The 57,671-nt window shown below is 44.9% G+C and carries 58 protein-coding genes (1 of these 58 running past the window's edge); 14 read left to right on the forward strand and 44 right to left on the reverse strand.

The window, feature by feature from the left end:
• Positions 1 to 294: 294 nt before the first annotated feature.
• The 13 genes from AB5Z01_RS02465 (at position 295) to purD (ending at position 12,110) form a co-directional block, all read left to right on the forward strand.
• Positions 295 to 513 carry a hypothetical protein gene (locus AB5Z01_RS02465; RefSeq protein ID WP_181979657.1) on the forward strand — a complete coding sequence of 73 codons (219 nt, stop codon included), beginning with the start codon at positions 295 to 297 and terminating at the stop codon, positions 511 to 513.
• Between the two features lie 411 nt (positions 514 to 924).
• Positions 925 to 1,422, forward strand: coding sequence for a 5-(carboxyamino)imidazole ribonucleotide mutase (gene purE / locus AB5Z01_RS02470; protein ID WP_041337200.1), 498 nt, complete (start codon positions 925 to 927; stop codon positions 1,420 to 1,422).
• 166 nt (positions 1,423 to 1,588) lie between these two features.
• Positions 1,589 to 2,305, forward strand: a complete 717-nt coding sequence (gene purC / locus AB5Z01_RS02475) for a phosphoribosylaminoimidazolesuccinocarboxamide synthase (protein WP_022287346.1) — start codon at positions 1,589 to 1,591, stop codon at positions 2,303 to 2,305.
• A gap of 5 nt (positions 2,306 to 2,310) precedes the next feature.
• Positions 2,311 to 3,732, forward strand: coding sequence for an amidophosphoribosyltransferase (locus tag AB5Z01_RS02480; protein WP_041337198.1), 1,422 nt, complete (start codon positions 2,311 to 2,313; stop codon positions 3,730 to 3,732).
• 5 nt (positions 3,733 to 3,737) lie between these two features.
• A complete protein-coding gene (purF, locus tag AB5Z01_RS02485) occupies positions 3,738 to 5,162 on the forward strand; it encodes an amidophosphoribosyltransferase (RefSeq protein ID WP_287216233.1) in 1,425 nt (474 codons plus the stop codon).
• A gap of 22 nt (positions 5,163 to 5,184) precedes the next feature.
• Complete coding sequence (gene purM / locus AB5Z01_RS02490; RefSeq protein ID WP_287216231.1) at positions 5,185 to 6,225, forward strand: phosphoribosylformylglycinamidine cyclo-ligase; 1,041 nt, start codon at positions 5,185 to 5,187, stop codon at positions 6,223 to 6,225.
• A 12-nt stretch (positions 6,226 to 6,237) separates the two neighbouring features.
• Positions 6,238 to 6,870 carry a phosphoribosylglycinamide formyltransferase gene (purN, locus tag AB5Z01_RS02495; protein WP_195248934.1) on the forward strand — a complete coding sequence of 211 codons (633 nt, stop codon included), beginning with the start codon at positions 6,238 to 6,240 and terminating at the stop codon, positions 6,868 to 6,870.
• A gap of 23 nt (positions 6,871 to 6,893) precedes the next feature.
• Positions 6,894 to 7,610, forward strand: coding sequence for an IMP cyclohydrolase (locus AB5Z01_RS02500; RefSeq protein WP_041337195.1), 717 nt, complete (start codon positions 6,894 to 6,896; stop codon positions 7,608 to 7,610).
• A gap of 31 nt (positions 7,611 to 7,641) precedes the next feature.
• Entirely contained in the window at positions 7,642 to 8,139 is a 498-nt protein-coding gene (locus AB5Z01_RS02505; protein ID WP_195518075.1) for a hypothetical protein, read from the forward strand.
• Between the two features lie 16 nt (positions 8,140 to 8,155).
• Positions 8,156 to 8,689, forward strand: coding sequence for a hypothetical protein (locus tag AB5Z01_RS02510; protein WP_195518076.1), 534 nt, complete (start codon positions 8,156 to 8,158; stop codon positions 8,687 to 8,689).
• Positions 8,685 to 9,902, forward strand: coding sequence for a phosphoribosylaminoimidazolecarboxamide formyltransferase (locus AB5Z01_RS02515; RefSeq protein ID WP_287216235.1), 1,218 nt, complete (start codon positions 8,685 to 8,687; stop codon positions 9,900 to 9,902). Before AB5Z01_RS02510 ends, AB5Z01_RS02515 begins: the two co-directional genes overlap by 5 nt.
• 55 nt (positions 9,903 to 9,957) lie before the next feature.
• Positions 9,958 to 10,665 (forward strand): PsbP-related protein, encoded by a 708-nt coding sequence (locus tag AB5Z01_RS02520; RefSeq protein ID WP_041337192.1) that lies wholly within the window; start codon positions 9,958 to 9,960, stop codon positions 10,663 to 10,665.
• A gap of 89 nt (positions 10,666 to 10,754) precedes the next feature.
• A complete protein-coding gene (gene purD, locus AB5Z01_RS02525; RefSeq protein WP_117863237.1) occupies positions 10,755 to 12,110 on the forward strand; it encodes a phosphoribosylamine--glycine ligase in 1,356 nt (451 codons plus the stop codon).
• A 123-nt stretch (positions 12,111 to 12,233) separates the two neighbouring features.
• On the opposite strand, the gene AB5Z01_RS02530 is transcribed toward purD, so the two are convergent.
• Together AB5Z01_RS02530 and AB5Z01_RS02535 are read right to left on the reverse strand one after the other, a co-directional pair.
• Positions 12,234 to 14,666: a hypothetical protein gene (locus tag AB5Z01_RS02530; RefSeq protein ID WP_287216229.1), complete on the reverse strand. Its 2,433-nt coding sequence runs from the start codon at positions 14,664 to 14,666 to the stop codon at positions 12,234 to 12,236.
• A 20-nt stretch (positions 14,667 to 14,686) separates the two neighbouring features.
• Positions 14,687 to 16,786: an RND family transporter gene (locus tag AB5Z01_RS02535; protein WP_287216234.1), complete on the reverse strand. Its 2,100-nt coding sequence runs from the start codon at positions 16,784 to 16,786 to the stop codon at positions 14,687 to 14,689.
• A 277-nt stretch (positions 16,787 to 17,063) separates the two neighbouring features.
• Between AB5Z01_RS02535 and AB5Z01_RS02540 the strand changes: the two genes are divergently transcribed.
• Positions 17,064 to 17,678, forward strand: a complete 615-nt coding sequence (locus tag AB5Z01_RS02540) for a TetR/AcrR family transcriptional regulator (protein WP_022287359.1) — start codon at positions 17,064 to 17,066, stop codon at positions 17,676 to 17,678.
• Between the two features lie 84 nt (positions 17,679 to 17,762).
• Here AB5Z01_RS02540 and AB5Z01_RS02545 read toward each other — a convergent pair whose 3' ends face one another.
• The 42 genes from AB5Z01_RS02545 to AB5Z01_RS02750 form a co-directional block, all read right to left on the reverse strand.
• A complete protein-coding gene (locus AB5Z01_RS02545) occupies positions 17,763 to 18,710 on the reverse strand; it encodes a transketolase family protein (protein ID WP_195220168.1) in 948 nt (315 codons plus the stop codon).
• Between the two features lie 3 nt (positions 18,711 to 18,713).
• Positions 18,714 to 19,553 (reverse strand): transketolase, encoded by an 840-nt coding sequence (locus AB5Z01_RS02550; protein ID WP_022287361.1) that lies wholly within the window; start codon positions 19,551 to 19,553, stop codon positions 18,714 to 18,716.
• 22 nt (positions 19,554 to 19,575) lie between these two features.
• Positions 19,576 to 20,397, reverse strand: a complete 822-nt coding sequence (locus tag AB5Z01_RS02555) for a Cof-type HAD-IIB family hydrolase (protein WP_287216228.1) — start codon at positions 20,395 to 20,397, stop codon at positions 19,576 to 19,578.
• 17 nt (positions 20,398 to 20,414) lie between these two features.
• Positions 20,415 to 21,332 carry an RluA family pseudouridine synthase gene (locus AB5Z01_RS02560; RefSeq protein WP_287216227.1) on the reverse strand — a complete coding sequence of 306 codons (918 nt, stop codon included), beginning with the start codon at positions 21,330 to 21,332 and terminating at the stop codon, positions 20,415 to 20,417.
• Positions 21,319 to 21,834 carry a signal peptidase II gene (gene lspA, locus AB5Z01_RS02565; RefSeq protein WP_287216226.1) on the reverse strand — a complete coding sequence of 172 codons (516 nt, stop codon included), beginning with the start codon at positions 21,832 to 21,834 and terminating at the stop codon, positions 21,319 to 21,321. The genes AB5Z01_RS02560 and lspA overlap by 14 nt, the downstream gene beginning before the upstream one ends.
• Positions 21,835 to 21,890: 56 nt before the next feature.
• A complete protein-coding gene (locus AB5Z01_RS02570) occupies positions 21,891 to 22,667 on the reverse strand; it encodes a DivIVA domain-containing protein (protein WP_287216225.1) in 777 nt (258 codons plus the stop codon).
• A gap of 19 nt (positions 22,668 to 22,686) precedes the next feature.
• On the reverse strand, positions 22,687 to 23,469 hold the full coding sequence (locus AB5Z01_RS02575) for a YlmH/Sll1252 family protein (protein WP_332008924.1): 783 nt from the start codon (positions 23,467 to 23,469) through the stop codon (positions 22,687 to 22,689).
• Between the two features lie 2 nt (positions 23,470 to 23,471).
• A complete protein-coding gene (locus tag AB5Z01_RS02580) occupies positions 23,472 to 23,921 on the reverse strand; it encodes a cell division protein SepF (protein ID WP_242989556.1) in 450 nt (149 codons plus the stop codon).
• Positions 23,922 to 23,923: 2 nt separating this feature from the next.
• Positions 23,924 to 24,670: a YggS family pyridoxal phosphate-dependent enzyme gene (locus AB5Z01_RS02585; protein WP_287216222.1), complete on the reverse strand. Its 747-nt coding sequence runs from the start codon at positions 24,668 to 24,670 to the stop codon at positions 23,924 to 23,926.
• Positions 24,618 to 25,853: an HlyD family efflux transporter periplasmic adaptor subunit gene (locus tag AB5Z01_RS02590; RefSeq protein ID WP_287216221.1), complete on the reverse strand. Its 1,236-nt coding sequence runs from the start codon at positions 25,851 to 25,853 to the stop codon at positions 24,618 to 24,620. Before AB5Z01_RS02590 ends, AB5Z01_RS02585 begins: the two co-directional genes overlap by 53 nt.
• A gap of 14 nt (positions 25,854 to 25,867) precedes the next feature.
• Positions 25,868 to 26,110, reverse strand: coding sequence for an RNA chaperone Hfq (hfq, locus tag AB5Z01_RS02595; RefSeq protein WP_022287370.1), 243 nt, complete (start codon positions 26,108 to 26,110; stop codon positions 25,868 to 25,870).
• Between the two features lie 73 nt (positions 26,111 to 26,183).
• The gene (miaA, locus tag AB5Z01_RS02600) at positions 26,184 to 27,128 is read right to left on the reverse strand and encodes a tRNA (adenosine(37)-N6)-dimethylallyltransferase MiaA (protein WP_117891452.1); all 945 of its coding nucleotides are present in this window, start codon (positions 27,126 to 27,128) and stop codon (positions 26,184 to 26,186) included.
• A 21-nt stretch (positions 27,129 to 27,149) separates the two neighbouring features.
• A complete protein-coding gene (gene mutL, locus AB5Z01_RS02605) occupies positions 27,150 to 29,228 on the reverse strand; it encodes a DNA mismatch repair endonuclease MutL (protein WP_287215671.1) in 2,079 nt (692 codons plus the stop codon).
• 14 nt (positions 29,229 to 29,242) lie between these two features.
• Positions 29,243 to 29,596, reverse strand: a complete 354-nt coding sequence (locus tag AB5Z01_RS02610) for a TIGR04076 family protein (protein WP_256320227.1) — start codon at positions 29,594 to 29,596, stop codon at positions 29,243 to 29,245.
• 9 nt (positions 29,597 to 29,605) lie between these two features.
• Positions 29,606 to 32,221: a DNA mismatch repair protein MutS gene (mutS, locus tag AB5Z01_RS02615; RefSeq protein WP_368365314.1), complete on the reverse strand. Its 2,616-nt coding sequence runs from the start codon at positions 32,219 to 32,221 to the stop codon at positions 29,606 to 29,608.
• 179 nt (positions 32,222 to 32,400) lie between these two features.
• Positions 32,401 to 32,811 carry a YlbF family regulator gene (locus AB5Z01_RS02620; protein WP_022287374.1) on the reverse strand — a complete coding sequence of 137 codons (411 nt, stop codon included), beginning with the start codon at positions 32,809 to 32,811 and terminating at the stop codon, positions 32,401 to 32,403.
• Positions 32,812 to 32,847: 36 nt separating this feature from the next.
• Positions 32,848 to 34,248: a tRNA (N6-isopentenyl adenosine(37)-C2)-methylthiotransferase MiaB gene (miaB, locus tag AB5Z01_RS02625; RefSeq protein WP_022287375.1), complete on the reverse strand. Its 1,401-nt coding sequence runs from the start codon at positions 34,246 to 34,248 to the stop codon at positions 32,848 to 32,850.
• A gap of 143 nt (positions 34,249 to 34,391) precedes the next feature.
• The gene (locus AB5Z01_RS02630; RefSeq protein ID WP_195551188.1) at positions 34,392 to 35,156 is read right to left on the reverse strand and encodes a hypothetical protein; all 765 of its coding nucleotides are present in this window, start codon (positions 35,154 to 35,156) and stop codon (positions 34,392 to 34,394) included.
• Positions 35,157 to 35,308: 152 nt separating this feature from the next.
• Positions 35,309 to 35,647: a phosphoribosyl-ATP diphosphatase gene (hisE, locus tag AB5Z01_RS02635; RefSeq protein ID WP_195551189.1), complete on the reverse strand. Its 339-nt coding sequence runs from the start codon at positions 35,645 to 35,647 to the stop codon at positions 35,309 to 35,311.
• Position 35,648: 1 nt separating this feature from the next.
• A complete protein-coding gene (hisI, locus tag AB5Z01_RS02640) occupies positions 35,649 to 36,002 on the reverse strand; it encodes a phosphoribosyl-AMP cyclohydrolase (RefSeq protein WP_041337174.1) in 354 nt (117 codons plus the stop codon).
• The gene (locus AB5Z01_RS02645; protein ID WP_022287379.1) at positions 36,002 to 36,379 is read right to left on the reverse strand and encodes an SdpI family protein; all 378 of its coding nucleotides are present in this window, start codon (positions 36,377 to 36,379) and stop codon (positions 36,002 to 36,004) included. Before AB5Z01_RS02645 ends, hisI begins: the two co-directional genes overlap by 1 nt.
• A gap of 5 nt (positions 36,380 to 36,384) precedes the next feature.
• Positions 36,385 to 37,140 carry an imidazole glycerol phosphate synthase subunit HisF gene (gene hisF / locus AB5Z01_RS02650; RefSeq protein ID WP_117856588.1) on the reverse strand — a complete coding sequence of 252 codons (756 nt, stop codon included), beginning with the start codon at positions 37,138 to 37,140 and terminating at the stop codon, positions 36,385 to 36,387.
• A 1-nt stretch (position 37,141) separates the two neighbouring features.
• On the reverse strand, positions 37,142 to 37,756 hold the full coding sequence (gene hisH / locus AB5Z01_RS02655) for an imidazole glycerol phosphate synthase subunit HisH (RefSeq protein ID WP_041337171.1): 615 nt from the start codon (positions 37,754 to 37,756) through the stop codon (positions 37,142 to 37,144).
• Positions 37,757 to 38,335, reverse strand: a complete 579-nt coding sequence (gene hisB / locus AB5Z01_RS02660) for an imidazoleglycerol-phosphate dehydratase HisB (protein WP_368365323.1) — start codon at positions 38,333 to 38,335, stop codon at positions 37,757 to 37,759.
• Between the two features lie 18 nt (positions 38,336 to 38,353).
• The gene (gene hisD / locus AB5Z01_RS02665) at positions 38,354 to 39,643 is read right to left on the reverse strand and encodes a histidinol dehydrogenase (protein WP_022287383.1); all 1,290 of its coding nucleotides are present in this window, start codon (positions 39,641 to 39,643) and stop codon (positions 38,354 to 38,356) included.
• Between the two features lie 29 nt (positions 39,644 to 39,672).
• Positions 39,673 to 40,308, reverse strand: coding sequence for an ATP phosphoribosyltransferase (gene hisG / locus AB5Z01_RS02670; protein ID WP_022287384.1), 636 nt, complete (start codon positions 40,306 to 40,308; stop codon positions 39,673 to 39,675).
• Between the two features lie 19 nt (positions 40,309 to 40,327).
• Positions 40,328 to 41,527 (reverse strand): ATP phosphoribosyltransferase regulatory subunit, encoded by a 1,200-nt coding sequence (gene hisZ / locus AB5Z01_RS02675; RefSeq protein ID WP_287215679.1) that lies wholly within the window; start codon positions 41,525 to 41,527, stop codon positions 40,328 to 40,330.
• A 263-nt stretch (positions 41,528 to 41,790) separates the two neighbouring features.
• Complete coding sequence (locus AB5Z01_RS02680) at positions 41,791 to 46,269, reverse strand: PolC-type DNA polymerase III (protein WP_278644441.1); 4,479 nt, start codon at positions 46,267 to 46,269, stop codon at positions 41,791 to 41,793.
• A gap of 15 nt (positions 46,270 to 46,284) precedes the next feature.
• Entirely contained in the window at positions 46,285 to 47,337 is a 1,053-nt protein-coding gene (ispG, locus tag AB5Z01_RS02685) for a flavodoxin-dependent (E)-4-hydroxy-3-methylbut-2-enyl-diphosphate synthase (protein WP_368365315.1), read from the reverse strand.
• A 14-nt stretch (positions 47,338 to 47,351) separates the two neighbouring features.
• On the reverse strand, positions 47,352 to 48,392 hold the full coding sequence (locus tag AB5Z01_RS02690) for an RIP metalloprotease (RefSeq protein ID WP_117896681.1): 1,041 nt from the start codon (positions 48,390 to 48,392) through the stop codon (positions 47,352 to 47,354).
• Positions 48,393 to 48,771: 379 nt separating this feature from the next.
• Complete coding sequence (locus tag AB5Z01_RS02695; RefSeq protein ID WP_287215685.1) at positions 48,772 to 49,917, reverse strand: 1-deoxy-D-xylulose-5-phosphate reductoisomerase; 1,146 nt, start codon at positions 49,915 to 49,917, stop codon at positions 48,772 to 48,774.
• 124 nt (positions 49,918 to 50,041) lie between these two features.
• A complete protein-coding gene (locus AB5Z01_RS02700) occupies positions 50,042 to 50,872 on the reverse strand; it encodes a phosphatidate cytidylyltransferase (protein WP_287215687.1) in 831 nt (276 codons plus the stop codon).
• Between the two features lie 3 nt (positions 50,873 to 50,875).
• Positions 50,876 to 51,607, reverse strand: coding sequence for an isoprenyl transferase (locus tag AB5Z01_RS02705; RefSeq protein WP_195388135.1), 732 nt, complete (start codon positions 51,605 to 51,607; stop codon positions 50,876 to 50,878).
• Positions 51,608 to 51,610: 3 nt separating this feature from the next.
• The gene (frr, locus tag AB5Z01_RS02710; RefSeq protein ID WP_046439999.1) at positions 51,611 to 52,165 is read right to left on the reverse strand and encodes a ribosome recycling factor; all 555 of its coding nucleotides are present in this window, start codon (positions 52,163 to 52,165) and stop codon (positions 51,611 to 51,613) included.
• Positions 52,166 to 52,195: 30 nt separating this feature from the next.
• Positions 52,196 to 52,900: a UMP kinase gene (pyrH, locus tag AB5Z01_RS02715; RefSeq protein WP_022287393.1), complete on the reverse strand. Its 705-nt coding sequence runs from the start codon at positions 52,898 to 52,900 to the stop codon at positions 52,196 to 52,198.
• 94 nt (positions 52,901 to 52,994) lie between these two features.
• Positions 52,995 to 53,390, reverse strand: a complete 396-nt coding sequence (locus tag AB5Z01_RS02720; RefSeq protein ID WP_138338698.1) for a secondary thiamine-phosphate synthase enzyme YjbQ — start codon at positions 53,388 to 53,390, stop codon at positions 52,995 to 52,997.
• Positions 53,391 to 53,419: 29 nt separating this feature from the next.
• Complete coding sequence (locus AB5Z01_RS02725; protein WP_046439996.1) at positions 53,420 to 54,424, reverse strand: NAD(P)H-dependent glycerol-3-phosphate dehydrogenase; 1,005 nt, start codon at positions 54,422 to 54,424, stop codon at positions 53,420 to 53,422.
• A gap of 13 nt (positions 54,425 to 54,437) precedes the next feature.
• On the reverse strand, positions 54,438 to 55,097 hold the full coding sequence (gene plsY, locus AB5Z01_RS02730; RefSeq protein WP_278340117.1) for a glycerol-3-phosphate 1-O-acyltransferase PlsY: 660 nt from the start codon (positions 55,095 to 55,097) through the stop codon (positions 54,438 to 54,440).
• Positions 55,098 to 55,115: 18 nt separating this feature from the next.
• Positions 55,116 to 56,447: a ribosome biogenesis GTPase Der gene (gene der, locus AB5Z01_RS02735; RefSeq protein ID WP_022287397.1), complete on the reverse strand. Its 1,332-nt coding sequence runs from the start codon at positions 56,445 to 56,447 to the stop codon at positions 55,116 to 55,118.
• 221 nt (positions 56,448 to 56,668) lie between these two features.
• Positions 56,669 to 56,851 (reverse strand): 50S ribosomal protein L32, encoded by a 183-nt coding sequence (rpmF, locus tag AB5Z01_RS02740; protein ID WP_022287398.1) that lies wholly within the window; start codon positions 56,849 to 56,851, stop codon positions 56,669 to 56,671.
• A gap of 52 nt (positions 56,852 to 56,903) precedes the next feature.
• The gene (locus AB5Z01_RS02745) at positions 56,904 to 57,347 is read right to left on the reverse strand and encodes a DUF177 domain-containing protein (protein ID WP_022287399.1); all 444 of its coding nucleotides are present in this window, start codon (positions 57,345 to 57,347) and stop codon (positions 56,904 to 56,906) included.
• A 116-nt stretch (positions 57,348 to 57,463) separates the two neighbouring features.
• Positions 57,464 to 57,671, reverse strand: the 3' portion of a protein-coding gene (locus tag AB5Z01_RS02750; RefSeq protein ID WP_022287400.1) for a hypothetical protein. 197 nt of this gene lie beyond the right edge of the window; the window shows 208 of its 405 coding nt (coding positions 198-405); its start codon lies beyond the right edge, outside the window; its stop codon occupies positions 57,464 to 57,466.

Here is a 57,671-nt window from a genome sequence, read left to right on the forward strand (position 1 = left end):
CTGTGCGATCAGAACCTCTCATCGTGTTCACCTAACTCACGTTGACAAAATGTTTCCTCATACACTGCTACCTTGCAAGATATTCGATTTGGGATAATATCCTTATACTTATCCCGAAAATCGCCACTTTTGTTGCATAAAAAATGCAACAATTGCAGAAATGTTGCCAAATTAAAAGATAAATCATTTGTTTGCACAAATTACAATGTGATAAATTGTGCAGTATCACATATAAGATCGTAATGGTTTATTATTTTTATTGCCCGGGAAATAATATATGCGGAGGTGATAAAAATGAAAAACAACTCTTTTGCTCACGGGCAGGAATTGCCGCTGGGGCTGTCTATGGCTCTTGCTCAGGTGCCTGCGGCATATGCTTACTTTGCTAAGCTGGATCCGCTTCAAAGACAGCAGATAATCGACTCGGCACACTGTATTCGCTCCAAAGAGGAAATGCGTGATCTCGTCAACAGCTTGTCAAACGGTCAGATCACTGATACAAGTATTTTCTGAACAAAAAGTTAATGTAGACAAATTTCACAATAAATCAAAGATTAATTGATATAAATTTTATATAAATATGTGTTGAAATTTATCTATAAATATTGTACAATATTATTGTAAAGCTTTGTATGCTGTTATGGAGAAAATCAGTAAAAAAAGCTTTCGCAGACAGTTTTGCTCCGCTTTACTGTCTGGTAATATTGTGCAGTATTTTTTGTATGTATTCAGGAGAGATGTATGACTGAAATGTGCTGTTTTTCATCAATTACATATTCTTTTATGGGTAGGTCTTTAAGTATAATTGCGTCCTGCCTTGATTTTTTGCACTCTAACAATATAATTATGCACTGACTAAAACTGCAACGCCATTGTTGCAGTTTTTTATTTGTAATTTTTTGTTTTACTTGGAGGTATAAATTTATGAAAAAAGTTGCGGTAATAATGGGTTCTGACAGCGATTTTCCTGTTGTCAGCAAGGCTGTTGCTGAACTTAAAGCTTACGGTGTTCCTTACGAATGTCACGTTATGTCTGCTCACAGAACGCCTGCGCTTGCAAGCGATTTTGCTGACAAGGCTAAGGAAAACGGCTTTGGAGTTATAATCTGCGCTGCCGGAATGGCGGCTCATCTTGCGGGAGTTATTGCAGGTCACACAACGCTTCCTGTTATCGGTATCCCTTGCAAGGGTGCTAACTTCGACGGCATGGACGCTCTGCTTGCTACCGTTCAGATGCCTAGCGGTATCCCTGTTGCCACTGTCGCAGTTGACGGCGCTAAGAACGCTGCTATACTTGCTATTCAGATGCTTGCTCTTTCTGACGAGGGTCTGGCTGAGAAGCTTGAAAAGGCTAAGCAGGATATGATAGACGGCGTTGTGGCTAAGGACAAGGCTTTACAGGACAAGCTTGCTGCGCTTTGATTTTTGATACAGACATATAGCTCGGCTGTATGTTATATTTGATATATCGAGGAAGTTCTGCTGTCGGCGTGCGAACGATGTTCGCCCCTACATATTAAAACGGCAGTGGATATGTTTTCGGTGTATCATATAAATAATGTAAATAATTTTATGGAGGAATAAATCTATGGAAAACATTGTAAAGACAGAACAGCTCTATGAGGGCAAGGCTAAGAAAGTATTCGCTACTAACGACCCTGATCTTGTTATCGTTGATTACAAGGACGACGCTACTGCTTTCAACGGCGAGAAGAAAGGCACTATCGTTGGCAAGGGTGCTATCAATAACAAAATGACAAACTATATGTTCAAGCTTCTTGAAAAAGAGGGTATCCCTACTCATCTTGTTGAGGAGATCTCTGACAGAGAGACTATCGTTAAGAAGGTCGAGATCGTTCCGCTGGAAGTTATCGTAAGAAACGTTGCAGCAGGAAGCTTCTCAAAGAAGCTCGGTATCGAAGAGGGCACAAAGCTCAAGCAGCCTACACTTGAGTTCAGCTACAAGTGCGACGAGCTTGGCGACCCATTCATCAACAAGTATTATGCTCTTGGTCTTGGTCTTGCTACTGAGGAAGAGATCGAGGATATCACAAAGTATGCTTTCAAGGTAAATGAGTTCATGCTTGGCTTCTTCAAGAACATCGGCATTGACCTTATCGACTTCAAGATCGAGTTCGGCAGATTCCACGGAAAGATACTTCTTGCTGACGAGATCTCACCTGATACTTGCCGTTTCTGGGATTCTAAGACACATGAGAAGCTTGACAAGGACAGATTCAGAAGAGACATGGGCGGCGTTGAAGAGGCTTACCATGAGATGATAAAGAGAGTAATGGGAGAATAATATCTATGGGCGGTTTTTTCGGAGCTGTTTCAGCTAATGACTGTATTCAGGACGTTTTCTTCGGGACCGACTATCATTCACACTTAGGCACAAGGCGGGGCGGAATGACTTCATTCTCCCCTGAGCTTGGCTTTCAGAGAAATATTCACAGCATTGAAAACTCACCATTTCGTACTAAATTTGAAAAAGACGTTGACAAAATGAGAGGAAACATCTGTATCGGCTGCATAAGCGACACAGATCCTCAGCCGATAATGGTACGCTCGAAGTTAGGACTTTACGCAGTGTGCTCTATCGGTGTAATACAAAATGCCGCTAAACTGGCTGACGAACTGCTTGAAAAGGGCTGCGCAAACTTTGAAACAATGAGCAGCGGCGCTATCAATTCCGCAGGGCTTATCGGTGCGCTGATCGCACAGAAGGACAGCTTTGTTGACGGCATAAGATACGCACAGGACAAGATAGAAGGCACGATGTCACTTGCAATAATGACAGACAAGTCGATGATCGTTGCCAGAGATAAGGACGGACGGCTTCCTATTATAATAGGACAGCGTTCTGACGGATATTGCTTTTCTTTTGAATCATTTGCATATCAGAAGCTTGGATACTCCACCTGTCACGAACTAAAGGCGGGAGAGATAACTGAGATAACCAAGGACGGCTACAATATCCTCAGCGAAGGTACAGACAAGAAAAAGATCTGCACTTTCCTTTGGACTTATTACGGCTACCCTACCGCTTGCTATGAGGGCGTGAACGTTGAACTTATGCGAACACGCAACGGCGAGATAATGGCGGAGAACGATATGAAAAACGGCAGGCTCCCTGACGTTGATTTCGTTTGCGGAATACCTGATTCGGGCGTTCCTCACGCTATAGGATATGCAAACAAAAGCGGCATACCTTTTGCAAGACCGTTCATCAAGTACACTCCTACATGGCCCAGAAGCTTTATGCCAACAAGCCAGTCTATGAGAAACAGAGTTGCAAAGATGAAGCTTATACCTGTTCACGAACTTATCGAGGGCAAGAAGCTTCTGTTCGTTGACGACAGTATCGTCAGAGGAACTCAGATGAGGGAAACTGTTGAGTTTCTTTATGAGAACGGTGCAAAGGAAGTCCACATGAGATCAGCCTGTCCTCCTATCATGTATGGCTGCAAGTATCTTAACTTTTCACGCAGCACCTCGGAACTTGAACTTATCGCAAGACAGATCATTGATGAGAACGAGGGTATCGAGGGAGTTAAATACATTGAAGAATACAGCGATTCAAGCACTGAGCGTGGCAAGCTCCTCAGGGACGAGATATGCAGAAGACTTAAACTTACCTCTGTTGAATTCCAGTCGCTTGAAGGCACTGTAAAGGCTGTGGGTCTGCCAAGCTGTGAGCTTTGCACCTACTGCTGGAACGGAAGGGAATGATTTAATTGGTAACAGGTATCCATGAAGAATGCGGCGTTTTCGGCATTTATACTAACAAGACAAGCGATGTTGCGGCTCAGACTTATGTATCTCTTTACGCATTACAGCACAGAGGTCAGGAGAGCTGCGGTATCGTTGTAAACGACGACGGCGTGTTCAGCTATCACAAGGACGTGGGTCTTGTCAATCAGGTTTTTGACAAGGAAACTCTCGAACGGCTCGGCAAGGGCAATATTGCTATAGGTCATGTGAGATATTCGACTACAGGCAACTGCAATGCTTCAAACGCTCAGCCGCTTGTTGTTCGTCACATAAAGGGTCCTATGGCTATCGCTCACAACGGCAATCTTACTAACGCAAGAGAACTTAGAGAGCAATATGAAAACAAGGGCATGATATTCCACAGCACAAATGATACTGAGGTCATATCATACGCCATAACCGAGGAACGTCTTAGAGCACCGTCTATACAGGCGGCGCTTGAAAAGGCTATGTACAGGATAAAGGGTGCGTATTCGCTGCTCGTTATGTCGCCGACAAAGCTTATTGCGGCGAGAGATCCTGACGGCTTCAGACCCCTTTGCCTCGGAAAGATAGACGACGGCTATGTGGTAGCGTCGGAGACCTGTGCTTTTGACAGCATCGGCGCTGAATACATAAGAGATCTTAAACCAGGTGAAATGATAGTTATTGACAAAAACGGTGTGAACTCTATCACGACTCACTGCGGCAAAAAGGGTACTATATGCGTATTTGAATATGTATATTTTGCTAGACCTGACTCTGTTATCGAGGGGTCGAGCGTTCACATGGCAAGGCTCAGGGCAGGAAAATATCTTTGGAGAGAACACCCTGTTGACGCTGATATCGTCATAGGCGTGCCTGACTCGGGACTTGACGCTGCGCTGGGATTTTCTCAGGAAAGCGGCATACCATACGGCATTGGATTTATCAAGAACAGATACATAGGCAGGACGTTCATTCAGCCTAGCCAGACAGAGAGGACAAACTCCGTCAAGATAAAGCTCAACGCTATTTCAAGCACTGTTAAGGGCAAGAGGGTCGTTATGATAGACGACAGTATCGTCAGAGGAACGACTTCGGGACGTATCGTCAAGCTGCTGAGGGACGCAGGTGCAAAGGAAGTTCACGTTCGTATCTCCTCCCCTGCATTCATTGCACCATGCTATTTCGGAACGGATATAGACAGCAAGGAAAATCTTATCGCCTGCAAGATGACCAATGAAGAAATATGCGAATATATCGGTGCAGACAGCTTGGGATATCTCAGTGTTGAAAGCGTTAAAAGGCTTGCGGGAAATTCAAAGTGTGATTTCTGCGTAGGCTGCTTTACAGAGAAATACCCTATCGAAGTTCCTAAGGATATGCCTAAGGACAAATTTGAATCGAAGATATCGGAAAAGAAGTAAATAACTGAAAGGATATTTTATCATGAATACAAACAGTTTTTCAAACAGCTACAAGGAAGCAGGCGTTGACGTAACGGCAGGCTACAAGGCAGTTGAGCTTATGAAGCAGTACGTTGCAAGGACCATGACGAGCGGTGTTCTCAGCGGCATCGGCGGCTTCGGCGGTCTGTTTGAGCTTGACATGACAGGTATCACAAAGCCTGTTCTCGTTTCAGGCACAGACGGCGTTGGCACAAAGCTCAAGATAGCTTTTCTTATGGACAAGCATGACACAGTTGGTATCGACTGCGTGGCAATGTGCGTAAACGACATTATCTGCTGCGGTGCAAAGCCACAGTTTTTCCTTGACTACATCGCTGTTGGCAAGAACTATCCTGAGAAGATAGCTCAGATAGTTTCTGGTGTTGCTGAGGGCTGTGTACAGTCAGGCTGTGCGCTTATCGGCGGCGAAACGGCTGAGATGCCTGGTTTCTACCCTGTTGACGAATATGACCTTGCAGGCTTCTCTGTTGGCGTTGTTGACAAGGACAAGATACTTGACCCAAGCACTCAGAAGGCCGGGGACGTTATGATAGCTATCAAGTCAAGCGGTGTACACTCAAACGGATTCTCACTGGTAAGAAAGGTATTCAGCGTTGACGAAAAGACTCTTTCTGTTCACTACGACGAGCTTGGCAAGACACTTGGCGAGACACTTCTCACACCTACAAAGATATATGTAAAGGCTGTTATGAGCCTGCTTGATTCTGTTAATGTAAAGGCTATATCACACATCACAGGCGGCGGATTCTATGAGAACATTCCACGTTCACTTCCTGACGGACTTTCTGTTAAGATAGCAAGAAGCGACGTTCAGGTGCTTCCTATTTTCGACGTTATCGCAAAGACAGGAAACATTCCTGAGAGAGATATGTTCAACACATTCAACATGGGCGTTGGTATGACAGTTGTTGTTGACAAGGCTGACGCTGACAAGGCGATAGAGGCTATCAAGGCGGCAGGCGAAGAAGCTTACGTTCTGGGCGAGCTTGTTGACTCTGACATGGGCGTTATCATCTGCTAAGGGTAAAGAGATATGAAGAAGATATGCGTTCTTGTTTCGGGCGGCGGAACAAACCTACAGGCGCTTATTGACGCTGAAAAAAGCGGCATTATAAAAAACGGCAAGATAACCTGCGTTATATCCTCTAAAGAGGGCGCTTACGCTCTGGAGAGGGCGAAAAATGCGGGTATCGGCACTGTTGTTATCCCGAGAAAGGAATATGCTGACAGCAAGAGCTACAGCGAGGCTATACTTGCGGAGCTTAACAGGCAGGGCGCTGACCTTATCGTGCTGGCTGGATTTATGATAATTCTTGACGAGTGCGTTACAAAGGCTTATCCTTACAGGATAATAAACGTTCACCCTGCGCTTATTCCGTCATTCTGCGGCGAGGGTTTTTATGGACTTAAAGTTCATGAAAAGGCTTTGGAATATGGCGTAAAGGTATCGGGTGCGACTATACATTTTGTAAACGAAAAGGCTGACGCAGGTGCTATTATTTTACAGGGTGCTGTAGATGTGGCAAATGACGAAACGCCTGAGAGTTTACAGAAGAAGATAATGGAAAATGTTGAATGGAAGCTTTTGCCGAAAGCTGTTTCACTGTTCTGCGAGGACAGGATAAGCATTAAGGACGGCAAGGCTTACGTTGACCTTAAAGACTGAGAAAAAATTATGGAGGACAAGGTATGAAGACCCTTAATATTTATGACGAGCTTAAAAGCAACTCATATCCGGGCAGAGGAATAGTTATAGGCAAGTCTGCTGACGGAAAGAGTGCGGTAACGGCTTATTTTATCATGGGCAGAAGTGTTAATTCCAGAAACAGAGTTTTCACGGAAACTGAGGACGGCATCAAGACAGAAGCTGCTGATCCTAGCAAGCTTTCTGACCCACACCTTATTATATACTCCCCTGTTCGTGTGCTTGGAAACAAGACTATCGTTACAAACGGCGATCAGACGGACACTATTTACGAGCTTATGGACAAGCAGCAAACTTTTGAGCAGTCACTGAGGACGAGAGAGTATGAGGACGACGCTCCAAACTACACTCCTCGTATTTCAGGTATCATGCACGTTGAGAACGGCGCATATAATTATGCTATGAGCATACTCAAGTCCGCTGACGGCAACCCTGACTGCTGCGAGAGATTTACTTACACATACACAAACCCTCTTGACGGCGTGGGTCATTTTATCCACACTTACATGGGCGACGGCAATCCTCTGCCAAGCTTTGAGGGCGAGCCTAAGAAGGTGGAGATACCTAACGATATCGAGGAGTTCACCGGCAAGCTTTGGGAGGCACTCAACGAGGACAACAAGGTATCGCTGTTTGTTAGATACATTGATATCGCAAGCGGCAAGGCTGTTTCTAAGGTTATAAACAAGTACAGCAAGTAATTTCCTAAAGCGAAGCAGGAGTATAGAAAAAATGGAGTTAGTTGCATTAAAATGTCCCAAATGCGGCGGCGAGCTTGAAGTTCACGAGGGGCAGAAAAAGACGTTCTGCAAATACTGCGGGTCACAGATACTTCTTGATGACGGAAACAGGATAATAAACGTCATTGACGAGGCTAGGCTCAAAGAGATAAAGCTCAACAAAGAGGTATCGGACTTTGACAAGAAGCTTCGTGACGAGGAAGCGAGCGGCAGATACAAAAACGCTTCCCAGAAGCAGGGGTGGATAATCGTTTGCATTGTTTTGCACGTTGTATTCACGCTTGTGTTCAGCGGTGCGGTCATGTATAAGTCAGTGCTGGCAATAATCGCTTCCATATGCTTATGGGTGGCACTGCCTGTGATAATGGCGCTTATTAAGCCGAGAAACGCAGGGGGCATGGGCAGGATAAAAACTGCGGTGCTTTTCTATATCACGTTCACTGCGATATTCTTCGGAGTGGGCAAGCTTTACTTACGTTTCATCAAATAGTCAGGGGGGGAGCAAGTTGGAACTTATCGCACTTCAGTGCAAAAACTGCGGCGGTGAAATAACGATAGAGGACGACAAAAAGATCGTCTACTGCCCTTACTGCGGCACTCAGAACTACATTGACGACGGCACTAGGACGGTCAAGATAGTTGATGAGGCGAAGCTTGAAGAAGTAAGGCTCAGGCAGGAGGAATTTCTAAAGAGAAAGGCTTCGGAGGAAGAACTCAACGGCATAAGGGACAGGAAGATAAAACAGCGCAGGATATGGCGAGTATTCATGGCGCTGGCGCACATTCTTATTGTGATACCTATTTTTCTGCTTATGAAGAATATGGACGACACGCCGAGCATAAATCTTATACTCGGTATGCTTGGATATCTGCTAATCATGCCCATAATAATGGGTGTGACAAGACCTAGTATCCCCTCGAAAAAGTGGGACGTTAAAGAGAAAAGCAAGGGCAGGCTCATACTGCTTTTCTATATCTCATTCGCTGCGGTGCTGCTTGTGGCAGTAATGGCAGGAGTGGCAATATTTGCAATGGATTAAGGCTTATTCATATAAACAGGAGGTAAAAATTATGGCAAATGAAATGCTTTTGAAATACGGCTGCAACCCTAATCAGAAGCCGTCAAGAGTATTTATGGAGGATGGCAAGGATCTCCCTATCGAGGTACTCAACGGCAAGCCGGGTTACATCAATCTGCTTGACGCATTCAACGGCTGGCAGTTGGTAAGAGAGCTTAAAAAGGCAACAGGTATGTGTGCGGCAACTTCTTTCAAGCACGTTTCACCTGCGGGCGCTGCTATCGGCAAGCCTTTGAGCGAGGTGGAAAAGAAGATATATTTTGTTGACGATCTGGGCGAGCTTACTCCACTTGCAAGCGCTTATGCGAGAGCAAGAGGTGCTGACAGAATGTCATCATACGGCGATTTTATTGCACTTTCTGACGAGTGCGACGCTTGCACTGCAAAGATGATCCAGAGAGAGGTTTCTGACGGTATCATTGCACCGGGCTACACTGACGAGGCTCTTGAGATACTCAAGTCAAAGAGAAAGGGTACATACAACATCATCAAGATAGATGAGAACTATGTTCCTGCACCTATTGAGAGAAAGCAGGTTTTCGGCGTAACTTTTGAACAGGGTCGAAACGAGCTGAAAATAGACAACGATATGCTCACAAATATCGTGACAGACAACAAGGAGATCCCTGAGGACAAGAAAACTGATCTTGTTATCTCACTTATCACACTTAAATACACACAGTCTAACAGCGTATGCTATGTAAAGGACGGTCAGGCTATCGGTATCGGTGCAGGTCAGCAGTCAAGAATACACTGCACAAGACTTGCAGGAAACAAGGCTGACATCTGGTGGCTCAGACAGCACCCAAAGGTTCTGGGACTTCAGTTTGTTGACAACATAAGACGTCCTGACAGAGATAACGCTATCGACGTTTACATTTCTGACGAGCATGATGATGTACTGGCTGAGGGCGTATGGCAGAACACATTCAAGGTAAAGCCTGAGGTGCTCACTGAGGCTGAAAAGAAGGAATGGCTTGCAAAGAACACAGGCGTTTGCCTTGGTTCTGACGCTTTCTTCCCATTCGGTGACAACATCGAGAGAGCTAAAAAGAGCGGTGTGGCTTACATTGCCGAGCCGGGCGGATCTATCAGGGACGATCATGTTATCATGACTTGCAACAAGTACAACATGGCAATGGCATTCACTGGAATAAGATTGTTCCATCACTAATTTTTGTGCATTAATGCAAAACAATAAAGGTCAAGAAAAAAAGGAGAAATTTATTATGAAAAAGTTACTTGCATCACTCATGGCACTGTCAATGGTATTCGCAGTTACAGGCTGCTCAGAGTCAAATGATTCTGAGAACGAGTCAAAGGCGGAGGCTAAAACAACAACTACTACAACTACAGCCGCACCTGCTGTCGAGTCTAAGGCTGACACAACAACTACAACTGCTGCACCTGAGGAGTCAGTTGCTGACACAACAACTTCTGCTGACGACACAACAAGCACTGGCGACGAGGCTAAAGGCACATATGAGAATGACGTTTACACAAGCGATCTGTATACTTTCAAGATCGACTCAAAGAAGTGGGCAATGCAGGAGTCCGCTGGTGTTGACGTAATGTTCACATACGCTGACGCAGGCGATGATGCTGAGCTTGAGTCTGCTTCTATCAACGTTATCTCAATGTCAAACGATCTGCTCAATGGTCTTACAGCAAGTGATTATGCTGACCAGATCAAGCAAACATATAATTCCATGGACGGCTACACTGTAACAAACGACAAGGAAGATAAGTTTGCAGGCAAGGACGCTTACATTGTTGACGTAACAGGCGAGATCGGCTCACAGAAGGTACTGCTCAATCAGATAATCACTTCTGACAACGGCAACCTTGTTGTTATCACATATGGTGCAAGCGAGAACGCTTACAGCAAGCTTTCTGACGAGTTCAAGACAGTTCTTGACAACTTTGAGCTTAAGTAATAATATACGAAGTAAATAAATGACAATACCGCACAGCATAGGTGTGCGGTATTGTTATAATTGGAAAAACACACTGAGGAGGTCTGAAAATGGACATATTAGTTGTTGGCGGAGGCGGACGTGAACACGCTATCGTTATGAAGCTTGCGGAGTCCCCTAAGGTAGGAAAGCTTTACTGCACACCCGGAAACGGTGGCATTTCACGCTATGCAGAATGTTTTGATGTTGCGGCAACGGATATCGAGGGCGTTGTGGCTCTGGCAAAGAAGCTTAAAGTAGACATGGTGGCTGTTGCACCTGACGATCCGCTTGTACTTGGAATGGTAGACGCTTTGCAGGCTGAGGGCTTCAAGACCTTTGGTCCTAAAAAAAATGCGGCTATAATCGAGGGTTCAAAGGTCTTTTCTAAGGATCTTATGAAGAAATACAATATTCCTACAGCCAAATACGAGGTGTTCACAAACAGTGAGGACGCTATAAAATATGTCAAGGAACAGAACACATACCCTGCTGTTATAAAGGCTGACGGACTTGCACTTGGCAAGGGCGTTATTCTGGCGGAGAGTGAGAAAGAGGCTGTGGAGGCTATACACTCAATGATAGATGACAAGCAGTTCGGTGAGAGCAGTTCCACTATCGTTGTGGAGGAATATCTCACAGGTCCTGAGGTTTCTGTGCTTTCATTCACTGACGGCAAGACTGTTGTTCCTATGATCTCTTCAATGGATCACAAGAGAGCGTTGGACGGCGACAAGGGTCTGAACACAGGCGGAATGGGTACTGTTGCACCTAACCCTTACTACACTGAGGACATTGCCAAGGAGTGCATGGAGAAGATCTTCCTGCCGACTATAAATGCAATGAATGCTGAGGGCAGGACTTTTGAGGGCTGTTTGTATTTCGGACTTATGCTCACCCCTAATGGTCCAAAGGTAATTGAATACAACTGCCGTTTCGGCGACCCTGAAACGCAGGTAGTTCTTCCTATGCTGGAGGGTGATCTTTGCGAGATATTTGAGGCTATTTATGAACACAGGCTGGCTGATGTTAAGATCGGCTGGAAGTCGGGTTACTGCACTTGTGTTGTTATGGCGAGCGGAGGATATCCTGTTAAGTACAAAAAGGGTATCGAGATGTTCGGTATGGACGACAAGGGTCAGGTAGACGGAGCGTTTATTTATCACGCAGGCACTAAGTACGAGGACGGCAAATTCTACACAAACGGCGGACGTGTTCTGGGCGTTACCTGCAATGCTTACACGCTTCAGGGTGCACTGGATAAGTCTTACGAGGCTGTTTCCAAGATAAAGTTCGAGGGAGAGCATTTCAGAAAAGACATTGGTCAGAAAGCACTCAAGGCACTTCCTAAAGATTCTCTTGATCTTGAATACAAGCAGGACATGGAGGACTACATCGAAGAAAACGGCGTTTATCTAAGACAGTAGGATATATAAAACGGACGGAGAGATTCCGTCCGTTTTTTTGTACAGATAATACGTTTATAAATACAAAGACCCCCTTGGACATTTCTGTCCAAGGGGGTCTTTGCTATGTGTGGGAAGTAAAAATTACTCGTCTGCTTTTTCAATAGCCGCAGTTTCGTAAATATACTTAACTGAGCTTTCAACGCCATCGGCTGCGCCTGAGAATGTAGTTGAATCCTCGGCTGCTTTCTTGAGAGCGTCAAGTCTGTCGATAAGTCCCTTGAGGTCGTTGTTGTAGATGTCAAGGAGCTTGCCGATGCCCTCGTCCTTATACTTAGCCATGCCGTCTTTAAGGGTCTTTGCACCGCTTTCAAGCTTCTTAACACCAGATGAAAGCTGTGAGCTGCCGTCTTTGAGCTGACCGATACCGCTGAACAGCTCTGCACTGCCACTTGAAAGTGTTGTTGTACCCTGTGCAAGCTCTACAAGTGATGAATAGAGTGTTGCAGTACCGTCTTTTAGCTGCTTGCTGCCGTTGTCAAGCTGACCAAGACCGCTGTCAAGAGTTTTTGCACCGTTTGAAAGCTTTGATACGCCTGAGTTCAGGCTGTCAACGCCCTTATCAAGCTTGCTTGCGCCTGCCTGTGCTGAGTTTACTCCTGCGGAGAGGTTCTTTGTACCTGCGGAGAGTGTAGCTGCACCATTGTTAAGCTCCTTGCTGGACTTAGCAAGTGTGCCGATACCGGTTTTAAGTGCAGAAGCACCCTCGTTTACTGTTTTAAGTCCTGTATTCAAATTATCAACGCCTGCGACAAGACCTTTCTTCTTATCGTTAAGACCATTGTATATCTGAGTTACGCCGTCAACAAGCTGTTTGCCCTCGGTTGCCATTGTGCCGACACCTGTTGAAACATCGCCAAGGCCGCTCTGTGCGCCCTGCTGATACTGGATAGAGCCATTTACGGCTGCTATCATATCGCTTATGCTCGTATACTCTGCTGAGCCTTCTTCGTAATTACCGAGAAGCTGCTCAAGTCCTGCGAGTACCTGCTGGTCGTATGCGATAGACTGTGTAAGTGCGTTATCTACCTTTGTTATGCCATTTGAAAGAAGTTCAACGCTTGCAGGGAGTGTCTGCACCTTTTCATAGAGTGTGGAAACGCCTGCGTTAAGTGTTGCAACGCCCTTTTTCAGTGAAGTTGAGCCGTCATAGGTCTGCTTTGTGCCTGCGGCAAGCTGCTTAGAGCCTGTCTGGAGGTCGCCTACGCCTGTAACAAGCTTATTTGTGCCTGCGGCAAGGCTTGCGGCACCGTTATTTACCTGCTGTGCGCCTGAGGATACCTGTGAAAGTCCGCTTGAAAGTGATGATGAGCCGTTCTTCAAGGTTGACATACCACTGTTTACCTGATCAAAACCACCGAGGAGGGCTGTTGAACCACTATGAGCTGTGGAGATACCTCTCATAAGCTCACCTGTTGAAGAATCAAGGGTCTTTGCTCCGTCACGAAGCTTTGTTGCACCGCTGTTAAGTGTCTTTGCACCATCGTCAAGTGACTTAGAGCCTGAATAAAGCTTGTCGATACCTGTGATAAGTGTTCCTGAGGAATCGGACAGCTTCTTGATGCCTGCGTAAAGCTCTGCTGTGCCGTCTACAAGCTCATCTGTAGCATCAGAAAGCTCATCAAGCTTATCCTGAAGATCGTCAGCATCACCGATATCGCTAAGGTCAAGCTTTGAGAAGATGTCAGATGTTGCGACTGTAAGAGCAGTCGTTGACTCGAAGTCCTTTACGTCTGCTGTGAACTCAACGTACTCCGGTATCTCGATATCTTCGTTATCCTGAAGGTCAAGGCTCTTTGTAAGGCCAGGCATTGCAACGCCTATAAGTATCTGTCTGCTTCCGTCTGAAATGAGCTTGCCATTTGTTACTTCAACGTTTGAATAAACGTTAGTATCAAGGATAGCTGTTGTTGCCATAAGGTATGGAACATAGATATCTGTTTTCTTGCCGTTTATCTTGACAGTTTTCTTATCGTTGTTCGTATAGTCATATCTTACTGTAAGCTTACCGCTCTTGCCTGCGAGTTCCTCAGGCTTTATCTCCTTGCCGTCAAGGGTATATGTTACCTTTACATCAACCGGGAGTGCCTTATCGGTATAGCCCTTATAGTAGATATCTCCGCCCTCGGTATCCCATGTGAGCTTATCACCATTGGCTGTAAAGCCCTCGTCTGTTTTAACATTCTCGATATCTGTCAGGTCGGAAACGTCCTCCAGCTTCTTTACGCCCTGTGGGTTTTTCAGCCAGTTGGAAACGACTGTTTTTGTCTTGTTGCCGGAAGCGTCAGTGATAACATAAACTGTTTCTTCCTTAGCCTGTTTTTCTGTATCACTGTCAGACTTATCAGCTTTCTTTGTATCTTTTGTATCTTTTTTATCTGATTCGCTCTTTGTTGTTGAGGCAGTGCTGTCGGCAGCGGAAGAGCTGTCTGACTGAGCTGCTGCATAAAGACCTGTGCAGCCTGCGGAAAGAAGTACGGCAAGTATGCCTGCAAGAACTCTTGAATACTTTTTCATAACTATATCTCCTTTACGAATTAGTTTATTTCAGGAAGCTTATAAAGCTTATTTTCTTTTTTCTTCATGCCCATTGTTGTATTGATTATTACCTTATCGAACAGCATAAGCATTGAAGGAAGTATGCAGATAACAGTTATCATACTGATTATTGCGCCTCTTGACATGAGCGTACAAAGCTGTGAGATCATATCTACGCTTGAATATACGCCAACGCCGAATGTTGAAGCGAAGAAGCCAAGTGCGCTGACCATGATAGACTTCATTGAAGTGGTGAGTGCGATAGTGACAGCTTCGTGCTTATCTTTGCCTGCGTTACGCTCGGTCTTATATCTTGTTGTCATAAGGATAGCGTAGTCAACTGTTGCACCAAGCTGGATAGTACCGATTACTACCGACGCTATGAACGGTATGGTGGTATTCGTAAAACACGGAACACCCATGTTTACTGTGATAGCAAATTCGATAACGGCTACCAGAATAATAGGCAGTGAAACTGAACGCAGTGCAATAAGAATGATGATGAAGATAGCGGCGATAGAAACTATATTTACTACCTTGAAGTCATGATCTGTTATGTCGATAAGGTCTTTTGTTGCCGCCGCCTCACCGATAAGCATTCCGTCCTTATCGTAGGATTTAAGTATCTTGCTAAGCTCATCTATCTGGGCATTCTCTTCATCAGAAGCTACCTTATATTCAGAACCTATTAGCATAAGCTGCCATTTATCGCTCTTGAGTATCTTTGTTACTGACTCAGGAACTATCTCACGAGGAATAGACGGACCGATAAGAGTATCCAGTGACATTGAGAAGCTTACACCATCAACCTTGCCCATTTCGTCGAGCATAGAGTTTACTTCCTTTGGCTGCATATCAGCGTCAACCAGGAGCATATGGGTCGTTGCCATGTGGTATTCCTCATCTAGCTTTGAGTTTGCGATAACACTGTTGAGATCCTTTGGAAGAGTATCTGTCAGGTTATAGTAGACATTGGTGTTTATCTGACCATATACGGCAGGGATAAGTACAACTATAAAGAGTACGATAAATGCTGCATGGTGCTTGATAATGAACTTTGAAGGCTTTTCAAGGCTTGGAACAAGGTCTTTGTGCATTGTTTTTTCAAGTGCCTTATCGAAGACAAGTATCATTGACGGGAGAACTGTTATGCAGCAGATAACGCCAATAACAACGCCCTTTGCCATTACGATACCCATGTCCATGCCAAGCTCGTAGCTCATGAAGCAAAGTGCAAGGAAGCCTGCAACTGTTGTTATGGAGCTTGAAACAACTGAGGTGATAGTTTTGCCGATGGCGACTGCCATAGCCTCTTTGTTGTCACCAGGGTGCTTTTCTTTCTCCTCTTTGTAGCTGTGCCACAGGAAGATCGAGTAGTCTATCGTTACCGCAAGCTGAAGCACAGCTGCAAGAGCTTCGGTGATGAACGATATTTCGCCTTGTATGAAGTTCGTTCCCATGTTATAGATTATCGCCATGCCCACGCTGAGCATAAAGAACAGTGGGATAAGGAACGAATCCATTGTAAGAGCAAGTATGATACTTGTAAGTATTACTGCGATAACAACATACATCGGAGCTTCCTGCATTGTCAGATCCTTGATATCCTCAACTACCGACGACATACCGCTTACGAAACACTGTTCACCGGCGATGCTTCTTATCTCCTTGACAGCTTCAAGTGAGCCGTCAGCGGAGGTTGCTTCGTCAAAAAAGACAGCCATCATTGTGGAGTTATCTGTATTGAAGAAATCGTAAATATCATCAGGAAGAACTTCCTTTGGAAGTGAAACGTCTGCCAAGGTGTCATACCAGAGAACATCGCAAACGTGGTCTACCTTTTCGATCTTCTCCTTGACCTTTTCAACGTCCTTATCATCCATGCCGTCAAGCATTACCAGCGAAAAGCCACCCTTGCCGAACTCGTCAAGCATTATATCCTGACCTTTCATGGTTTCAATGTCTGACGGGAGGTATGAAAGAATATCATAGTTTATTCTCGTGCTGAGAAAACCGAATATTGACGGTATCAGCAGCAGAACGCTGACTATGAGTATCGGTACTCGGAGCTTTACAACTCCTCTGCCAAATTTCTGCATCAAATGTCATTCCCTTCACATAGTTTTTGACCTTTCGGTCTCTTACAATTCATAGTATACAACGAAAATGACCAACAGTCAATAGTAAAATGACCATTAGTCATTCTTTTTGTAGAGTTGCACAAAATGACCGACGGTCATAACTGACTATTGGTCATTTTGCTCCGTTGACTTTAACAAGAATTTGTATTATAATAAATATAGTGTCAACCACAGTAAACCTGTGTATGTGTGGCATACAAATTGTATATATTATAATAAGGAAGGACGTGTTAAAATGGGCAAGCTTGATACCAATAAAAAGGTAAAGGAGGACTCTCTGCTTAACACGGCTTTTAGTCTTTTTACCACCAAGGGAGTGAGCAAGACCTCTATTTCAGACATCGTGAACAACGCTGGTGTGGCGAAAGGAACGTTTTATCTTTATTTTAAAGACAAATATGACATAAGAAACAAGCTTGTTTCTCACAAGTCGTCACAGCTTTTCAGAAACGCTATCGAGGCATTAAATGCGAGCGGCAAGAAGCTCACCTTTAACGAACGAATTATTTTTATTGTTGACAACATCATCAACCAGCTAAACGAGAACAAGTCGCTTTTGACTTTTATTGCAAAGAATCTTAGCTGGGGCGTTTTCAAGCACGCTCTTACGTCGCCTATAAAGGACGATGACATTGACTTCCGCAACATTTATGACGCCATGCTTGCTGACGCTCCATATGATATTGTTCAGCCTGAGGTCATGATATTCATGATAGTTGAGCTTGTAAGCTCAACCTGCTACTCGTCCATACTTTACAACGAGCCTGTGGACATTGGCGAGCTTAAGCCTTATCTTTACATATGTATAAACAACATTATCGACACTCATGCAGGCACTGTAAAAGCATAAGAAAAGACACGTTTACGAGATCATAAGCGTGTCTTTTTTTGTGTACAAAAAAACGGACGGAAGATATCCGTCCGTTTGCTTTTATTACTTTGCCTTAACAGCATCTCTTGCCTTTGCAACGATATTGTCTGCGCAGAGGCCATATTCTTTAAGAAGATCAACTGCCGGGCCTGAGTGACCGAACTCGTCATTAACGCCGATCTTAACAAGCTTTGCAGGGTGTCTTGCTGCAAGAACGTCTGCAACGGCTGAGCCAAGTCCGCCGATAACGCTATGCTCCTCTACTGTGAGAAGAAGTCCTGTGTTCTTTGCGGCTTCAACGATGATATCCTCGTCGATTGGCTTGATAGTGTGGATATTGATAACTGTTGCTTCGATACCCTCAGCTGCCAGTGTTTTTGCAGCCTCAATAGCTTCATAAACCATAAGGCCTGTTGCAACGATAGCTATATCCTTGCCGTCACGGAGCTTAACGCCCTTGCCAAGCTCGAACTTATATTTTTCAGGGTCGTTAAAAACAGGTGTGGCAAGTCTGCCGAAACGAAGATAAACCGGACCTTCATGGAGGATAGCGGCTTCAACGGCAGCCTTTGCTTCAACGTCGTCGGCAGGGTTTATTACCACCATGCCAGGGATAGTTCTCATAAGAGCGATATCCTCGTTGCACTGATGTGTTGCACCGTCTTCGCCTACAGAGATACCTGCGTGTGTTGCACCTATCTTCACGTTGAGGTGAGGATAACCGATAGAGTTTCTTACCTGCTCAAATGCTCTGCCTGCGGCGAACATTGCGAATGTAGAAGCAAATGGTATCTTGCCTGTTGCAGCCATACCTGCTGCAACGCCCATCATATTTGACTCGGCGATACCGCAGTCAAAAAATCTGTCAGGGAATTTCTTCTTGAATATACCTGTTTTTGTTGCAGCAGCAAGGTCTGCGTCAAAAACATAGAGGTTATCGTACTTATCGCCAAGCTCTGCAAGAGCCTCGCCGTAGCTTTCTCTTGTAGCTTTCTTCTTCAATTCTGCCATTGCTTAACCCTCCAGACTTTTAAGCTGTTCGTTTATTTCTGCCACAGCCTGCTCATACTGCTCCTTGTTAGGTGCTGAACCATGCCATGAAACGTTGTTTTCCATAAATGAAACGCCCTTGCCCTTGATACTCTTCATTACGATAACGCAAGGCTGACCGCATACTGTTTCTGCCTCGTTGAATGCTTTTTCAAGTGAGTCAAAATCGTGAGCGTCGGCTGTGATAACGTGCCAGCCAAATGCTGCAAACTTGTCAACGATAGGATATGGCGACATTACGTCCTCTATCTTTCCGTCGATCTGAAGTCCGTTATTATCCACAACAGCAACGAGGTTATCAAGCTTATAATGAGCGGCGAACATTGCAGCCTCCCATACCTGACCCTCTTCGATCTCACCATCGCCAAGGATAGTATACACCTTATAGGTATCGCTTGTGAGCTTTCCTGAAAGCGCCATACCGCAGGCAACAGAAATGCCCTGTCCAAGGGATCCAGAGGACATATCAACGCCAGGGATAGAAATACAAGGGTGACCCTGAAGCATTGCACCGATATGTCTGAGGGACTTCAGCTCCTCCTTTGGAAAAAAGCCTTTTTCTGCAAGAGTTGCATAGAGTGCAGGTGCTGTGTGACCCTTTGAAAGCACGAGTCTATCTCTCTCAGGCTCTTCCGGCTTATCAGGATATACGTTCATCTTGGCAAAATAGAGATAAGTGAGCAGATCTGCTATAGAGAGCGATCCGCCCGGATGACCCGACTTTGCGTTGAATACTCCCTCGAGTATTCCAAGACGAACCTTGCAGGCTGTGATCTCAAGCTGTTTCTTTAATGTTTCGTCCATACTTTTGACCTCCAAAAAAATATTATTTCTTCAGTTTTTCAAAAATTTCATCTATGACTGCGGCAATAAAGTCCTCCTCGCAGGACTGCTCAAAGACCTTATCCGCAACCTTTTTGACCTCCTCTGCCGCATTTGACGGGCAATATGCCACGTCAGCCGCTTGAAGAAGTTCAATATCATTATTATAGTCGCCTGCAGCCACGAAAGTAAAATCCTCCATGCCACAAGCTTTTCTCAGCTCCTCAAGAGCCGTACCTTTTGATATATTCTGTGGAAGTATCTCGTAATACTCGATACTTGAACGCACAAAATCTACTCCTTTGTAGCCTTTTTTTGCCACATAGTTTATAAGCTCGTCCATACGCTCAGGCTCAACTGCAAAAAGCACCTTATACCAGTTCTTGTCAGGTATCTCGTCAACGGCACACTGAACGGGAATGAGCTTACAGATCTCATTATGGCGCTTTTCCATAGGGGTCATGCTTGGCACATAGACCTCGTTGACAGTAAGCACTTCACAGCCAACATAAGGATTATTGGCAAGTATCTCCTTGACGATATCCGCCGCAAAGCTTGGCAGAAAGACGTTATATATCTGCTCTTTCGTATGGATATCATAGACCATTCCGCCGTTTGACATTATGATAGGACAATTCACATTCACCATGTCAAAATACTGTCTAGCCGCCTGAATGGCTCTGCCTGTAGCGATAGAGAATCTGCCCCCAGCCTCTTCAAAACGCTTGACAGCGGCGAGAGTTTTCGGGGTAGGTATCTTGCTTGCGGGGAGAAAAGTTCCGTCCATATCCGTTATAAGCAGGACTTTTGATATATCTTCAAACATAAAATCACTTCCGTGGGTCAATTCCCTGCTCTGAGTTTTTTCAGCACCGCCTGAAAATAATCGGGCAATTCGCTGTCAAACTCCATATATTCCTTGGTCGCAGGGTGTATAAAACCAATTTTCTTTGCGTGGAGGCACTGCCCCTCGATTCCCTTTACAGCTTTGCCGTAAACATCGTCGCCGTAGACAGGGTGACCGATATATGCGGAATGTACTCTTATCTGGTGGGTTCGACCTGTTTCAAGGCGGAATTTCACCAGCGAGCACTGCCCGAACTCCTCCAGCACCTCATAATGAGTAACTGCGTGCTTGGAATTTTGCTCTGTCACGCACATTTTCTTTCTGTCATATTTGCTTCTGCCAATAGGTGCGTCAACTGTGCCGGTAGGGGTCTTTAGGCGACCGCCTGTGAGTACAGCTTCATACTCTCTTGTAAAGCTATGCTCTTTTATCTGAGCCGCAAGAAAGTTATGTGCGCTGTCGGTCTTGGCAACGATCAGCAGACCGCTTGTATTTTTGTCTATCCTATGGACTATCCCAGGGCGAATGACGCCGTTTATTGAAGAAAGCCTGCCCTGACAATGATAAAGCAATGCGTTCACCAAAGTGCCGTCGGGATTGCCTGCGGCAGGGTGCACCACCATGCCTTTAGGTTTATTCACCACAAGCAGTTCGCTGTCCTCATAGACTATTTCCACTGGGATATCCTGTGGCTTGACGTCAAGCTCCACAGGGTCGGGAATAATTATCTCAACGCTGTCACCGTTATGCAGCTTATAATTTTTCGATACTTTTTTGCCGCCAACTGTAACGCCGCCGTCCTCGATAAGCTTCTGCACAGCGGATCGTGTAAGACCTGTATCCTGCGCTGACAAAAATCTGTCGATACGCTCGCCTGTTTGCTCGGCAGTGGCAATAAAATCAAGCTTTGTCATTTTCGTCTTTGACCTTTATAGCGTCACGGATCGGCTTTTTCTTTTCGTCAAGAAAGCAAAAGCAGATAACGAACAAAATTCCGCCGATAACGATACAGATATCCGCAAAGTTGAAGATAGGGAAATTGATAGGCTCGAACTTGATATAGTCCACAACTTCTTTTACCCTTATTCTGTCGATAAGGTTGCCGATACCGCCTGCAAGCACCATAGCCAGCGACACAAGCTCCAGCTTTGAGCCTTTACGTATCTTATACATATAGACTATAGCCGCAATAAGCACGACCACAGGCAGACCGATAAGAAACCAGGTCTTTCCTGACATCATGCTCCATGCTGCTCCTGAGTTTCTTATATGGGTCAGGCTGAACACCTTAAAGCTACCGAACTTTATGACCTCGACAGGCTGACCATTCAACGGAAGGTTATTTGTCACGGCAAGCTTTATGAGCTGGTCGGCGGCAACGAGAACTGCCATGATAACAAGCGAAATTACAAACATCTATTCCCTACTCCATTTATGAACAGTAAGGCTCTGCGGAAAACAGAGCCTTTGAATTAATTATTTTTACCAAATTTAAGCTCAGCAGGAGCTGTCTTTGGTATAACAGGGTCGAAAGAACCAGTGTTAAGTATCTTCTCAACGTGCTCACTGTCAGTAACAGGTGCAGATTCAGCCTCAACAGTTTCCTCAGGCTCAGCTGTTTCCTCTGCCTGCTCCTCTGCAGCTTCCTGAGTTTCCTCGACTGTTTCTTCTTCCTCATACTCCTCTGCTGTATCCTCGGCAGACTCGGACGCAGGAATTTCCATAATAAGTCTTATCTGCTTATTATAAAGCTGAGTAAGGTCAGCCTTGAACTGAGTTACCTCAGCCTTGAGGTTCTCAAACTTAGCAAGCTCCTCGTCATAAGCGGCTCTTACTTCATTTATCTTCTTTTCTGTTATCTCGGTATTAGTTCTGATAAGCTCAGCGCACTTTTCCTTATGCTCCTTAACTATTCTCTCACACTCAGAGGCACTCTGCTCTGCGAGTCTTACCTGCTCTGTTTTGGCAGACTCGATCATATCGTGAGCCTGAGTTTTGGCCTCAGTAAGTATCTTATTTGACTCTTTCTGAGCCACAACAAGAGCCTGCTGGATAGCTTCCTCGTCCTCTCTGTACTCGTTTATCTTCTCAACGAGCTTGATTATCTTAGCTTCGGTATCCTGATTTGCCTTTACGACTTCGGCATAATCCTCGGCTACCTGCCCGAGAAATTCTTTTACGTCTTCTTTTGAATAACCGTTTTTCTCGGTATCAAAAGTTTTTCCTTTAATATTATTTGGATTTAACATACTAGGACCTCCGTGATCTTTACACAAATTTATTTAAAGTTATATGTATTCTGTCTTTTTTAGTTGTGCCGTCAACTGAAAGCAGCTTGAATTTTCCGTATCCTCTCACTGAAAATGTACAGCCCTCTTCAAGAGGTATTTTCGGTGAATTTTTCGGCATATGGTCTATTTCAATGCCCACGTTTTTTATAAGCTGTGCTGACTTTTCTCGTGATATCCTTGCGGCAAGACTTAAGATACAATCTGCACGCATGGAAGCCACAGTTCCGCTTATTTCCTGAGTTTTCTGCTCAATATGTATACTGCCGTCATAGCCCTCCCGGAGCTTCACTCCTGCTCTGCCGACCTTTGTCAAGACGCTTGTAACCTCGCCTGCCACAGAAGAACGCAGGAACATCGCTGACTTTCCCTCTCCCACAAGAATGTCGCCAACGCTGTCTCTTTTTATTCTTAGTCCCATAAGCGAGCCTAGGATATCTCTGTGAGTTATTTTATCCTCTTTGCGATACAGCAGTGTAATTGCGGTGATAGGAAAATCCTCACTTTCTGCCTCGCAATATTCAGGATAGACGCACAGCATACGCCTTGCGGCGTTTTCATATCCGCCCCAAAGCCTATAATTCTCATATTTCACAGACGCCATGAGTTTTTCGCACAGCAGACACTGCCTTTCATCGAGAAACGCGGAAAACTTTGTTATATACTTTTCATCAGCCGCCATTATCCAATCGGAAACTCTGTCTAACAGACGGATATCGTCCTCAGACAAGTCGGGCAAAAACTGATATTTAGCACGAGCCATTTTTAGAAGCTATAGCCGTTATTTTCAAGCTCGCTCATAAGGTCAACTCCTGAGAAGCCAACGTTTCTAGGCATGATAGCGAAAGTTTTCTGAGCCATCATCTTGATGTCTGCACCATTTGCATACGCAACGCCTGAGATAAAGTCAAGTATTCTCTTTGCGTCCTCGCTCTTTACAGTTTCCAGGTTGAGAAGAACTGTCTTTCCCTCATTTATATCGCCGCCGATAGACTTGACCTCTGAAAAATCGTTTGGTCTTGCAAGAACTATCTGCAAAGTCGTGGTTTGCTCCATTCTTACCGGACGTGCGTTATTGCCATATGCACCTGTGTTCTTTGGTGCTTCGTTGTATTCTGTTTTATTCTCATACATCGGCTGCTGATACATTGCGTCCTCCTGCTCAAGTTCATCTTCGCCTACAAAGAGATTTTTTAATTTCTGCATTGCACCCATTTTTAATCCTCCAAATATTTTCTAGCTCCGAAAAGCTTTGTTCCGATCCTCACCAAATTTGAGCCATGCTTTATGGCAAGCTCATAGTCCCCAGACATTCCCATTGAGAGAATATCCATAGACACGTTCGGTATGTCCTGTTCCTTTACACTAAGAAAGATACCGTGCATTTTCTCAAAAACGTCCTCACCTGAGCCTACAGGCGGTATTGCCATAAGACCCTTTACGGAAACGTTAGGCAGCTGCGCGGTCTGTCTTACAAGCTCCTCAGCCATTTCAGCGGAAACGCCGCTTTTAGTAGCCTCTTCGCCTATATTTATTTCCACAAGGACGTTCATAGTTTTATTATTCTTCACTGCAAGCCTGCTTATCTCATGAGCAAGCTTCAGGTTATCGACAGACTGTATCAGAGTAACGTCATTGATTATATATTTCACTTTATTGGTCTGCAAATGTCCGATAAACTGCACTTCTGCACTTTTATCGTAAGCTTCCTTCTTGGAAAGAAACTCCTGCACCCTGTTTTCGCCCAGCAGCTTAAAGCCCTGAGCCACAGCGAAATTCACCTTTTCAGGCGGCACTGTCTTTGTGACAGCCATTATCCTGACTTCTTCGTCAGGCTTACGCCATTTTGCTTTGGCGTTCTCTACATTATAACATATTTCCTTACAGTTTTCAAGAACCTCCGGAAAATAATTATCCTGAGGTGACAGCGTTGCTGTCTGATCTACTTTGCTGCACATCTTCATCTGATACCACCTCTAACAAAATTTGATCGTAAAGCAGCAGATAATCCTCGTTTGAGGTATTTTCAGAGAGCACATAATCATCGCCCTCATAAATAACATTGATCTTCTTAAAGGTAACGTCCTTGCCGAGTATCACATAAACGCCCTTCTGATCGCCCTGAAAACGTATCGCACTTCTTGGTACTTTAAGACCCTGATACTCGTCGAAGATAAGCTCCGCAGACTGCACTCTTGACTCAACAAGAGCTTCGTCAAGTCTGTCACAGGAAAGCACGACGACCACTTTGTTCTCATCGTCCTCACAAGGCTTAACAGACTCCACCTGAACGTCATAGATGTTTTTTGTGGTACTGAGCGTCATTCTGAGCCATGCGCCCTCTGTTATCCTTTTATCGTTTTCCATGATCCCTGCTATCCTGCATGAATAGTCGGAAAACATTTTGCCAATGGCGTTCGGTGCGTCCTTACTAGGCTGGCCGATGACCTTTTGGATATCCTTGTCAGTGAGCTGGGAAGCGTTCTCCATAGTAAGCTCGCTCTCATAGCCGTCTGCATAGGAAACAAAATAGCCTGTTTCGTCAGCAGTGATCGTTTTTCCTGAGCCTGAGGTCTGTTCCTCCAGCTCCTTGACTTTCGCCTGAAGCTGGCTTATCCTTTCGTCATAGCTCTGCTCGGTCTTTGTGACGATATTATAAATATTCATCACAAGGGACATATCCTCTCTTGTTTTTGCAAACTCAGAGAAATTATCCTGAGAAGAATATGAGAGAAGCTCCTTATATTCCTTATCTATCTTGCTTTTGAGCGTTTCAGGCTGAACATAATTCGTTGTACCCGGATTTTGTGCTCTTTCAAGGGCGGCTATTTCGCTTTCAAGTATCTTTATCTTGTTTTTCGCTGTAACAGCGTCCTCAGAAGAATAAACTGACGCTATGGTATTGCCAACAGATATTTTACTGCCGTCGGAATAGGTATAATCCAAAACTCCGCCGCCGTCATAGGTGACCACCTTTTCATCTCTGATTATAACGCCCTTAAAAGCAATATCCTCATTGATAGTAACAAGCACAGCTTCCTCGGTGTCATGACGCTCTGTAAGTGCACTGTATATCTGACTGCCGATAGTTGTGATTATCAGCACAGAAAGCAGACCGGTAAGTATTTTAACGGTCAGAGATTTCATTTTTTACTGCCCTCTTAAATATCTGAATTGCCTGCGGCGTCAAGAACGTTGATATATCTTGACGGAACGATAGTTGAGATAGCATGCTTATAAACTATGTTCTGCTTGCCCTCGCAATCGAGAACTACAACATAGCTGTCAAAGCCCTTTACAACGCCTTTGAACTGGTAACCGTTCATAAGGATAAAGGTAGACGCTATCTTGTCTTTTCTGATCTGGTTGAGTATAACGTCCTGAAGATTAAGATTCTTATTCATAAATAACACTCCTAAAAATTTTTACAGCAATGTATTGCTTTTTTTACTATAAAATCTTTCAAATTATATTATATCACATAATTTCCGATTTGGCTATAATATTTTTGATATTTTCTATAATTTTTTGAAAACTATCAAATTTATCTGTTTCCACCCACTGAATTCCGTCAACTCGTCTAAACCAAGTAAGCTGTCTTTTGGCATAATGACGGCTTTCCTGTTTGATTTTGTCGAGGCATTCACAAAGCTCAGCTTTGCCTTCAAAATACGGCACGAGCTCCTTATAGCCTATCGCCTGATAAGCTGTAGCAGGGGTAAAGCTGTCATAAAAAACTCTGCACTCCTCTATAAGTCCATTTTCCACCATTACATCAACACGGCGGTTTATACGGTCATAGAGATACTGTCTGTCGGAAGCTGTAAGACCGATAATGCAGGCGTTATATGGCGACTTCTCACGACGGCTGTTCACCTTATGCTGTGAAAGGGGTATACCTGTAGTTTCAAAGACTTCAAGTCCTCGTATGACCCTTGGCAGGTTGTTCTCATGGACTTTCTCCGCAGTTTCGGGATCGACCTCTCTGAGCCTTTCCCACAAAGCGTGACCGCCCAGCGTCTTGGCTTCCTCCTCAAGACGTTTTCTGACTGAGCCGTCCGTTTCGGTATCGTCAAAGATTACGTTGTTCACAAGTGAGCTTATATATAGTCCTGTTCCCCCGCAGAGAATAGGAACTTTGCCACGGCTGTGTATCTCTCTGATACGCTCACCTGCGAGCTTCACATAATCTGCCACGGAAAAAGCCTGCTCAGGCTCGAGAAAATCTACAAGATAATGTGGCACGCCCTGCATTTCCTCTTTGGTAGGCTTGGCAGTAGCGATGCTCAGACCCTTATATATCTGCATAGAGTCTGCGGAAACTATCTCACCGTCATATATCTTTGCAAGCTCCACTGCGCAGGCGGTCTTTCCACTGGCGGTAGGCCCTGCAATGACAAGGAGAGGTATTTTATTTTCCATAGCTTTCGCCTCCTGCATTTTTTATAGAACTCGTCTGAACTGCTTTTCTATATCTCTTTTGGTGAGGGTTATCATAACAGGTCTGCCATGAGGGCAATATCTGATATTTTCCTGACCATAAACGGCATTCACGAGCGCCTGCAATTCTATTCCGCTGTTGGTATCGTTCGCTTTTATTGCAGCTTTGCAGGCGATAGAATGGTAGAGGTCGTCAAAAAGCTCTATTTGCGGATTGAGTTTATTCTCGATAAAATTCTTTGCAAGTTCGCTGATTATATCCGCAGGGTTATCGTCACCAAGAATGATAGGCACGCCCTTTACTGCAACAGTTGGCGCAACGTCCGGCTCTATCTCAAAGCCAAGCTGTGACACCTTATCGAGGTTTGCGGTGAGAGCGTCATACTCGTCATAGGAAAGCAATACCATGATAGGCTCTAGGAACATTTGCGTTTCAAGCTGTTCGGCATCGCTTTTTATCCTCTCGAAAATATATCTCTCATGAGCGGCATGCTTATCCATAAGTATCATTTCGTCGCCCACCTGTGCCACAACATAGGTCTTGAAAAGCTCGCCCACCACAACAGGCTTCGGCTTTTCAGGCTCTTTCTCCTCCACGATAACGGAAACAGGCTTTTTCTTTGTGAAGCTTTGAGCGTCGATAAACTTGAAAGCTTCTCCGCTCTGCTCCTCCGGCTCTTCGGGGAGAGGTATCTCGCTTATCGCCTTGTTTATCTCCTCCACTGTCACCTTATGGGGCTTCGGCTCAGGGCCTGAAATGGCTGTGACAGCTGTTTCTCTCTTTGCAGGCTGTTCAAGGCTTGCAAGGAACATATCGTCACTGCCGCTGAGTTTTTCTTTTTCTTCCTCAGTTATGCTCCTGCTCTCGACTGTTTTAAGCGTTGGTGCAGGCTTTTGATAGCTGTACGAATTTTCGTACTGTTTCTCTGTCTGCGGCTTTGGGACAGGTATCTCAGCCTTTGAGGCAGCAGGCTTTTGACCATTATCCTCCATGGCGAATTTAAGCTGAACGCTGTTATCCTTTTTAGGTATATCAAAAAGCTCTCTGTCGGTGAAATTACGCTTGTTTTCAAGGTGCATCTCATTAGGTCTGTCATTCTTCATAAGGGAATTTTTCACCGCAAAGAACACAGCCTCGTGCATAAGCTTTTCGTCTGAAAAACGCACTTCTATTTTAGTAGGGTGGACGTTCACATCTATGGTATTCGGTGGGATATCGATATAAAGCACGCAAGCCGGGAATTTTCCCGTCATAAGAAGATTTCTGTAGGCTTCTTCAAGTGCCGCCGCACAAGCCCTTGACTTCACATATCTTTTATTTACAAAGAAATTCTGAAAACGTCTGTTAGGCTTTGCAGACAGAGGCTTGACAGTGAATCCTGTTATGTGCATACCCTGCCATGTGTAGTCAACTTCAAGCATGGAGTTTGCAAAATCTCTGCCATAAACTGAATAAACTGCGGAATATATCTTGCCGTCCCCTGCTGTCAATATCTCAACTTTATTATCCCTGATGAACTTGAATGATATCTCAGGGTGTGAAAGGGTAAGCTTTGTAACAAGGTCTGCGGCAAAATTGCCCTCTGAAACGTCCTTTTTCAGAAACTTTAGTCTTGCAGGAACATTATAGAAAATATCCCTGACAACGAAAGTTGTGCCGTCAGGACAGCCGCACTCCTCGCAGGTCTTTTCCACTGCGCCCTCGATAACATAATGCGTGCCGTAATCCTCCTCGGGACGTTTCGTAAGCACGTCTACCTTGGATACTGCACAGATAGAAGCAAGTGCTTCACCTCTGAAGCCGAGGGTCATAATACTGTCAAGGTCATTTTTTACTGATATTTTACTTGTTGCATGACGAAGAAAGGCTATAGGCAAATCATCTTTTGAGATACCCTTGCCGTTATCCGTCACTCTTATATAGGTGCGGCCACCGTTTTTTATCTCAACTGTTATGACGTTCGCACCTGCGTCTATTGCGTTTTCAAGAAGCTCCTTTATTATTGAAGCAGGTCTGTCTATTACCTCGCCCGCCGCAATAAGTTCGGAAACTTCCTTGCTCAGAACTTTTATTTCTGACATTTTTCTATCCTTTTCTATGGCTCTTTCCAAAAGCCGCCTGTATGAAAATTCTCCTTGCCTGTCGGCTTTGCTGTCAAGCGGAACATGACACAGCCGTCAGGACAAACGATAGTTTTTGTATATTTGCTGTCGCCGCCTATCTTAGTGAGATCTCCTCCGCTGCGGACAGCTTCCATAATGGGATAAAGCATCATCATTGTTTTACTGCAAATGCCATAGCCGTCCTTATTCACGGGACAGCCATAGGTGCAGAAATATTTATCCCCTATCTCCTCGCCGTTTCGGCAATATCTTTCAGTATGGTCGCCACGGAGAAAGCCCGTGACCTCTATTTCAAACTCATATTCCTCGTCATACCACTTTTTCATGACGCTCACCTAAACATATTTCAGCAAGTCTTTCACAAAATCTCTAAGCTCGCTGTCGGTCATTTCGTCTATGTTGGTTTTTCTAAGTCTGTCGGTAACGATGCTGTCGCTTATTTTGTCAAAGGATATCTGGTCGCTTTCTATCTGCTCAGCGGCAAGTCTTGCCTTTTTGTTTTCCGCTTCAAGCTGTTCGAGAAGCTCTTTGGCTCTGTTTATTATCTTGTTTGGCAGACCCGCAAGCTTTGCAACTTCTATGCCGTAGCTTTCGTCAACTCCGCCCGGAACTATCTTTCTAAGGAACTTGATACTATCCCCCTGACGCTTTACTGCAACAGAGAAATTTCTCACGCCGTCAAGCTCTTTTTCAAGGCTTATAAGCTCATGATAGTGTGTTGCAAACAAGGTCTTGCAGCCCATTGATCTGTTGGTGGAGATATACTCCGACACTGCCCTTGCAATGGAGATTCCGTCAAAGGTTGAAGTACCTCTGCCCACCTCGTCGAGGATAACAAGGCTGTTTTTTGTGGCGTGCTTTACGATATCTGCAACCTCGCTCATTTCCACCATGAAGGTGGACTGACCTGCGGTAAGGTCATCAGAAGCGCCTATTCTTGTGAATATTTGGTCGACTACTGATATTTTTGCATAGTCCGCAGGCACAAAACAGCCTATCTGCGCCATAAGTGTGATAAGAGCAACCTGACGCATATAAGTTGATTTACCTGACATATTCGGACCTGTTATGACAGCCATTCTGTTGCTTGTAAGATCAAGATATGTGTCGTTAGGCACGAACACCTCGTCTTTCTGCATAAGCTCAACAACGGGGTGTCTGCCGTTTTTGATATCAATAATGCCGTCAATGGCTATCTCAGGCTTTGTATAGTTATTGTTCACCGCCGCAGTTGCAAAAGAGCAAAGCACGTCTATCTGCGCCACTGCTATGGCAGTTTCCTGCACAAGTCTAAGCTGAGTTGCTGCAAAATCTCTTATCTCCGCAAATATTTCCTGCTCAAGAGTTGCTATCTTATCGCTTGCACCGAGAATAGTGTTCTCTGCGACTTTAAGCTCGTCCGTGATAAAACGCTCGCAGTTGGCAAGGGTCTGTTTTCTTATATAGTTGTCAGGCACAAGGTCATAGTAAGACTTTGTTACCTCGATATAATATCCGAAAACTCGGTTATAGCCTATTTTCAGATTTTTGATACCCGTTTTTTCTCTTTCACGCTCCGCAATATCATCAATTATACCCTTGCCTCCTGAGATTATATTTCTCAGTCCGTCAAGCTGTTCGTTGAAGCCGTCTTTGATAACGTTGCCGTCCTTGACATTAACAGGCGGTTCGTCAACAATGGCGTTCTCAACAAGGTTTGAGATAGCTTCAAGGGTGGATATTTTATTGTTGCAGTTTGCAAGAAGCTTTGAATCAAAACCTTTGAGAAGCTCCTTTATCTCAGGGAGTTTAAGTGCTGTCAGCGACAGTGATTTAAGATCTCTAGGGGTAGCGGTCTTATACATTACCCTTGTCATGAGTCTTTCAAGGTCATAGACTCCTCCCAGTATCTCTTTTAGCTCTCCAAGTTCAACAGGCTTCATTGTGAGCTGTTCAACAGCGTCAAGTCTGTCGATTATCTTTGCAGGATTGACAAGGGGCTGTTCCAGGAAGGATTTTAGCATACGCTTGCCCATTGAAGTTTTGGTATGGTCAAGCACCCATAGGAGCGAGCCTTTTTTCTCTTTATTTCTGAGAGTTTCTGTAAGCTCCAGATTTCTTCTTGCAGTGAAGCCGATAGTCATGATAGGGTCGGCGTCATGCTTTATTATCTCGGAAAATCTGCCCACCAATGCTTTCTGTGTATCGTGTATGTATGCAAAAAGTCCGCACACTGCAAATGCTGCAACTGTGTCAGGCTTAACGCCAATAGATTCAAGGCTGTTTGTGGAAAACTGTTTCAGCACCTCTTCTGTATGTATCTCAGGGGAAAAATCGTTCTCCTCCAAAAGCTGAACGCTGGTCTTGAGCTTTTCTCTTATGAAGCTTGAAAGCTCTTTATTTGAAAGAAAAGCGTCATTTATAAGAATCTCCGCAGGGGAAAATCTCGACAGCTCATTTATAGCCGAGCTTGTCATTTCCTTGCCCTCAAACTCAAACAGATGCACCTCGCCTGTGGAAATATCCGCAAGGCACAATGCGCTTTCCTTGGCTCTCATATAAAATGCACAGATATAGTTGTTGGACGTTTCATCAAGCATACTGCTTTCGATAAGCGTGCCCGGTGTGACTACTCTTATGACCTCTCTCGGCACTATGCCCTTGCACATGGCAGGATCCATGGTCTGCTCACAGATAGCCACGTTGTAGCCTTTTTCAATAAGCTTTTTCAGATAAACGTCGCAGGCATGGTGAGGCACACCGCACATAGGCGCTCTTTCCTCAAGTCCGCAGTCACGACCTGTCAAAGTAAGCTCAAGCTCTCTTGACGCAATGATAGCGTCATCAAAGAACATTTCATAAAAATCTCCCAGTCTGTAGAACAGTATATGGTTTTTATATTTGTTCTTTACTTCAAAATACTGCTTCATCATAGGTGACAGCTTTGAAAAATCTATATCTTTGGTTTCCACTCAAACTCACTCCGTTTCATATATTTATCCACGCACATATCCCATTATGATATTCGTTCAACACACATTGTTGCGCCATATCCCTATAGAAATTATCCGCCCCAGTCTGAAGTGGTCTTCAGATTCGGGCAGACGGGGGATAAGCTCCCCCTGACTATTATTCGTTTTTTGATACTGTCTTAGTGACAGCCACCGCATGATGCGCAGCTTCCTGAACAGCTATGAGGAGCTTCCTCTGGGCAAGTCATTGGATCTTCGCCGTTTGCAGCCATTGAGATGATATAGTTTACAGAGCCGAGAAGCTTATCCATAACTTCTTTAGCTTCGTTAAATGCGATCATCTTAGGCATAGCCATGATCTCGTCATAAAGCTCTCTGATCTGAGTGTCAAGTGCTGTCATCTTCTCGCCGTCCTTATCAGGCTTCTGCATCTCAACGCTGAGCTGTGAACGGAGCTGATTGAACTCGCCTATTTTGTTCTGTATCTCAACATCTGTATCATTGATAGAACAAGCCTCCATATAAGCCTTGTATCTCTCGTCTTCCTGAATAGCCTGTCCAAGCTTTCTTGTCATTTCAATTACATCCATGGTAATTCTCCTTTAAATATTATTCAGCTTTCGCTGTTATTTATCTTCAACAAGCTCGCCTCTCAAAGCCCAGTTCATTGCTTTTGTTATGCGAACCTGAATGAATTTACCGATATATTTTTTATCCGCTTTCACCTCGACGATCATATCCTCGTCGCTTTTGCCTGTGAGATAATCAGCGCCAGTTCTGCCTTCGCCTGTTGGCAGCACGGTTACAGTTCTTCCCACAAATCTTGAAAGCCACGCTGTTGACACCTCTCTCTGCTCCAGCAGTAATTCTCTCAGCCACAGACCCTTCTGCTTGTCTGAGATGTGATCCTCCATTTCGGCAGCCTTTGTGCCGCTTCGTCTTGAATACACAAAAGAATAGATATTATCGTACTTTACCTTTTTGATAAGCTCCTTAGTTTCGCAGAACTCCTCGTATGTTTCACTTGGGAAGCCTACGATAAGGTCTGTTGTGAATGAAAACTCAGGGTCTTTGCTTCTGGCATAGTCGATTATTTTCAGATAATCCGCCGTGGTATAGCGGCGATTCATAAGCTTTAGTATCCTGTCTGAGCCTGCCTGCACAGGAAGGTGCAAATGCTTGCACACCTTTTTGCATTCAAGTATAGCGTCAATAAGCTCATGGCTTGCGTCCTTTGGGTGGCTTGACATAAATCTTATGCGAAAATCGCCCTCTATCTTGTCAAGCTCTCTCAAAAGCTCAGGAAAACCATAACTGTATGAATTAACGTTCTGACCAAGCAATGTTATTTCCTTATAGCCGTTTTTCACAAGAGCTTTTACCTCTGCGATAACGGACTCAGGCTTTCTGCTGCGTTCTCTGCCCCTGACATAAGGCACTATGCAATAGGTGCAGAAATTGTTGCAGCCATACATTATAGGCACGAACGCTCTTATCTTATCGTCACGGAGCTGTAAAAAATCCTCGTTTATGTCAACATGATTTTCTGACAGATTGAATATCCTGTCATGCTTTGATATTATCTCCCACAGCATATTATACATATCGTTGTATGCAAAAGTTCCGAAAACCAAGTCCACCTGACGGTAGGTCTTTTTTATTTTTTCTGCAACGTGCTTCTGCTGAGCCATACAGCCGCAGATACCTATAATAAGCTCGGGATTGTTTTCTTTGAGATGTTTAAGGTCGCCAAGCTTGCCGAACACCTTGTCCTCGGCATTTTCTCTTACCGCACAGGTATTATACAATATAAGCTGAGCCTCGTTCACATCGGACGTGAACTCATAGCCCACCTTTGAGAGCATACCTTTTATTTTCTCACCGTCGCTGACGTTCTGCTGACAGCCGTATGAATGGATAAGGGCAAGTGGCTTGTGACCGCAAGTTCTTTCGTATTCACCAGACCATTGGAGCAGCTTCTGCGGAGCGGTTTCCTCATTTATTATTTCCGAAAAATTCTCAGTCATTGATATCCTCATTTCATTTCGTACATTCCTTTTAATTATAAATCTTTTAAGGCTTCTTGTCAAGCGTTTTGGGAGCGAAGAGCCAAACAGGTCGCTTTGCAAAACAAAAAGGGGCAGAAAACTCCGCCCCCATAGATCACATATTATCCCTGAGCTTCGCCCTGACCCTCTGTATCATTTTCTTCCTTGCAGTGGGGTTCTTCAAGTCCTCTTGGGAAAAATTCTACTGTCGGGAATGCTATCTTTTCAAACATCTCGCACGGGCTGTCACTGTTTGTGGAACACTCCTTGCCAGGTACGCAGTAATCATATACAGGCACCATTATAGGCACAGGTCTTGACAACTGAATGATAGCGAAAAGACCAATAGTGATAAGAACGTTCTTTTCCTCGCTTGGTGCAGGCTCTGCGACAAGCTTTGCGTCAAGACACATTGGCGCTGCTACGCTCACAGAAGCGCAAGGCATTGCCGCTGTGCAGCAACAGCATGAGCAGCCGCTTGTAGGCGAAGTTGTGACGATCTGGTTCGGCTCGCAGGTAGAAAATCTCTGTGTGCCGCCGTCACTGCCGAAAAGTATCACTTTCTTTGTGAAAGTCGATGTGCCGTAAACTACTGTTGGAGCTGCGCCTGCCGCTTCATATGCTTCTATCTGCGCCCTGAATGTGTAAGTAACGTCAACTGCGTAAAAGCCGTGGTTGAATGCCACCGGAGATATTGCAAAGCTTACGTCTGTCACGTCGATACAAGTGCTTTTGATATACGCCGCAGCGTTTATCACGGTCTGGTCTGCCTGGCTGAATGTAAATGCAAGATCCTCCAGACAATCCTGTGACGAGCATGAATCAAACACACGCATTGCCTCGATACACATTGCTTCCTTGAAAGGTTTGCCGTTAAAATCGCTCATAGTAAGTCCTCCTATAAATCAAATCATGGAAGTTTTTTTACTTCGCTATATTCTATTCGGCAAAAGGCTTTTGTGTGCTTAAATTTCTGAAAATCCTCTCATAAATCAAAAAAAGCCCTGCGCATGAACGCAGAGCCTTTGGATACATATAATCAGGTGTTCTTGTCTACCTGATGAAATTTCTTCAGATTGCCTATCTTTTCGTTTCTCTCGTCAAGGACCTTTTCCACGTCAGACCACTCAAGTCCCTGATTTGCCGCAAGCACCATAACGTGATAGAGAAGGTCGTTTATTTCGTTTTTCAGCTCGTCATTGTCACCATTTTTAGCAGCGATAACTGTTTCTGTAGCCTCTTCGCCCACCTTTTTGCAAATCTTGTCTACGCCCTTGTCGAAGAGATAAGCTGTATAGCTGTTCTCCTGAGCCTTGCCTGCTTCATAGTCAGTTTTACGCTGTTTTATTACCTCGAAAATTTCCTGATAAACTGTCATTTTATTCTTCCTCCGTATTATATATCTCATTGAAAAAGCAGCTATATGAGCCTGTATGGCAGGCTGCACCTGTCTGCTTTACGTTAATAAGCAGGGTATCGTTATCGCAGTCCGCATAGATAGAAACCACCTTTTGCAGATGACCGCTTGTTGCACCCTTGTTCCAATATTCCTGTCTTGATCTGCTCCAATACCATGTATAGCCTGTTTCAAGTGTTTTTTTCAAGCTCTCCTTATTCATATAAGCAAGCATAAGCACAGTTTTTGTATCCACATCAAATGCGATAGCAGGTGTAAGCTCGCTTTTTACGAAGTATTTGTCCAAATCGTTTATATCAACTTTTATTGGGTTCATTATTTGTCCTTTCTGTTGCCGTCTTGGTCGAAATTATCTTTGAGTGCTCGTTCTGTTGGTACTATCGTCCAGCACAAAAATACCACCTGTATCACTTCAGCTATGCACATTATCACAGTCGCCTTGCCGCTGCTCATAAAGAAATATGGAACACAGACCAATGCCGAAATTATCGTCATGACCGCTCCGACCTTTACCCACAGACGTCCGCAATAATTGTGGGCAAAATCCCACGTTTCCTGATTTTTCAATGACATAGCAGTGCGATAGCCCACCAAGCAGTTGATATCTTTCGGTGTATGCTTATACATCAGATAGCCGCACAATATCATAAGCACTGGTATAAACAAAGTAAATACGATATTGAAAACAATCATTATGCTCACCTCACGATAATTCCCTTGCTCCTGCAATCGTCCTTTACCTGTCCAACTGTCAGCTCTTTGAAATGGAAAAGGCTTGCGGCAAGAGCCGCTGAGCAATCAGTTTCAAGGAAAGCGTCAGCAAAGTCTGAAAGCTTTCCTGCTCCGCCGCTTGCGATAACAGGTATCTTTACAGCACTGCACACAGCTTTCAGCATTGGCAGATCAAAGCCGCCCCTTACGCCGTCTGTGTCGATAGAGTTCAGGCATATCTCACCTGCACCGAGCTGTTCGCACTTTTTAACCCAGTCGATAAGATCCATTCGCATATCCACTCTGCCGCCGTTTATATAAACCGTCCACTTGTTGTCGCCGACCTTCTTTGCGTCAACGCCAACGCATATGCACTGACAGCCGAAAATATCTGCTCCGTCCTTTATAAGCTGAGGATTCTGCACTGCCTGAGAGTTCACTGACACCTTGTCTGCGCCTGCACGGAGAGTATCTCTTATATCGTCAACAGTCTTTATTCCGCCGCCGACAGTGAGCGGTACAAATACCTTTTTTGCTGTTTCACGAACAACGTCCAGCATAACTCCTCTGCCCTCGTGGGAGGCTGTTATGTCATAGAAAACTATCTCGTCTGCACCCTGAAGATTGTATTCATATGCACACTCCACAGGGTCGCCGACTTCTTTTATGCCCTCGAAATTTACTCCCTTTACTACCTTTCCGTCACGCACATCAAGGCATGGTATAATTCTTTTTGCAAGCATATTATTTTACCTCCTGTGACATTTTCGCAAAGTTTTCAAGTATTTTAAGACCGGTCTTTCCGCTTTTTTCGGGGTGGAACTGACAGCCGAAGATATATCTTCCGTCCGATACCACCGCAGGGACTTTCGAGCCGTATTCGCAGTAGGCATACAGATTTTTATTGTCGCAGAAAGCCTTGTATGAGTGTACAAAATAAACATACTCGTCATCGCCCAGTCCGTCAAAAAGGGGACAGTCATGATTATACACAAGCTTATTCCAGCCCATGTGTGGGATAACGAGGTCAGGCTCGTTTATCTTGTCAACATATCCGCCGATAAGACCAAGACCCTTGCATTCCTCAAATTCATAGCTTTTCTCGAAAAGCAGCTGCATTCCAAGGCATATGCCAAGGAAAGGCTTTATTTTAGCCTGCTCCTTGATAGTGTCGATAAGACCGCTAAGACCGAGCATATTCATTGCCCATGGGAACGCTCCCACGCCGGGGAGTATAATTGCGTCGGCTTTTTCGATATCTTCTTTTTTGTCTGTGAGCTTGTTCTCAAAGCCAAGATAGTCCAGAGCGTTTTTTACAGAGAATATATTGCCTGCACCGTAGTCGATTATTGCTATCATTTAAAGCACTCCTTTGGTGGATAAAACTCCTGTTCCTGTTATTTTTACAGCGTCCTTCAAAGCGTGAGCCACTGCTTTGTACATTGCTTCTGCAATATGGTGGTCGTTCTTGCCGTACTCCTCACGGATATGCAGTGTTATGCCTGAATTGAATGCAAAGGCTCTGAAAAATTCTTCTGTCAGGCAGGTGCCATACTGACCTATCCTGTCGTCATGGAACTCAGCATTGAACGCAAGGAAAGGTCTGCCGCTTATATCCAGTGAGCAAAATGCCAGCGCTTCGTCCATTGGCACGAAAGCCGAGCCATATCTTGCAATGCCTGCTTTGTCGCCGAGAGCCTCTGCAAATGCTTTGCCAAGGCATATGCCAACGTCCTCAACTGTATGGTGTCCGTCAACATAAAGGTCGCCTGTGCACTCAACGTCCATGTCTATTCCGCTGTGAACGCCAAGGGCTGTGAGCATATGGTCAAAGAAGCCTATGCCTGTGTTTACACTTACCTTGCCCTCACCGTCAAGCTTCACGAACACCTCTATATCAGTTTCCTTAGTTTTTCTTTTTATCTCCGCTGTACGCATTTTCATCACCTTTACCGCTTAAAATCTTACCTTTATTGCATTTGCGTGAGCCGTCAGACCCTCTTTTTCTGCAATAAGAACGATATCGTCCTTTGCTTCTCTGAGAGCGTCCTCAGTATAGTATGTAAAGCTTGAACGCTTTTCAAAGCTGTTTACTGACAGAGGCGAGAAGAATCTAGCTGTACCGCTTGTTGGAAGAACGTGGTTAGGGCCTGCATAGTAGTCGCCAAGCGGCTCTGAAGCATACTGACCAAGGAATATTGAACCTGCATTATCAAGTCTGCCAAGATACTCCATAGGATTTTCAAAAAGCACTTCAAGGTGCTCAGGAGCAAATCTGTTTGCAAGGTCGCAAGCTTCGTCCTTTGTATTGCAGATAAGGATAGCACCGTAATTTTCAAGAGAGCTTTCGATTATCTCTTTTCTTGAAAGGCTCTGCACCTGTCTGTTTATCTCTTCGATAGTTCTGTCTGCAATGCTCTCGCTTGTTGTAACAAGGATAGCGGAAGCAAGCTTGTCATGCTCAGCCTGTGACATAAGGTCTGCGGCAATGAACTTAGGGTTAGCCTTTTCGTCAGCCATAACAAGTATCTCGCTCGGACCTGCCACCATGTCGATATCAACAACACCATAAAGAAGCTTCTTTGCTGTTGCAACATAGATATTTCCAGGGCCTACTATCTTATCGACCTTTGGTATCTCCTCAGTGCCGTAGGCAAGGGCAGCGATAGCCTGTGCGCCGCCGCTCATGAACACTCTGTCAACTCCGCAGAGAGCTGCTGCCACAAGAATATCCTTATTTGGTGTGCCGTCTTTGAGAGGAGGTGTCACCATGATTATCTCCTTAACGCCTGCTATCTTTGCAGGAACTGCATTCATAAGCACGCTTGACGGATAAGCTGCTGTGCCGCCCGGAACATAAAGACCAACTCTGTTAAGTCCTCTTACCTTCTGACCGAGAATACAACCATTATCCTTAGCGTTTATAAAGCTCTGTGACTTCTGTCTCTGGTGGAAATCTGTGATGTTCGCAACTGCATTGAGCATTGCGTCAACAAAGTCCTGATCGGCTTCAGTGAGAGCGTCGTTTATAACATCTCTTGGAACTTCATAATACTCTGGGAGCTTGCCGTCAAACTTTTCTGTATAAGCCTTTACAGCGTTGTCGCCACCCTCTCTGACAGTTTCGATTATTTCATTAACAACGGCTGTGACCTTCTTATTTGTTTCGCCACTTCTCTTTTCAAGCTGCTTGAAAAACTCTACCTCGTCTTTGCCGTTGACAAAAATCTTCTTTATTTCAGCCATTTCAATACTGTCCTTTCCGTTTATATAAACTACTTGTCGATATTTTCTTCAACAAGCTTTACAAAATTCTCGATCTCCTGCTGGCGCATTTTCATGCTTACCATATTTACGATAAGCCTTGCAGAGATAGGGCAAACGTCCTCGATGACTTCAAGACCGTTTTCTTTAAGTGTCGTGCCTGTTTCAACGATATCAACGATACCGTCTGCAAGCTCAAGGAGCGGTGCAAGCTCCACTGAGCCTTCTATCTTGATGATGTCAACGTCCATTCCCTTTGCTTCAAAAAATCTTCTTGTGATGTTAGGGTATTTTGTTGCAACTGTCTTGACATCAAATCCGCCGTAGAACTTTGAGCCTTTCTTTGTGGCAAGTGCAAATTTACATCTGCCGAAGCCGATATCAACAAGCTCAAAGAACTTGCCCTGCATTTCCATGATAGTGTCCTTGCCAACAACGCCCATATCGCACACGCCATGCTCAACGTATGTGATAACATCGTTCGCCTTTGCTAGAACGACTTCAAGGTTTCCGTCAGGTACAGGAAGAATAAGCTTTCTTCCCTTTTCTCTTATTGCGGTACAGTCATAGCCTATCTTCTCTAAAAGACCGACTGTATCCTTTTCAAGTCTGCCCTTTGTAAGAGCTATCCTAAGGGGTCTGTTCATTTTAACTTATCCTCCAAACTTATATATCAAGCTCTGTTATCTCGCTGCCAACGACCACAAGCTTCTTTATTCCCTTTGACTTTGCGTAAGCCTTTGTTTCATCGAGGGTGTTGAAAAGCGAATTTTCAACTGTCAGACCCTCTCTTACGAGCGTCTGAGCATATTCCATGGCTTCCACCACGTAGCCCTTTTCGCCAAACACAACTGCGTCAGGAGTTCTGAGCTTTGGTGCTCCGCCTAGCTTTTCGATATGTCTTGCAACAGAGTCAACGCTTATGCCGAAGCCCACCGCCGGGCAATCATTGCCGAACTCTGCCAGAAGTCTGTCATATCTTCCGCCTTTAAGCACCGACTGACCGACCTCTGAAAGATAGCCCTTGAACACGATGCCTGTATAGTAGTCTGCATGACTCACGATGCCAAGGTCAACAGATATCTTGCCCTCATAACCAAGGCTTGAAAGTCTGGTGTAGACCTCTTTAAGGTTATAAAGTATGCCTGTTATCTTATCGTCAGTATAAATATCAGCAGCCTTGTCGAACACCTCAACACCTCCGAACAGTCTTGGGAGCTGTCTGAGCGCGTTAGTCACCTGATTGTCGCCCACCTCGTCAAGAATATCGTTAAGTGCAGGATAGTTCTTTGCAGATATAAGAAGTCTTATCTCCTCTCTTACTGCGTCGTCAACGTCAAGCTGAGCCACAAGCTCCTTGAAATATCCGATATGACCTATCTCAAGTCTGAAATTCTCCTTATCAAAGCTTGAAAGGGCTTCAACAGCAGTGCATAGCACCTCGTAATCCGCTCTCTTGGAATTCTCTCCGCCAATAAGCTCTATACCTGCCTGAACTACCTCGTCTGAACGTCCTTTGAGCAGGGAGTTATTTTCAAAAATGCTCTGATTGTAGTATAGTCTAAGGGGAAGCTTTGCTCCCTTTAGTCTTGTGGAAGCAAGTCTTGCTATGGGTATCGTGGAATCAGGACGCATAACGATAAGTCTGCCCTTTGAATCTGTAAGCTTATAAAGGTTCTCCTGCTGGAAGTTTCTCGAGCTTCCCATAAACAGATCATAAAACTCTATTCCCGGTGTTACCACCTCGCTGTAGCCAAAGCCCTCAAACAGCTTTGACAGCCTGTCCTCCACCATTCTTCGTGCCAGACAGCCCTCAAACAGCAGATCTCTCGTACCCTCAGGGGTTATAAGATCATATCTTTTCATACACTTTTCCTTCCTGTATATAAATTATAGATTTTACTTTTTATGTTGACGCTTGAATAAATATCCTCATAAACACACATTTAAGTGAATTGTAGGTGGACGGCGTCCTCGACGTCCCGCTTTCTATGTTGTTATGTAACGCCTTTACTTACTTTATCGTAGTAAAGTGATAGCATAGTATCAACATAAATAATTTTATCATACCCGCCCTTGTTTGTCAATAGTGTTACAAGGGCAAAGTATGAAATTGTGCATAGTAACTATCAGAACAACGATATCTGGTTAGATTTAGGCATATCGCCGAAAGCTCCGTTTTTCTCCAGAGTTTCGATAACAGATTTGGACACTCCGCTCTGCTGCTGGAACTCCTCGATAGAGATAAACTCGCCGTTCTGCGCCTTTTCGTAAATGCTTATCGCCGCAGACTCGCCCACTCCGTTAAGTGAACAGAACGGAAGCCTTATCTTGCCGTCCTCTATCTGATAGATAGTTGCGTGAGATTTTTTGATGTTTACAGGCAAAAAGTCATATCCACGGCTGAGCATTTCATTCACAAGCATGAGAATTTCAAGCACACCGCTGTCCTTGCCCGACACCTCGTCTTTTGGTTTATTCTTTATTTCTTCTATCTTGCTTCTGACGATATATTTTCCCTTGAGAGCGATCTCTGCATCAAAATCCTCGCCCTTGACCGTAAAATAAGTTGCATAGAATGCAAGCGGCTCATGCACCTTGAACCAACAAAGTCTTATAGCTGCCGTAACATATGCCGCCGCATGGGCTTTCGGGAACATATATTTTATCTTCAAACAACTGTCGATATACCACTCCGGAACGTCATGCTGACGCATATTCTCTTTCATTTCCTCTGTGAGCAGTTTCGGAGCTTTACCCTTACGGGTTATCTCCATTATCTTAAATGACAGCTTCGGCTCAACGCCATGATAAAGCAGATATGTCATGATACTGTCACGAGTACCGATAACATTTGAGATATCGCAGGTTCCGTTTTTGATAAGCTCCTGTGCGTTGCCGAGCCATACGTCAGTGCCGTGTGAAAGTCCTGATATCTGCAAAAGGTCAGAGAAGTTTTTTGGCTGACAGTCAAGAAGCATTTGTCTTACGAACGGCGTACCCATTTCAGGTATACCGAGCGTTCCCGTCTGACACATTATATCCTCCTCCGTCACTCCAAGTGACTCAGGGGAAGTGAACAGCGAATATACCGCAGGATCAGACATGGGACAATCGAGGATATCTCGTCCTGTGAACATTTCCAGATACTTATACATTGTCGGGTTATCGTGACCAAGCTCGTCAAGCTTCAAGATAGTATCGTGGAGAGAATGGAAGTCGAAGTGGGTAGTTACCATGTCAGAGTCCACTTTTTCCGCAGGGTGCTGAACAGGTGTGAAGTCATAGACCTCATAGTCGCTAGGGATAACGACCATTCCACCCGGGTGCTGAGAGGTCGTTCTCTTTATGCCGCAGCAGCCAAGTTTAAGTCTTTCTATCTCAGCCTTTGGCACTGTTTTTCCACGCTCGTCAAGATATTTCATAACATATCCGAAAGCTGTCTTTTCCTGTATCATGCCGATAGTACCGGCTTTGAACACATGGTCCTCACCGAAAAGGACTTCCGTATATTTATGCGCCTTTGCCTGATAGTCACCTGAGAAGTTAAGGTCGATATCAGGGGCTTTATCGCCGTCAAAGCCAAGGAACGTTTCAAATGGGATATCGTGTCCGTCACGGTGCATATTCTCTCCGCACACAGGACAGTTTTTCGGTGGCAGGTCAAAGCCTGAGCCTACCGAGCCGTCTGTAATGAACTCGCTGTGGTGGCAGTTAAGACAGACATAGTGTGGCACCAGAGGATTTACCTCAGAGATACCTGACATGGAGGCAACGAAGGACGAACCTACTGAGCCTCTTGAACCTACCTGATAGCCATTCTCGTTAGAGTTGGCAACAAGCTTCTGAGATATCATGTAAAGCACTGCAAATCCGTGCTTGATAATAGAGTCAAGCTCTCTTTTAAGTCTTTTGAAAACAAGGTCTGGAATGTGTCCCTCAAAATATTTTGATACGTCAACGTCCTCGCCCTCCGGAACTTCTATAGTTTCAGGGTCGCAGTCGCCGTAAATGGAACAGCATTTCTTCCAGCATATATACTGAAGCTGATAAACCGAGCCTTCGATAAAAGGCGTATAAGTACCGTTCGGAAACGCTTTCAGGTCAGGGTCTACCATATCAGCCACGTTGTTTGTATTCGTTACAACGACCTCAAATGCCTTTTCCTCGCCAAGATAGCTCAGCTCGTCAAGCATTTGGTTTGTGGTCTTAAGATACAGAGGAGGCTGAGTATCGGCGTCAGGGAAGCCCATTGAAGCCTGTATCACCGACCTGAACTGTGCGTCAGTCTTGTTCATAAAATGCACGTCGCCTGTTGCGCAGACGGGTATGCCCAAGTCCTCCCCAAGTTTTACAATAAAGCGGTTTATATCCTTTATATCCTCCGCTGTGTGTATCCTGTCATAAGGAGGCTTTTCGGTGGTGAGCATAAATTTGTTGTTTCCGTCAGGCTGGATCTCCAGATAGTCATAAAAGCTTGCTATCTGCTTTATCTCCTCATAATTTCTTCCCTCGAGATAAGCCTGAATGACCTCGCCACGCTCGCAGGCACTGCCGAGGATAAGGCCCTCACGGTGTCTTACAAGCTCAGATTTTGGTATTCTCGGACGTCTTTTGAAATATTTAAGATTGGAGTCTGATATAAGCCTATACAGATTTTTCAGACCCGTGTTATTTCTTACGATAATAATTTGGTGATAAGTCGGCTTTGCAAGCACCTGATTTTCATTTGCAAGCAAGCTGTTTATCATATCCACTGTTATAAGAATCAGAGGATACTGCTCCATGAGCATTTTCGACAGACTTATGAATATCCCTGCAAGCACCTCTGCGTCATCACAGCCACGGTGGTGCTGAAAATCCCCAAGTCCGAAATGCTCCGCCACATAGTTGAGTTTATGCTTTTCAAGCTCCGGAAGCATTATCTGCGACATTGGCACGGTGTCTATAGAAGAATATTTTATCTCGATGCCCTGTCTTTTTGCGCAGGCGGATATAAAGCCCGTATCGAACTGAGAATTGTGCGCCACAAGAACAGGGTTGTCACCTATAAACTCCTTGAATTTAAGGAGAGCTTCCCTTTCGCTTGCACCGTCCTTTACCATATCGTCAGTGATGTGTGTGAGGTTTGAGATAAACTCAGGGATAGGTCTTTCAGGGTTTACGAAAATATCGAGCTTGTCCACAACTTCAAGATCTCTCAGCTTGACAGCGCCTATCTCGATGATCCTATCTTCATTAGGATTTGTACCCGTAGTTTCAAGGTCAAAGCAGATTATCTCGTCTGTAAGCTCACGCTTGTCCGTTCCACGGAATATCTTTTCGTCATTATTGACCTCGTATGACTCTATGCCGTAAAGCACCTTGAAGTCACCGCCACCCTTGCGTATGCCGATACAGGTATTTCCGGCGTCAGGATAGCCCTGAACGACACCGTGGTCTGTTATGGCAAGTGCTTTGTGTCCCCATGAATAGGCTCTTTCCACAAGCTTGCCCGCAGGAGTGAGAGCGTCCATCATAGACATATTGGTATGACAATGAAGCTCCACACGCTTATGCTCGCAGGTATCCTTTTCCTTTTCACGCTTTACGACCATAATGCTGTCAGGCTTGATGTTTATAGAGTGGTCAAAATCGTCCTCCTCTATCTCACCTGCCACAAGTATGGTCTTGCCTGCCTTAAGGTGTTCCAGCATTGCCTCAAGCACTGCCCTTTTCAAGCCTTTCATGTTTCTGAAATTTTTGTTTGAGCCTATGAACTTTATAGAGTTTGAGGAAGTATAGTCGGTAAAATTCAGGTGTGCTATAAGCATACCCGACTTTGTTTCCTTTGTTTCCACAGGTCCGAAAATATCGCCCCAGACCACCACACGTCCACGGTAATCCGCAGGGATATCTTTCATCTGCATCACCTGCTCGTTTCCTGATATTGGCGCACCCATAAGCACAAGAGCGTCATCGCACAGAAGCGAGAACCTTGTGAAGTCTACATTTGCAGTTCGGAAATCCACAGAAGCACCGCTTGCAGTATTAGTGGTAACAGCCACCTTTTTCTCAGGCTGTGCAGGGTCTATTTTCGGCACAGGGAGGGAGTTCAAAAACTCCTCCTGCTCACGCTGATGCTCTTCCATATCAGTTTCAAGCACACCTGTGAGCCTTATATCCGCCCTTACGGAAAAAAGCTCCATGGTGAGCGCAGGAAAAGCCGTTTCTATGCCCGCCTTTTTCAGCAACGCTTCGCCCCCGTGTTTTATATCCACGGTGAAAATGCCGTTTTCATAAACAGCCTCAGCGTTGTCAAAAAAGCCGTTCACAAGAGGAAATCTGCTTTTAAGGAACTTGCAAAGCTCAGGAAAATACTCCGCACAAAGCATATCAGGGGTATATTTGAGCTGCAAAATAAACTTTCCTGCTCCGAGAGCCGCCCTCATTTTCATTTCAAATTCCACTGTGCTGTCAAAAGGCACCAGCTTGTCAAAAGCCGCCTGACAGGTAAAAGTGCCGTTTTCTTCGTTATAGCCCAGCCTTAATATCCTGCCCTTTTCTATCACAGAGGGTATAAGCTCCTTATAGTTCTCAAAGAAGCTTTCAATGGTGTATGTATTCATTTATGGTATATCCTTTTAAAGTTTTTCTATTTCCGCCAGAAGCGCAGGCAAAGCCTCCTCCTCTGATACCTTTCTGAGCTTTTCACCGTGGCTGAATATCACCGCACAGCCGTCACCGCCTGCAATGCCGATATCAGCGTTGCCCGACTCGCCTATGCCGTTCACAACACAGCCCATAACGGCTATCTTGATATCCTTGTCTATATCCTTGGTGGCTTCCTCAACCTTTTTTGCAAGACCTATAAGGTCCATCCTAGTTCTTCCGCAGGTAGGGCAGGAAACTATCCTTACTCCGCCACACTTGCCGATAGCCTTTAAAATATCCTTTGCGGCATATATCTCTTTTACAGGCTCGTCGGTAAGTGAAACTCTTATAGTTTCGCCTATACCGTCGCACAGAAGCGAACCTATACCGATAGATGATTTTATAAGACCCATTCTCTCAGTGCCAGCCTCAGTTACTCCAAGGTGCAAAGGATAGTTACAGGTCTGTGCACACAGTCTGTATGCCTTTATCATGGTCGGCACGTCTGATGACTTTATAGAGATAACTATATCCTCAAAGTCGCACTGCTCCAAAATTCTAACATGACCCATTGCACTTTCCACTAGGGCTTCAGCAGTTGGCGAACCGTATTTCGCAAGAAGCTCCTTTTCCAGAGAGCCGCCGTTCACACCTATCCTGATAGGGATATTTCTTTCACGACAGGCTTTAACCACCGCTTTCACCCTATCCATAGAGCCGATATTTCCGGGGTTTATCCTTATCTTGTCGATACCAGCTTCCGCTGCCGCAATGGCAAGGCGATAGTCAAAGTGGATATCCGCCACAAGAGGGATAGAGATCTTCTCTTTGATAGCTGGGATAAGCTTAACGGCTTCCATGTTTGGTATAGCCGCTCTGACTATCTCGCAGCCAGCCTTTTCAAGCTCCACAGCCTGCTTAACAGAGCCTTCTATGTCCGTAGACGGCACATTGAGCATTGATTGGATATATATCTTTTTGCCGTCAAGGACAAGTCCCCCCACCTTGACAGGTCTTACGTTTCTCTTATTTTCACCTGACATAAACAGTTCCTCCTTTAAACAAGCTTGATGATATCGCTCACCGTTACCACTACCATAAGAAGCAACAGAGCCGCCATACCGATAGCGTGTACCATTCCCTCATGCTCAGGCTTGACAGGCTTACGGCGTACCGCTTCGATAATAAGAAACAAAAGTCTTCCGCCGTCAAGTGCAGGCAATGGCAAGAGATTGAAAATGCCGATATTTATGGTCATGAACGCACCCAGCGACAACATTGTGTCAATAAGTGACGACCAATCTATTTTACCTGACTGGCTGTCCCTTTCGCTGTCGATAACATTGTCGATAGTGTCAACGATTCCCACAGGACCGCTGAGATCTTTTATGGAATACTTTCCTCTTATAAGGTCGGCAAAGGAGATATAGATAAGTCTGCCGTCAGTACAGCCCTGCTTAAAAGACTGAGTAATCACAGAGCCGACGGTCACAGCTTTTGGTGCGACCTTGAAATCGATGTGCATGGTATTATCGTCCGTTGCAAAGGTGACATCTTTAAGCTCCACCTTTTTTCCGTCACGCTTTACCACCATATCGAACTTGCCGTCCTCATCGTTGCCAAACTGATAGGACATATCCATAGTAGTGAAAATCCTCATGCCGTTGACCTCGATTATCTCGTCACCCACCTGCAAGCCGGTCGATTGGGACATAGCGTTATCCTCAAACCACGATATAGTGGTGGTTGCGATGCCATCAGACCTTGCGGTGCTGATACAAAGGATAATATATCCAAGCACAAGATTCATTATAACGCCTGCCACCACGATAAGCATTCTTTTTGGCAGGCTTTTATTACAAAACGCACCGCCGTCCTCGCTTCCGTTATCCTCGCCCTCCATGGCACAATATCCACCTATGGGAAACACACGCCAAGCGTAAAGGGTATCGCCCTTTTTCTTTTTGATAATGGCAGGACCCATGCCAATAGCGAACTCGTTGACCTTTACTCCGCTGGCTTTCGCCGCTATAAAGTGACCAAGCTCGTGTATTATTATGATAGCTTCAAAGATCAATATTGCAAATAATATACTCATTTTTTTACCTCGCATGAACACTCTGTGCGTTTGATTTACTAATGTTGTTGTAATTTATCTTCTGTAGGGGAGCGGCACAATTTCTGCTTTGCATAAATCCGACGTCCCGACCCCTCCGACATTTCGTCTACAATCTCATTTGTGTTATCCACATAATGTTTTCTACATAAGCTCTGGATAATTCAAACCTCGCTCCTCCGAGCGGGCTGTCGCATTTCTGTGAGCTTGCGAACAGAAATTTCGCCAAGCCCCTACAAATATTCGGGATAGTTTATCTTGCCGCAAAATCGCTTTGCTCGATGCTTTATTTTACTTTTTTCTGGTGATTTGCTTGGTCGGCTGTGCCATTCCTCACTCCTCACTTAAAAGCCGCTCCTCACTAAGCTTCGATAAGCTCCTTCGCTCTCTTCCTAGCCTTTCTATCCGCTTCCAGCACATCTTCCACGCATTTTATCTCTTCCCGTGGTGTATTCTCGCAGACATTCATTACTATCCTGCCAATGTCAAGAAAATCTATCCTGCCGTCAAGAAAAGCCGCAACGGCTTCCTCATTCGCTCCATTCACTGCCGCAGGGAGATTTCCACCGATAGTGACAGCCTTTATACAAGCCCTCAGACAATCGAACGTATCATAGTCAGGCTTCTCGAAAGTGAGCTTTCCATAGTCTGTAAGGGACAGCTTTTTCACATCGCATTCCACTCTCTCAGGATAAAGCAGAGCATACTGTATAGGTATTTTCATATCAGGCACGCCAAGCTGTGCGATAACAGAATTATCCTCATACTCCACCGCTGAATGTACAACGCTCTGTCTATGGACAACTATCTCGATCTGCTCAGGTCTGAGCTTAAAAAGCCACATTGCTTCGATAAATTCAAGACCCTTGTTCATAAGCGTAGCAGAGTCAATGGTTATCTTTCTGCCCATTGACCAATTAGGGTGATTAAGAGCCTGCTCAACAGTCACGCCCTCTAGGTCAGACTTTGTTTTGCCGAAGAATGGTCCGCCCGAAGCAGTAAGGATTATCCCTTTGAGCTTGTTGCCCTCGTTTCCCTGCAGGCACTGAAAGATAGCAGAATGTTCGCTGTCAACAGGATATATCTTCACTCCCTTTTCAGCAGCCGCCTTTATAACAAGCTCACCGCCTGCCACAAGTGTTTCCTTATTTGCAAGGGCAATGTCAGTGCCTTTTTCGATAGCCGTAAGGGTTGGCACAAGACCCACCATGCCAACGACTGAGTTGAGCATGATATCGACCCCGTCCATTCTTGCTATCTCTTTAAGTCCCTCCATGCCTGTGGATATTTTTATGCCAGTGCCACTGAGAAGCTTTTCAAGCTCTGCCTTTTTGTCCTCACGGTAGATACACACACGCTCAGGCATAAGCTCCTTAGCCTGAGCCGCAAGCTTTTCAACGTCAGAATTTGCCGCAAGCGCCTTTACTTTAATATTATGCTTTGCAGCCACTTCTAATGCCTGCGTGCCTATAGAACCCGTTGAACCGAGTATGGTCATTGTTTTCATTTATTGTCCCTCATCATATAAAATAAATTCAGGCAATTCCGCATAAAGATGGTTTGCAAGCGGTGTTGCCTTAATAACGCTTAAAAGGGGTAAGCCTAAGCCTGCCCCTAAAAGTCATAATTTTCTATTTAAGTATAAGCCCCTGTGTGAACATATAGTACATAAAAGGTGCAACGAGCAGAACGCTGTCAAAGCGATCCATTATTCCACCGTGACCCGGCATTATGTTGCCATAGTCCTTTATACCTGTCTGTCTTTTTATCACCGAAGCTGTAAGGTCGCCCACAAGTCCGATAAGAGCTGCAAGCATACCTGCGATTAGAACGCCTAGATAGTGGATAGGCTCGCCTTTAAGTACGAACTGATAGAACAGGCTTATTATAAGCATAAGAATACCATTTGAGATAACGCCGCCTATAAGACCCTCCACAGTTTTCTTAGGGCTTATCTCAGGGCAAAGCTTTGTTTTGCCGAAGAAAGTTCCTGCAAAATAAGCACCACTGTCAGCCAGCCAAGCCGCTGCAAGAGTAAGAACTATCATAAACACGCCCTTGCCGCCCAAGCCTGCCATTGTGACCAAAGTTGAGAATGAATACGGCAGAAGTATGCCCACGCCCAGCATGAAGAAAAACTCTGTATACTGGAATTTTGTATGCTCGTTAAGATAAAGCAGACACATTGCTATAACGAAAAGCCCCATGTAAAGCTTGTAGCTGAAAAAGTACAGCCAGCCATGTCTGTAGAACACAGGCATGAAAGCGTCCACAAAGGCAAACGCACAGCAGGCAATGGTCTGATACTTATGCTCTGTCATTTTTGTCGCCCTGAATATCTCATATATTGCAAGTGCAGAAATTGCGCCCACCGCAATGTTGAACAGGAACGTTCCGTGTGCGATAAGCAGTATCACTGCGATAACAATGGCAACTGCCGCAGATTTAATACGGGTAGACATTTTTTACACCCCTCCAAATCTTCTGTTTCTTTCGCTGTATGCGATAACAGCCTTGTCAAGGTCGCTGCCTTTGAAGTCAGGCCATAGGATATTTGTGTAATAAAACTCCGCGTAAGCCGCCTGCCATATCATAAAGTTTGACAATCTTTGCTCTCCGCTAGGTCTTATAACAAGGTCAACAGGAGGTATCTCCTCGGTGTAGAGATTTCTCTCTATCATATCCATTGTGATATCCTCAGGCTCCAGCTTGCCTTCTTTCACCTGCTGAGCCAATGTCTTAGCCGCATGGCAAATCTCGTCCCTGCCGCCGTAGTTGATAGCAAGCACAAGGGTCATAGAGTCAAAGTCCTTTGAGTCCTCCTCAACGGAAGCCATTTTCCTTTGCAGATTTTCGCTGAGCCTTGTTCTGTCGCCTATAAAGCGCACCCTGATATTCTCCTCGATAAAGTCCCTGACCTCGTCAAGATACTTTTCAAAAAGGTCCATAATTGCGTCTACCTCGTCCTTAGGTCTTTTCCAGTTCTCGGTAGAAAACGCATAGTAAGTTATATACTGTATTCCAAGCGCCTTGGCGTGTCTTGTTATGGCACGAAAGGTCTTTGCGCCCTCTCTGTGTCCGAACTTTCGGGGCAAGCCCCTCTTTTTCGCCCATCTGCCGTTGCCGTCCATGATAACGCCCACATGAACAGGCACAGACACGTTCTCTCCAAGGCTTATCTTCTCATTCTTCGCCATGGCTTAGATAGAGAGTATCTCTTTTTCCTTTTCGGCAACGTGACCGTCAACTTCCTTAACGAACCTGTCAGTAAGCTTCTGGATCTCGTCCTCGCAGTCCTTAAGATCGTCCTCTGTGATCTCGTTGTTCTTCTTCATTGCCTTGAACTTTTCCATAGCGTCACGTCTGATAGAACGGATAGCGACCTTGCACTCCTCACCCATTTTCTTGATGTCCTTAACAAGCTCCTTACGTCTGTCCTCAGTGAGCTGTGGGAAAGTAAGTCTGATAACAGTGCCGTCATTCTGTGGGTTGATGCCGATATCAGAAGCCTGAATAGCCTTTTCGATAGGCTTGAGAGTTGACTTATCCCATGGCTGTATAACAAGCACTCTTGCCTCAGCAACAGAAACCGCTGCCATCTGTGTAACAGGTGTCATTGCGCCATAATATTCTACCTGGACTTTGTTGAGTACGGACGGATTAGCTCTGCCTGCTCTGATGCCTGCAAAGTCCGAAAGCATAACGTTTATGGATTTCTCCATTTTTGTCTTAGCATTTTCCTTGATCTGTTTCATATTCAAACGATCCTTTCTTGATTATCTTTATTATTTTACGAGAGTGCCTATATTTTCGCCCATGCAAGCGTCATAGATATTATCTGGTCTTGCAAGATCGAAAACGAGTATCGGGATATTGTTGTCCTTACACATTGCCGCAGCGGTCGAGTCCATTACCTGCAGACCCTTTGCAAGGATATCAGCAAATGTAAGTGTGTCATACTTAACAGCGTCTGGATACTTGTGAGGATCCTTGTCATAAACACCGTCTACCATGGTAGCCTTAAAGAATATGTCAGCCTCGATCTCAGCCGCTCTCAGTGCAGCAGCCGTATCAGTTGAGAAGAATGGGTTACCAGTGCCGCAGCCGAAGATAACCACTCTGCCCTTTTCAAAGTGACGCATAGCCTTGTTTCTGATGTAAGGCTCAGCGACCTGTGGCATGGATATAGCCGTCTGTACTCTCACTTCAAGACCGCAGTTCTCAAGGCCGTCCGCAACAGCAAGTGCGTTCATAGCAGTTGCCAGCATACCGATATGGTCGGCTCTTGTTCTGTCCATTGCACCGCTTGATCTGCCTCTCCAGAAATTGCCGCCGCCTACAACGATACCAACCTCAACGCCGGCGTCAACACATTTTTTTATGCTCTTGCCGAATGAGGTGATAACGTCATAATCAAGACCTATCTTCTTATCGCCTGCGAGAGCCTCACCGCTTAATTTGAGCAATATTCTCTTATATTTAGGTTCCATATTTCAAAGCACTCCTTAACACATATTTCGTTGGAATTATCCATATTAATTATACAATATTTTCAGCAGATTGTAAAGAGGAAAAACGCCAAAATCAGCCCTTTATTATCTTCACAAAAAAGTTTCTTGTTCTCGGTCCGTCAAACTCAGCGAAATAGATACCCTGCCAAGTGCCGAGAAGAAGTTCGTTATCGTCGATGATAACAGTTTCCGAAGCACCAACACAGCTTGACTTCATATGAGCGTCAGAGTTTCCTTCAGCGTGACGAAACTGCGGTCTGTTCGGAAATGTTTCCTCCAAAGCGTAAAGAAGATCCGTCTTTACGTCGGGGTCGGCATTCTCATTTATGGTTATCGCCGCCGTGGTGTGGGGACAGAATACCACCGCCATGCCGCTTTGCACTCCTGATTCTGTTACAGCCTGCCTTACATAGCTCGTGATGTTGTAAAGCCCTCTGCGTTCTGTCTTGATAGTGTATCTTTTAAGCATATGTATCAGTCCTTTCAACGGTCGCTTTCCTAACTCAGGAAAGTTGACTCAGTTTCATTTCTGTTCGGTCTGCCCATAAGATTTTTGATAGCGTTGGCCGCAGGCTCACCCTCAAAAAGCACCTTTGCAAGCTGTTCTGTGATAGGCATTTCAATGCCCATTCTCTTTGAAAGCTCCCATGCGTTTTTGGTGCATACATAGCCCTCAACAGTGCCGACCTGTCTTACAGCCTCCTCAGGGGTAACTCCCTTGCCTATGAGAATACCCGCACGGCGGTTTCTGCTGTGCATTGAACAGCAGGTAACGATAAGGTCGCCTATGCCGCTAAGTCCGCCAAAGGTTTCAAGCTTTGCGCCCATTGCAACTCCAAGACGTGATATCTCTCTGATTCCCCTTGTCATAAGTGCAGCCTTTGTGTTGTCACCAAGTCCAAGGCCGTCGCAAACGCCTGCCGCCAAAGCGATGACGTTTTTCAGCGAACCGCCTATCTCGCAGCCCATAACGTCATCATTAACATACACTCTGAACGTATCGTTAGAAAGAGTGTTCTGTATATAATATGAAACCTCCCTGTCGTCAGAAGCAGTAACAACAGTAGTGGGAACTTTTCTTGCCACTTCCTCTGCGTGTGACGGACCGGTAAGCACCGCAACATGATTGTTCGGAAAGCACTCTCTCGCCACACAGCACATAGTTTTAAGGCTTCCGCCCTCAAGACCCTTTGCCGTGTTCACAACTATAGTCCTGCTTTCAAGATAAGGCACAACGCTTTCGCAGACCTCTCTAAGGAAAGGCGAAGGTATGCCAAGTATCACCATGTCTTTATCCTTAACACAGCTTATATCCGTTGTAAGCTCGATAGTCTTATTCACCTGAACGCCAGGGAGCTTTGCTTTAAGCTCGCCTGTTCTCTTGATAGCATCTATCTCGTCCTGAAACTTTGACCATACTGTTACTTTATGCCCTGCATTGTCGCACATTATTGCCAGTGCAAGACCAAATCCGCCTGAACCGAGTATAGTAATATCTGCCATAATAAAACCTCCCTTACGCCTTTTTCTTGCTTCCGAATTTGTTTTCGGTGCCGTTCATAAGGCGTTTGATATTAGGTCTGTGCATATAAATGATAAGCAGACCGATAGCCGTTGCCATAAGAGTGTTTGCAAGAACGCCGTCGCCCTTGATGATAAAAAGCTGAACGATAGGCGTAAAAACAGGATATGCGATAGCGGCGCATATAGAACCCACAGACACGTATTTTGTTGCTGCAAGCACGATAGCGAAAACAGCCACCGAGAAAGCACAGGTCAGCGGGTCGATAGCGATAAGAGTCGTTGCCGCAATAAGAACGCCCTTTCCACCGTGAAAACCATAGAATACCGGGAAAATATGTCCAAGCATTACAAAAAAGCCTGCAAGATATCCGATAAATTTATCGTCATGAAAAAATGTCACGCCGAAGCCATTTGTCACCACAAGTCGGCAGATAACTACCGCAAGCACGCCCTTTGCAAGATCGCACAACAGCGTTGCCGCCGCAGACCCTTTTCCGAATACTCTCAGAACATTGGTCAAACCTGCGTTGTTGCTTCCGTAATCACGGATATCCTTATGCTTTAAAACTCTGCACACGATTATGGCAGAATTAAGACTTCCGAAAAGATAAGAAAAAATTATAGTGAATGCCAGACTTAAAAATATGTCCACAAAATAACCTCCAGAATTTTATTTAACGTCGTCCTTGTCACGCTCTCTTATCTTGAAAACGATAGGCGTGCCTTCAAGTCCGAAGGTCTCTCTTATCTGATTTTCAATATAACGCTGATAGGAAAAATGATACAGATCGGCTCTGTTTACAAAAAACACGAATGTAGGCGGTTTGGTAGAAACCTGCGTCATGTAGTATATCTTCAGCCTCCTGCCCTTGTCAGACGGTGGCTGTACCCTTTGGGTAGCATATGCGAGAACATCGTTAAGTCTGCCTGTCGGTATTCTAATAGAGTTCTGCTCTGCAACGAACTTGATAGTATCAAAAAGCTTGTCCATTCTCAGACCTGTTTTTGCAGAGATGAACACAAAAGGCACATAGCTCATGAAGCTGAAATCGTCCTGAAGCTTTTTCTGGAAGTCGTTCATGGTGTTAGTTTCTTTCTCGATAGCGTCCCACTTGTTCACCGCAACAACGCAAGCCTTGCCCTTTTCGTGAGCATAGCCTGCCACCTTTGAATCCTGCTCAGTAAAGCCCACAGTTGCGTCAATAACGATAACCGCAACATCGGCTCTGTCAACAGCCATATAAGCCCTCAACACAGAGTATTTCTCAATAGTCTCCAGCACCTTTGACTTACGTCTGATACCAGCCGTATCTATGAAAACGAACTTGCCCTTTTCATTTTCCACAACCGAGTCAGTAGCGTCACGGGTAGTGCCTGCAATATTTGACACGATAACACGTTCCTCACCGCATATCTTGTTTATTATAGAAGACTTTCCAACGTTAGGCTTGCCGATAACAGCGACCTTTATCGAATCATCGTCATCGTCCTCTTCATTTTCCTCCGGAAGATATTTCAGCACCTCGTCAAGGAGATCGCCCGTTCCGTGACCATGAACAGAAGAAACAGGGAACGGTTCGCCCAAACCGAGATTATAGAACTCATACAGCTCCATAGGCGGTTCGCCCACATTATCCACCTTGTTCACGCAAAGCACGATAGGCTTGCCCGATTTCAAAAGCATCTGTGCCACCTCATAATCAGTAGCAGTAACTCCGCATTTAAGGTCTGTCACAAGAATGGTGACATCAGCTTTCAGTATAGCAAGCTCCGCCTGTCTGCGCATCTGAGCAAGGATAATATCATCAGACTCAGGTTCGATTCCGCCCGTGTCAACCAGCATGAACTCGTGTCCGAGCCATTCGCACTTTGCATATATCCTATCTCTTGTGACGCCAGGAGTATCTTCAACTATAGAAAGTCTTTGACCGATAAGCTTATTAAAAAGAGTAGACTTACCAACATTAGGTCTGCCCACTATTGCAACGATCGGCAATGACATATATATCGACCTCATTTCATATAAATTTGCACATTGATACATCATATAGTATAACACAATTTCTCACGTTTTGTCAACCATACGAGAAATACAGCACCCACATTCCATAGATTTTTACTACAAATATGTAGTAGTGAACAGCGTTTGCCCGCCTTTTTCACTGCTACAACAAAAAAGAGCAGAACGACCTAAGTCATTCTGCTCCATGTGCTTATCAAAAATTATGCTTCCTTCTTGATAACCTCTACGCCCTTATAATAACCGCAATTCTTGCAAACCTTGTGTGGTGAAGTAAGCTCACCGCAGTTAGAACATTTACAAAGTGCAGGTGCGTCAAGCTTCCAAACTGCTGAACGTCTCTTGTCACGTCTAGCCTTGGATACTTTTCTCTTTGGTACTGCCATTCTGGCACCTCCTCGTCAGTAAAATCATTATAGTCTGTTCAGCTATTTCCCGTCAAGAGCAGTTACATTTGCCCTCATTCAAATCCTGTCCGCAAACGTAACACAAACCCTTGCAGTCATCCCTGCAAAGAATTTTTGTAGGCAGCTGTAACAACAAATCTGAAATAGCTAATTCGTCCAGATCAAGAGTATTGTTCTCGCAGACCACATAATCGTCCCTGTCGCTTTGAACACTTCTCACCAGAGTGTGTTCAAAGTCATAAACATACTCCCTGCTGAACTCCTTTAGACATCTGTCACAGGTGTGATCCATAGTAAAAACAGTCTTGAACCTGAGCGTTACCACCCCTGCCCTGTTCTCTATCTCACCTGTTACCGCAACGGGCGATGCAAAAGAATATCCGCCATACTCCGACAGCTTGTCTGCTGTTATGGAATAATCGATCGTTTTTCGCTCTCCGATTATATCGAAAAGTTCCTTCAACTGTACATTCATACTTGCACCTCAAACATCACAAATTCCATTATAACCTGAGAAACGTGATTTGTCAATACTTTTTTTCAATTTTTTCGTTTTTGCTATCAAAATACCAATAAACGAAGCGCAAAGCCTTACTTGATGAAAGCCTTTACCTTTGCAGGCAGCTCATCAACATCAGCAGATACTGTGAAAGTAACGTTTACGTCCTTTGTGAGAACTGCTACCTTTTCAAGCATATTGCCAAGAGCGTCATAATCTCTGCCGCCGATCTTCAGGATACCGTCAACGAAAACTTCCTGAATGTCATAGTTGCCAGCCATCAGACCTGCAACAAAGCCA

Origin of the sequence: Ruminococcus sp. RTP21359st1_H3_RTP21359_211015 (assembly GCF_040909065.1) — a bacterium.
GTDB lineage: Bacteria > Bacillota > Clostridia > Oscillospirales > Ruminococcaceae > Hominimerdicola > Hominimerdicola aceti.

Coding starts and splice junctions, on each gene's coding strand:
- AB5Z01_RS02465 (WP_181979657.1), top strand. CDS start 295: ATGAAAAACAACTCTTTTGCTCACGGGCAGGAATTGCCGCTGGGGCTG.
- purE (WP_041337200.1), top strand. CDS start 925: ATGAAAAAAGTTGCGGTAATAATGGGTTCTGACAGCGATTTTCCTGTT.
- purC (WP_022287346.1), top strand. CDS start 1,589: ATGGAAAACATTGTAAAGACAGAACAGCTCTATGAGGGCAAGGCTAAG.
- AB5Z01_RS02480 (WP_041337198.1), top strand. CDS start 2,311: ATGGGCGGTTTTTTCGGAGCTGTTTCAGCTAATGACTGTATTCAGGAC.
- purM (WP_287216231.1), top strand. CDS start 5,185: ATGAATACAAACAGTTTTTCAAACAGCTACAAGGAAGCAGGCGTTGAC.
- purN (WP_195248934.1), top strand. CDS start 6,238: ATGAAGAAGATATGCGTTCTTGTTTCGGGCGGCGGAACAAACCTACAG.
- AB5Z01_RS02500 (WP_041337195.1), top strand. CDS start 6,894: ATGAAGACCCTTAATATTTATGACGAGCTTAAAAGCAACTCATATCCG.
- AB5Z01_RS02505 (WP_195518075.1), top strand. CDS start 7,642: ATGGAGTTAGTTGCATTAAAATGTCCCAAATGCGGCGGCGAGCTTGAA.
- AB5Z01_RS02520 (WP_041337192.1), top strand. CDS start 9,958: ATGAAAAAGTTACTTGCATCACTCATGGCACTGTCAATGGTATTCGCA.
- purD (WP_117863237.1), top strand. CDS start 10,755: ATGGACATATTAGTTGTTGGCGGAGGCGGACGTGAACACGCTATCGTT.
- AB5Z01_RS02530 (WP_287216229.1), bottom strand. CDS start 14,666: ATGAAAAAGTATTCAAGAGTTCTTGCAGGCATACTTGCCGTACTTCTT.
- AB5Z01_RS02535 (WP_287216234.1), bottom strand. CDS start 16,786: ATGCAGAAATTTGGCAGAGGAGTTGTAAAGCTCCGAGTACCGATACTC.
- AB5Z01_RS02540 (WP_022287359.1), top strand. CDS start 17,064: ATGGGCAAGCTTGATACCAATAAAAAGGTAAAGGAGGACTCTCTGCTT.
- AB5Z01_RS02545 (WP_195220168.1), bottom strand. CDS start 18,710: ATGGCAGAATTGAAGAAGAAAGCTACAAGAGAAAGCTACGGCGAGGCT.
- AB5Z01_RS02550 (WP_022287361.1), bottom strand. CDS start 19,553: ATGGACGAAACATTAAAGAAACAGCTTGAGATCACAGCCTGCAAGGTT.
- AB5Z01_RS02555 (WP_287216228.1), bottom strand. CDS start 20,397: ATGTTTGAAGATATATCAAAAGTCCTGCTTATAACGGATATGGACGGA.
- AB5Z01_RS02560 (WP_287216227.1), bottom strand. CDS start 21,332: ATGACAAAGCTTGATTTTATTGCCACTGCCGAGCAAACAGGCGAGCGT.
- lspA (WP_287216226.1), bottom strand. CDS start 21,834: ATGTTTGTAATTTCGCTTGTTATCATGGCAGTTCTCGTTGCCGCCGAC.
- AB5Z01_RS02570 (WP_287216225.1), bottom strand. CDS start 22,667: ATGTTAAATCCAAATAATATTAAAGGAAAAACTTTTGATACCGAGAAA.
- AB5Z01_RS02575 (WP_332008924.1), bottom strand. CDS start 23,469: ATGGCTCGTGCTAAATATCAGTTTTTGCCCGACTTGTCTGAGGACGAT.
- AB5Z01_RS02580 (WP_242989556.1), bottom strand. CDS start 23,921: ATGGGTGCAATGCAGAAATTAAAAAATCTCTTTGTAGGCGAAGATGAA.
- AB5Z01_RS02585 (WP_287216222.1), bottom strand. CDS start 24,670: ATGAAGATGTGCAGCAAAGTAGATCAGACAGCAACGCTGTCACCTCAG.
- AB5Z01_RS02590 (WP_287216221.1), bottom strand. CDS start 25,853: ATGAAATCTCTGACCGTTAAAATACTTACCGGTCTGCTTTCTGTGCTG.
- hfq (WP_022287370.1), bottom strand. CDS start 26,110: ATGAATAAGAATCTTAATCTTCAGGACGTTATACTCAACCAGATCAGA.
- miaA (WP_117891452.1), bottom strand. CDS start 27,128: ATGGAAAATAAAATACCTCTCCTTGTCATTGCAGGGCCTACCGCCAGT.
- mutL (WP_287215671.1), bottom strand. CDS start 29,228: ATGTCAGAAATAAAAGTTCTGAGCAAGGAAGTTTCCGAACTTATTGCG.
- AB5Z01_RS02610 (WP_256320227.1), bottom strand. CDS start 29,596: ATGAAAAAGTGGTATGACGAGGAATATGAGTTTGAAATAGAGGTCACG.
- AB5Z01_RS02620 (WP_022287374.1), bottom strand. CDS start 32,811: ATGGATGTAATTGAAATGACAAGAAAGCTTGGACAGGCTATTCAGGAA.
- miaB (WP_022287375.1), bottom strand. CDS start 34,248: ATGACTGAGAATTTTTCGGAAATAATAAATGAGGAAACCGCTCCGCAG.
- AB5Z01_RS02630 (WP_195551188.1), bottom strand. CDS start 35,156: ATGAGCGATTTTAACGGCAAACCTTTCAAGGAAGCAATGTGTATCGAG.
- hisE (WP_195551189.1), bottom strand. CDS start 35,647: ATGACAGTTTATCAGGAAATTTTCGAGGTAATAAAACAGCGTAAAACT.
- hisI (WP_041337174.1), bottom strand. CDS start 36,002: ATGAACCCAATAAAAGTTGATATAAACGATTTGGACAAATACTTCGTA.
- AB5Z01_RS02645 (WP_022287379.1), bottom strand. CDS start 36,379: ATGATTGTTTTCAATATCGTATTTACTTTGTTTATACCAGTGCTTATG.
- hisF (WP_117856588.1), bottom strand. CDS start 37,140: ATGCTTGCAAAAAGAATTATACCATGCCTTGATGTGCGTGACGGAAAG.
- hisH (WP_041337171.1), bottom strand. CDS start 37,756: ATGATAGCAATAATCGACTACGGTGCAGGCAATATATTCTCTGTAAAA.
- hisB (WP_368365323.1), bottom strand. CDS start 38,335: ATGCGTACAGCGGAGATAAAAAGAAAAACTAAGGAAACTGATATAGAG.
- hisD (WP_022287383.1), bottom strand. CDS start 39,643: ATGGCTGAAATAAAGAAGATTTTTGTCAACGGCAAAGACGAGGTAGAG.
- hisG (WP_022287384.1), bottom strand. CDS start 40,308: ATGAACAGACCCCTTAGGATAGCTCTTACAAAGGGCAGACTTGAAAAG.
- hisZ (WP_287215679.1), bottom strand. CDS start 41,527: ATGAAAAGATATGATCTTATAACCCCTGAGGGTACGAGAGATCTGCTG.
- AB5Z01_RS02680 (WP_278644441.1), bottom strand. CDS start 46,269: ATGAATACATACACCATTGAAAGCTTCTTTGAGAACTATAAGGAGCTT.
- ispG (WP_368365315.1), bottom strand. CDS start 47,337: ATGTCAGGTGAAAATAAGAGAAACGTAAGACCTGTCAAGGTGGGGGGA.
- AB5Z01_RS02690 (WP_117896681.1), bottom strand. CDS start 48,392: ATGAGTATATTATTTGCAATATTGATCTTTGAAGCTATCATAATAATA.
- AB5Z01_RS02695 (WP_287215685.1), bottom strand. CDS start 49,917: ATGAAAACAATGACCATACTCGGTTCAACGGGTTCTATAGGCACGCAG.
- AB5Z01_RS02700 (WP_287215687.1), bottom strand. CDS start 50,872: ATGTCTACCCGTATTAAATCTGCGGCAGTTGCCATTGTTATCGCAGTG.
- AB5Z01_RS02705 (WP_195388135.1), bottom strand. CDS start 51,607: ATGGCGAAGAATGAGAAGATAAGCCTTGGAGAGAACGTGTCTGTGCCT.
- frr (WP_046439999.1), bottom strand. CDS start 52,165: ATGAAACAGATCAAGGAAAATGCTAAGACAAAAATGGAGAAATCCATA.
- pyrH (WP_022287393.1), bottom strand. CDS start 52,900: ATGGAACCTAAATATAAGAGAATATTGCTCAAATTAAGCGGTGAGGCT.
- AB5Z01_RS02720 (WP_138338698.1), bottom strand. CDS start 53,390: ATGCTTAAAAGATACACTATCAAGACAGAACGCAGAGGGCTTTACAAC.
- AB5Z01_RS02725 (WP_046439996.1), bottom strand. CDS start 54,424: ATGGCAGATATTACTATACTCGGTTCAGGCGGATTTGGTCTTGCACTG.
- der (WP_022287397.1), bottom strand. CDS start 56,447: ATGTCATTGCCGATCGTTGCAATAGTGGGCAGACCTAATGTTGGTAAG.
- rpmF (WP_022287398.1), bottom strand. CDS start 56,851: ATGGCAGTACCAAAGAGAAAAGTATCCAAGGCTAGACGTGACAAGAGA.
- AB5Z01_RS02745 (WP_022287399.1), bottom strand. CDS start 57,347: ATGAATGTACAGTTGAAGGAACTTTTCGATATAATCGGAGAGCGAAAA.